The sequence below is a fragment of the Rhodococcus sp. UYP9 genome (assembly GCF_040547235.1).
Lineage (GTDB): Bacteria > Actinomycetota > Actinomycetes > Mycobacteriales > Mycobacteriaceae > Rhodococcoides.
In genome coordinates, this window is record NZ_JBEPPH010000004.1 from 287570 (window position 1) to 344477 (window position 56908).

The 56908-nt window shown below is 62.7% G+C and carries 56 protein-coding genes, 1 tRNA gene, 1 other RNA gene and 1 pseudogene (2 of these 59 cut by a window edge); 24 read left to right on the top strand and 35 right to left on the bottom strand.

The window, feature by feature from the left end; genetic code table 11:
• The 5 genes from ABIB36_RS14115 to aceE form a co-directional block, all read right to left on the bottom strand.
• Positions 1-705: the 5' portion of a KasA/KasB family beta-ketoacyl-ACP synthase gene (locus ABIB36_RS14115; protein WP_084346703.1), read on the bottom strand. 546 nt of this gene lie to the left of the window's left edge; 705 of the gene's 1251 nt are visible here — the first part of the coding sequence; it begins with the start codon at positions 703-705; the stop codon falls past the left edge of the window.
• An 8-nt stretch (positions 706-713) separates the two neighbouring features.
• Positions 714-1016, bottom strand: a complete 303-nt coding sequence (gene acpM / locus ABIB36_RS14120) for a meromycolate extension acyl carrier protein AcpM (RefSeq protein ID WP_084346702.1) — start codon at positions 1014-1016, stop codon at positions 714-716.
• 169 nt (positions 1017-1185) lie between these two features.
• Positions 1186-2085, bottom strand: coding sequence for an ACP S-malonyltransferase (locus ABIB36_RS14125; protein WP_084346701.1), 900 nt, complete (start codon positions 2083-2085; stop codon positions 1186-1188).
• A gap of 127 nt (positions 2086-2212) precedes the next feature.
• Entirely contained in the window at positions 2213-3628 is a 1416-nt protein-coding gene (locus tag ABIB36_RS14130) for a PucR family transcriptional regulator (RefSeq protein ID WP_502944936.1), read from the bottom strand.
• A gap of 74 nt (positions 3629-3702) precedes the next feature.
• The gene (gene aceE / locus ABIB36_RS14135) at positions 3703-6549 is read right to left on the bottom strand and encodes a pyruvate dehydrogenase (acetyl-transferring), homodimeric type (RefSeq protein ID WP_084346700.1); all 2847 of its coding nucleotides are present in this window, start codon (positions 6547-6549) and stop codon (positions 3703-3705) included.
• A gap of 257 nt (positions 6550-6806) precedes the next feature.
• On the opposite strand from aceE, the gene ABIB36_RS14140 reads away from it, so the two are divergent.
• The 3 genes from ABIB36_RS14140 to ABIB36_RS14150 all read left to right on the top strand — a co-directional run bounded on the left by ABIB36_RS14140 (position 6807) and on the right by ABIB36_RS14150 (position 7942).
• Entirely contained in the window at positions 6807-7229 is a 423-nt protein-coding gene (locus ABIB36_RS14140) for a DUF3052 domain-containing protein (RefSeq protein WP_084346699.1), read from the top strand.
• A gap of 25 nt (positions 7230-7254) precedes the next feature.
• Positions 7255-7719 (top strand): peroxiredoxin, encoded by a 465-nt coding sequence (locus tag ABIB36_RS14145; RefSeq protein WP_084346698.1) that lies wholly within the window; start codon positions 7255-7257, stop codon positions 7717-7719.
• Between the two features lie 148 nt (positions 7720-7867).
• Positions 7868-7942, top strand: a tRNA-Val gene (locus ABIB36_RS14150).
• A 36-nt stretch (positions 7943-7978) separates the two neighbouring features.
• Here ABIB36_RS14150 and ABIB36_RS14155 read toward each other — a convergent pair.
• The gene (locus ABIB36_RS14155; RefSeq protein ID WP_354561974.1) at positions 7979-8590 is read right to left on the bottom strand and encodes a TetR/AcrR family transcriptional regulator; all 612 of its coding nucleotides are present in this window, start codon (positions 8588-8590) and stop codon (positions 7979-7981) included.
• 63 nt (positions 8591-8653) lie between these two features.
• Here ABIB36_RS14155 and ABIB36_RS14160 point away from each other — a divergent pair, with 63 nt between their 5' ends.
• Complete coding sequence (locus tag ABIB36_RS14160) at positions 8654-9298, top strand: TetR/AcrR family transcriptional regulator (RefSeq protein WP_354561976.1); 645 nt, start codon at positions 8654-8656, stop codon at positions 9296-9298.
• 18 nt (positions 9299-9316) lie between these two features.
• Here ABIB36_RS14160 and ABIB36_RS14165 read toward each other — a convergent pair whose 3' ends face one another.
• From ABIB36_RS14165 to ABIB36_RS14180, 4 genes are all read right to left on the bottom strand, one after another.
• On the bottom strand, positions 9317-9736 hold the full coding sequence (locus ABIB36_RS14165) for a DUF5313 family protein (protein WP_354561979.1): 420 nt from the start codon (positions 9734-9736) through the stop codon (positions 9317-9319).
• On the bottom strand, positions 9733-10188 hold the full coding sequence (locus tag ABIB36_RS14170; RefSeq protein WP_084346685.1) for a MarR family winged helix-turn-helix transcriptional regulator: 456 nt from the start codon (positions 10186-10188) through the stop codon (positions 9733-9735). Before ABIB36_RS14170 ends, ABIB36_RS14165 begins: the two co-directional genes overlap by 4 nt.
• A 59-nt stretch (positions 10189-10247) precedes the next feature.
• Entirely contained in the window at positions 10248-11168 is a 921-nt protein-coding gene (locus ABIB36_RS14175; RefSeq protein ID WP_354561982.1) for an NAD(P)/FAD-dependent oxidoreductase, read from the bottom strand.
• Positions 11169-11274: 106 nt separating this feature from the next.
• Positions 11275-12432 (bottom strand): iron-containing alcohol dehydrogenase, encoded by a 1158-nt coding sequence (locus ABIB36_RS14180; protein WP_084346684.1) that lies wholly within the window; start codon positions 12430-12432, stop codon positions 11275-11277.
• A gap of 150 nt (positions 12433-12582) precedes the next feature.
• Between ABIB36_RS14180 and ABIB36_RS14185 the strand changes: the two genes are divergently transcribed.
• Both ABIB36_RS14185 and ABIB36_RS14190 read left to right on the top strand, forming a co-directional pair.
• The gene (locus tag ABIB36_RS14185) at positions 12583-13005 is read left to right on the top strand and encodes a hypothetical protein (RefSeq protein WP_354561985.1); all 423 of its coding nucleotides are present in this window, start codon (positions 12583-12585) and stop codon (positions 13003-13005) included.
• A 31-nt stretch (positions 13006-13036) separates the two neighbouring features.
• Positions 13037-13285 (top strand): hypothetical protein, encoded by a 249-nt coding sequence (locus ABIB36_RS14190; RefSeq protein ID WP_084346682.1) that lies wholly within the window; start codon positions 13037-13039, stop codon positions 13283-13285.
• On the opposite strand, the gene ABIB36_RS14195 is transcribed toward ABIB36_RS14190, so the two are convergent.
• Positions 13252-13845: a permease gene (locus tag ABIB36_RS14195; RefSeq protein ID WP_354561988.1), complete on the bottom strand. Its 594-nt coding sequence runs from the start codon at positions 13843-13845 to the stop codon at positions 13252-13254. The genes ABIB36_RS14190 and ABIB36_RS14195 overlap by 34 nt on opposite strands.
• A 158-nt stretch (positions 13846-14003) precedes the next feature.
• On the opposite strand from ABIB36_RS14195, the gene ABIB36_RS14200 reads away from it, so the two are divergent.
• Positions 14004-14987, top strand: coding sequence for a cobalamin biosynthesis protein (locus ABIB36_RS14200; protein WP_354561991.1), 984 nt, complete (start codon positions 14004-14006; stop codon positions 14985-14987).
• Here ABIB36_RS14200 and ABIB36_RS14205 read toward each other — a convergent pair.
• From ABIB36_RS14205 to ABIB36_RS14215, 3 genes are read right to left on the bottom strand one after another with little or no spacing between them, the layout of a single operon-like run.
• On the bottom strand, positions 14928-15869 hold the full coding sequence (locus tag ABIB36_RS14205) for an SURF1 family cytochrome oxidase biogenesis protein (protein WP_084346679.1): 942 nt from the start codon (positions 15867-15869) through the stop codon (positions 14928-14930). The two genes, ABIB36_RS14200 and ABIB36_RS14205, sit on opposite strands and share 60 nt — an antisense overlap.
• Positions 15870-15914: 45 nt before the next feature.
• Positions 15915-16406 (bottom strand): low molecular weight protein-tyrosine-phosphatase, encoded by a 492-nt coding sequence (locus tag ABIB36_RS14210; protein WP_354561994.1) that lies wholly within the window; start codon positions 16404-16406, stop codon positions 15915-15917.
• Entirely contained in the window at positions 16390-17085 is a 696-nt protein-coding gene (locus ABIB36_RS14215) for an HAD-IA family hydrolase (protein ID WP_354561996.1), read from the bottom strand. Before ABIB36_RS14215 ends, ABIB36_RS14210 begins: the two co-directional genes overlap by 17 nt.
• 44 nt (positions 17086-17129) lie before the next feature.
• On the opposite strand from ABIB36_RS14215, the gene cobC reads away from it, so the two are divergent.
• The 4 genes from cobC to ABIB36_RS14235 all read left to right on the top strand — a co-directional run bounded on the left by cobC (position 17130) and on the right by ABIB36_RS14235 (position 21330).
• Positions 17130-18188, top strand: a complete 1059-nt coding sequence (gene cobC / locus ABIB36_RS14220) for an Rv2231c family histidinol phosphate aminotransferase CobC (protein ID WP_354561999.1) — start codon at positions 17130-17132, stop codon at positions 18186-18188.
• Positions 18185-19339: a Nif3-like dinuclear metal center hexameric protein gene (locus ABIB36_RS14225; protein ID WP_354562001.1), complete on the top strand. Its 1155-nt coding sequence runs from the start codon at positions 18185-18187 to the stop codon at positions 19337-19339. The genes cobC and ABIB36_RS14225 overlap by 4 nt, the downstream gene beginning before the upstream one ends.
• Positions 19340-19426: 87 nt before the next feature.
• The gene (locus tag ABIB36_RS14230) at positions 19427-20164 is read left to right on the top strand and encodes a zinc ribbon domain-containing protein (RefSeq protein ID WP_179142269.1); all 738 of its coding nucleotides are present in this window, start codon (positions 19427-19429) and stop codon (positions 20162-20164) included.
• A complete protein-coding gene (locus ABIB36_RS14235) occupies positions 20161-21330 on the top strand; it encodes a bifunctional RNase H/acid phosphatase (RefSeq protein ID WP_354562004.1) in 1170 nt (389 codons plus the stop codon). The genes ABIB36_RS14230 and ABIB36_RS14235 overlap by 4 nt, the downstream gene beginning before the upstream one ends.
• On the opposite strand, the pseudogene ABIB36_RS14240 reads toward ABIB36_RS14235, so the two are convergent.
• Positions 21319-22375: pseudogene (locus ABIB36_RS14240) on the bottom strand (ArsB/NhaD family transporter). The gene ABIB36_RS14235 and the pseudogene ABIB36_RS14240 sit on opposite strands and share 12 nt — an antisense overlap.
• Positions 22372-22893, bottom strand: a complete 522-nt coding sequence (locus ABIB36_RS14245) for a DUF1697 domain-containing protein (protein ID WP_084346788.1) — start codon at positions 22891-22893, stop codon at positions 22372-22374. The pseudogene ABIB36_RS14240 and the gene ABIB36_RS14245 overlap by 4 nt, the downstream one beginning before the upstream one ends.
• A 50-nt stretch (positions 22894-22943) precedes the next feature.
• Between ABIB36_RS14245 and rnpB the strand changes: the two genes are divergently transcribed.
• The 3 genes from rnpB to ABIB36_RS14260 all read left to right on the top strand — a co-directional run bounded on the left by rnpB (position 22944) and on the right by ABIB36_RS14260 (position 25098).
• Positions 22944-23396, top strand: an RNA gene (gene rnpB / locus ABIB36_RS14250) — RNase P RNA component class A.
• Between the two features lie 91 nt (positions 23397-23487).
• Positions 23488-23673, top strand: coding sequence for a hypothetical protein (locus ABIB36_RS14255; protein WP_084346673.1), 186 nt, complete (start codon positions 23488-23490; stop codon positions 23671-23673).
• 9 nt (positions 23674-23682) lie between these two features.
• Complete coding sequence (locus ABIB36_RS14260) at positions 23683-25098, top strand: RNB domain-containing ribonuclease (protein ID WP_084346787.1); 1416 nt, start codon at positions 23683-23685, stop codon at positions 25096-25098.
• On the opposite strand, the gene pip is transcribed toward ABIB36_RS14260, so the two are convergent.
• From pip to panB, 3 genes are read right to left on the bottom strand one after another with little or no spacing between them, the layout of a single operon-like run.
• Positions 25071-26054 (bottom strand): prolyl aminopeptidase, encoded by a 984-nt coding sequence (gene pip / locus ABIB36_RS14265; protein ID WP_256895584.1) that lies wholly within the window; start codon positions 26052-26054, stop codon positions 25071-25073. The genes ABIB36_RS14260 and pip overlap by 28 nt on opposite strands.
• Before the next feature lie 3 nt (positions 26055-26057).
• Positions 26058-26516 (bottom strand): hypothetical protein, encoded by a 459-nt coding sequence (locus ABIB36_RS14270; RefSeq protein ID WP_354562008.1) that lies wholly within the window; start codon positions 26514-26516, stop codon positions 26058-26060.
• Positions 26517-26575: 59 nt separating this feature from the next.
• A complete protein-coding gene (gene panB, locus ABIB36_RS14275; protein WP_084346671.1) occupies positions 26576-27421 on the bottom strand; it encodes a 3-methyl-2-oxobutanoate hydroxymethyltransferase in 846 nt (281 codons plus the stop codon).
• Between the two features lie 218 nt (positions 27422-27639).
• On the opposite strand from panB, the gene ABIB36_RS14280 reads away from it, so the two are divergent.
• The 3 genes from ABIB36_RS14280 to ABIB36_RS14290 all read left to right on the top strand — a co-directional run bounded on the left by ABIB36_RS14280 (position 27640) and on the right by ABIB36_RS14290 (position 33830).
• Positions 27640-29223: an alpha/beta hydrolase gene (locus ABIB36_RS14280; protein WP_354562011.1), complete on the top strand. Its 1584-nt coding sequence runs from the start codon at positions 27640-27642 to the stop codon at positions 29221-29223.
• A 102-nt stretch (positions 29224-29325) separates the two neighbouring features.
• Entirely contained in the window at positions 29326-30666 is a 1341-nt protein-coding gene (gene glnA, locus ABIB36_RS14285; RefSeq protein ID WP_084346669.1) for a type I glutamate--ammonia ligase, read from the top strand.
• A gap of 119 nt (positions 30667-30785) precedes the next feature.
• Positions 30786-33830, top strand: coding sequence for a bifunctional [glutamine synthetase] adenylyltransferase/[glutamine synthetase]-adenylyl-L-tyrosine phosphorylase (locus ABIB36_RS14290; protein ID WP_354562013.1), 3045 nt, complete (start codon positions 30786-30788; stop codon positions 33828-33830).
• Positions 33831-33845: 15 nt separating this feature from the next.
• On the opposite strand, the gene ABIB36_RS14295 is transcribed toward ABIB36_RS14290, so the two are convergent.
• The 5 genes from ABIB36_RS14295 to glnA (ABIB36_RS14315) form a co-directional block, all read right to left on the bottom strand.
• Positions 33846-34820, bottom strand: coding sequence for a glycine betaine ABC transporter substrate-binding protein (locus ABIB36_RS14295; RefSeq protein ID WP_354562015.1), 975 nt, complete (start codon positions 34818-34820; stop codon positions 33846-33848).
• The gene (locus ABIB36_RS14300) at positions 34817-35593 is read right to left on the bottom strand and encodes an ABC transporter permease (protein WP_354562261.1); all 777 of its coding nucleotides are present in this window, start codon (positions 35591-35593) and stop codon (positions 34817-34819) included. The genes ABIB36_RS14295 and ABIB36_RS14300 overlap by 4 nt, the downstream gene beginning before the upstream one ends.
• 32 nt (positions 35594-35625) lie before the next feature.
• A complete protein-coding gene (locus ABIB36_RS14305; RefSeq protein WP_354562018.1) occupies positions 35626-36843 on the bottom strand; it encodes an ABC transporter ATP-binding protein in 1218 nt (405 codons plus the stop codon).
• Positions 36840-37487: an ABC transporter permease gene (locus ABIB36_RS14310; protein WP_084346664.1), complete on the bottom strand. Its 648-nt coding sequence runs from the start codon at positions 37485-37487 to the stop codon at positions 36840-36842. The genes ABIB36_RS14305 and ABIB36_RS14310 overlap by 4 nt, the downstream gene beginning before the upstream one ends.
• A 237-nt stretch (positions 37488-37724) precedes the next feature.
• On the bottom strand, positions 37725-39161 hold the full coding sequence (gene glnA / locus ABIB36_RS14315; RefSeq protein ID WP_084346663.1) for a type I glutamate--ammonia ligase: 1437 nt from the start codon (positions 39159-39161) through the stop codon (positions 37725-37727).
• Between the two features lie 224 nt (positions 39162-39385).
• On the opposite strand from glnA (ABIB36_RS14315), the gene ABIB36_RS14320 reads away from it, so the two are divergent.
• On the top strand, positions 39386-39856 hold the full coding sequence (locus ABIB36_RS14320) for an RDD family protein (protein WP_084346662.1): 471 nt from the start codon (positions 39386-39388) through the stop codon (positions 39854-39856).
• A gap of 3 nt (positions 39857-39859) precedes the next feature.
• Here the strand turns inward: ABIB36_RS14320 and ABIB36_RS14325 are convergent, their stop codons facing one another.
• From ABIB36_RS14325 to sucB, 5 genes are all read right to left on the bottom strand, one after another.
• Positions 39860-40615: a DUF4191 domain-containing protein gene (locus tag ABIB36_RS14325; protein ID WP_084346661.1), complete on the bottom strand. Its 756-nt coding sequence runs from the start codon at positions 40613-40615 to the stop codon at positions 39860-39862.
• A 57-nt stretch (positions 40616-40672) separates the two neighbouring features.
• Positions 40673-41764 carry a lipoyl synthase gene (gene lipA, locus ABIB36_RS14330; protein ID WP_502944937.1) on the bottom strand — a complete coding sequence of 364 codons (1092 nt, stop codon included), beginning with the start codon at positions 41762-41764 and terminating at the stop codon, positions 40673-40675.
• A 10-nt stretch (positions 41765-41774) separates the two neighbouring features.
• The gene (gene lipB, locus ABIB36_RS14335; protein ID WP_354562021.1) at positions 41775-42557 is read right to left on the bottom strand and encodes a lipoyl(octanoyl) transferase LipB; all 783 of its coding nucleotides are present in this window, start codon (positions 42555-42557) and stop codon (positions 41775-41777) included.
• Between the two features lie 20 nt (positions 42558-42577).
• On the bottom strand, positions 42578-43468 hold the full coding sequence (locus ABIB36_RS14340; protein ID WP_354562023.1) for a TIGR01777 family oxidoreductase: 891 nt from the start codon (positions 43466-43468) through the stop codon (positions 42578-42580).
• Positions 43469-43627: 159 nt separating this feature from the next.
• The gene (gene sucB / locus ABIB36_RS14345; protein ID WP_354562026.1) at positions 43628-45358 is read right to left on the bottom strand and encodes a 2-oxoglutarate dehydrogenase, E2 component, dihydrolipoamide succinyltransferase; all 1731 of its coding nucleotides are present in this window, start codon (positions 45356-45358) and stop codon (positions 43628-43630) included.
• A 380-nt stretch (positions 45359-45738) separates the two neighbouring features.
• On the opposite strand from sucB, the gene ABIB36_RS14350 reads away from it, so the two are divergent.
• Positions 45739-46068 (top strand): oxidoreductase, encoded by a 330-nt coding sequence (locus tag ABIB36_RS14350; RefSeq protein WP_084346656.1) that lies wholly within the window; start codon positions 45739-45741, stop codon positions 46066-46068.
• Between the two features lie 58 nt (positions 46069-46126).
• Here the strand turns inward: ABIB36_RS14350 and ABIB36_RS14355 are convergent, their stop codons facing one another.
• Positions 46127-47644 (bottom strand): leucyl aminopeptidase, encoded by a 1518-nt coding sequence (locus ABIB36_RS14355; RefSeq protein WP_084346655.1) that lies wholly within the window; start codon positions 47642-47644, stop codon positions 46127-46129.
• A gap of 91 nt (positions 47645-47735) precedes the next feature.
• Between ABIB36_RS14355 and gcvT the strand changes: the two genes are divergently transcribed.
• Complete coding sequence (gene gcvT / locus ABIB36_RS14360) at positions 47736-48851, top strand: glycine cleavage system aminomethyltransferase GcvT (protein WP_084346654.1); 1116 nt, start codon at positions 47736-47738, stop codon at positions 48849-48851.
• 32 nt (positions 48852-48883) lie between these two features.
• Positions 48884-49987 carry a branched-chain amino acid aminotransferase gene (locus ABIB36_RS14365; RefSeq protein WP_084346653.1) on the top strand — a complete coding sequence of 368 codons (1104 nt, stop codon included), beginning with the start codon at positions 48884-48886 and terminating at the stop codon, positions 49985-49987.
• A gap of 2 nt (positions 49988-49989) precedes the next feature.
• Here ABIB36_RS14365 and ABIB36_RS14370 read toward each other — a convergent pair whose 3' ends face one another.
• Genes ABIB36_RS14370 through ABIB36_RS14385 form a run of 4 tightly spaced genes read right to left on the bottom strand, consistent with a single transcriptional unit; the run spans position 49990 to position 53079 of the window.
• Positions 49990-50742: an adenosylcobinamide-GDP ribazoletransferase gene (locus ABIB36_RS14370; RefSeq protein WP_084346784.1), complete on the bottom strand. Its 753-nt coding sequence runs from the start codon at positions 50740-50742 to the stop codon at positions 49990-49992.
• A gap of 12 nt (positions 50743-50754) precedes the next feature.
• Complete coding sequence (gene cobT / locus ABIB36_RS14375; protein WP_084346652.1) at positions 50755-51846, bottom strand: nicotinate-nucleotide--dimethylbenzimidazole phosphoribosyltransferase; 1092 nt, start codon at positions 51844-51846, stop codon at positions 50755-50757.
• Positions 51843-52418 carry a bifunctional adenosylcobinamide kinase/adenosylcobinamide-phosphate guanylyltransferase gene (gene cobU, locus ABIB36_RS14380; RefSeq protein WP_084346651.1) on the bottom strand — a complete coding sequence of 192 codons (576 nt, stop codon included), beginning with the start codon at positions 52416-52418 and terminating at the stop codon, positions 51843-51845. The genes cobT and cobU overlap by 4 nt, the downstream gene beginning before the upstream one ends.
• A gap of 4 nt (positions 52419-52422) precedes the next feature.
• Positions 52423-53079 carry a DUF3043 domain-containing protein gene (locus tag ABIB36_RS14385; RefSeq protein ID WP_354562032.1) on the bottom strand — a complete coding sequence of 219 codons (657 nt, stop codon included), beginning with the start codon at positions 53077-53079 and terminating at the stop codon, positions 52423-52425.
• A 126-nt stretch (positions 53080-53205) separates the two neighbouring features.
• Between ABIB36_RS14385 and ABIB36_RS14390 the strand changes: the two genes are divergently transcribed.
• The 3 genes from ABIB36_RS14390 (at position 53206) to ABIB36_RS14400 (ending at position 55803) form a co-directional block, all read left to right on the top strand.
• Positions 53206-54285: a glycerate kinase family protein gene (locus tag ABIB36_RS14390; protein WP_354562034.1), complete on the top strand. Its 1080-nt coding sequence runs from the start codon at positions 53206-53208 to the stop codon at positions 54283-54285.
• Between the two features lie 66 nt (positions 54286-54351).
• Entirely contained in the window at positions 54352-54702 is a 351-nt protein-coding gene (locus tag ABIB36_RS14395) for a HesB/IscA family protein (protein ID WP_084346648.1), read from the top strand.
• A 126-nt stretch (positions 54703-54828) separates the two neighbouring features.
• A complete protein-coding gene (locus tag ABIB36_RS14400; RefSeq protein ID WP_354562266.1) occupies positions 54829-55803 on the top strand; it encodes a carbohydrate kinase family protein in 975 nt (324 codons plus the stop codon).
• 95 nt (positions 55804-55898) lie between these two features.
• Here the strand turns inward: ABIB36_RS14400 and asnB are convergent, their stop codons facing one another.
• Positions 55899-56908, bottom strand: the 3' portion of a protein-coding gene (gene asnB / locus ABIB36_RS14405) for an asparagine synthase (glutamine-hydrolyzing) (protein WP_354562268.1). 916 nt of this gene lie beyond the right edge of the window; 1010 of the gene's 1926 nt are visible here — the last part of the coding sequence; the start codon falls outside the window, past its right edge; its stop codon occupies positions 55899-55901.

The following is a 56908-nucleotide window of genomic DNA, read 5'->3' on the forward strand; positions in this document are numbered from 1 at the left end:
ATCCCGGTCTTTGTCGAACGGCCGCGACGCACCCTTCGGATTGTCGTTGTTGGTGCTCATCGCGCGCATCATCGAGAAACTCGCGATCGGCACCGCGTCGATGAATCCCTCGACGCCACCGGTGACAACCATGTCGGCGTCGCCCATCACGATCATTCGCCACGCGTGAGCGATGGCTTCCGACCCTGAAGAGCACGCAGATACCGGAGTGATGACTCCGGCCTGTGCCTTGAGTTCCAAACCGACCACCGCTGCGGGGCCGTTCGGCATGACCATCTGAACTGCGAGTGGAGAGACCTTGCGGTACCCACCGGTCTTGAGCTTGTCGACGGCATCGATGAGCGAGTCACCACCGCCGAGACCGGTGCCGATGGAGACGGCGAGGCGGAGCGGATCCACCTCGGGGCTGCCAGCGTTCTTCCATACCTCGCGGCCGAGCACAGTGGAAAGCTGCTCCACATAGCTCAGTCGCCGCATCTCCACTCGCGTGAGCAGGCTCGACGGACTGACCGCGAGGTGTCCGCCGATTCGAACGGGGAGGTCGTACTCGGCGATGAAGTCATCTTCGAGTACGCCAATGCCGCTCTCGCCGTTCAGCAGACCCTTCCACGTCGCGTCGACATCGCCCGCGATGGACGTGGTCGCAGCGAGGCTGGTGACGACGACATTCGGGAAGCGTCCATTGGCTGTGGATGGGTTGGTCATGGTTTCTCTCACTCGCTCGCGGAGTCGTCGAGCTTGGCCTTGATTGCTTCGGCAGCGTCGGGGTTCTCTGCTTCGAGCTTCTGGATGTACGCAACTGCGTCACCGACGGTGCGCAGGCTTGCGAGGTCTTCGTCGGGGATCTTCACGCCGTACTTGTCTTCGGTCTGAACGGCGATCTCGACCATCGACAGCGAGTCGATATCGAGGTCGTCCACGAAGGACTTGTCGATGGTCACCTCGGAGGGTTCGATACCCGTGACCTCCTCGATGATCTCTGCAAGTCCGGCGATGAGGTCTTCCTGGCTGGCCACTGCGTGGCTCCCTTCATTGTGTCGGTGCACCGTGAATCGATGCGCCGAAGTTCGATGCTGATCCTGCGTATTCTGCGGCGTGCTGTGTATCTACACGCCACGCGCGCATCTCTTACGAGAGCGCACCCTGAACCCGTAACGAATCAGCTACGGGAGGTCTTTTGTCGAGCTAGGCCAGTGCCGCAATATCCTCGGGCTTCTTCAATCCGAGGTTCGGAATACCGCGCATCTCGCGCTTGGCAATTCCGACGAGGGCGCCTGACGGTGGTAGTTCGACGACGGACGACACCGCGAGATCTTTCAAAGTCGCAGTGCACAGATCCCATCGAACAGGTTTGGTGACCTGGGCGGCGAGCTTGGTCAGCGCATCCGCGCCCGAGGTGACTGCTTTGCCGTCGGAGTTCGAGAGCAGAGTCCGCGTTGGTTGCGAAGGCGTGATCGCTGCTGCCGCCGTCGCGACCGCGTCCTGTGCCGGTGCCATGAAGCGGGTGTGGAAAGCGCCGGCGACAGGCAATGCGCGAACGCGGGCCTTCTCCGGGGGGTTGGCGGCGAGTTCGGCCAACGCTGTCAGCAACCCGGCCGCCACGATCTGTCCGGCGGCGTTGACATTGGCTGGTTCGAGACCGAGTTCTTCGAGACGAGCCAGAACCTCGGACTCGGCGCCGCCGAGCACCGCAGACATCCCAGTCGGTTCGAGTGCACAGGCTTTGGCCATCTCAGCGCCGCGCACGGCCGCCAGCGTGACGGCCTCGTCGGCCGAAATCACCCCGGCTATAGCTGCGCCCGCGAGTTCGCCGACCGAATGGCCGGCGATGATCGCGTCATCTTGCAGCAATCCCTGGCTGGCTATCTCCTCGAAGGCGAGGAGCGCGGCAGCGACGACGAGTGGCTGTGTCACCGACGTGTCGGTGATTTCCTCCGCTGTAGCTGTGGTGCCCAGCCGAGCAAGGTCGAGTCCGGATGCCTTGGACCATAAAGCAACGCGGTCCGCGGCACCGGGTAGTTCGAGCCACGGCACGAGCATGCCGGGTGTCTGGGAGCCCTGTCCGGGCGCAAGCAACGCAATCACTCGTTAAGAGAACACTGTGAAGGCCTGTTTGGGAGATGTCGCTCTCGATGAACTCTCGGCACTCAATTTGTGGGGAACCAACAAATTGCCTTGTGGAGTGTTCGCATCGCCGGCACGTACTACTACGTTACGTAACTACCTCACCGAATGTTACGTGTGTGGTCTGTGGGACAGGATACTGCGGTTCGTGATGAGTTCGAGCCAGTCGACCTACCGTTGCCGCAACACGAAGCACGTACGCATCACGCGATTGCGTCGGGTCCCGTCCCGTAACTTCGGCTATCCGCTTCAGCCGATACCGGACAGTATTTGGATGAACAAACAGCTGTCGCGCACAGGTCTCGACGGCGCCACCACAATCGAGGTATGCGTCGAGGGTGTCCGCCAAGCCAGAACCGGCCGCAGCCAAAGGTGCGACCAAGTGCTCGTTGAGCGTCGCGATGGCCGCCGAGTCGCCGAGCAACGCACGCTCTGGTAGCAGCTCTCCAGCGTGAACGGGCCGAGGGGCACCGCGCCATCCCGCAACCGCCTGCATGCCCGCGAACGCTTCCACCGCACTCGAATGGGCAGCGCCCAACGTGCGAGTCGTCGGACCAATGACAACAGGGCCCTCGGAAAAATTCTGCAACATGTCAGTCAGGAAAGCAGTGTTCGCGGCGCTGTCGATCAGCTGGCCACTGACAACCATGACGAGCCGCGTCCCCTGCACGACCGCGAGAGCTGCGCGATTGTGCTTCTGCGCAACCATGTGCACCGTGCTGACCACGGATACACCCTGATCCTCGGGTGGAGTGCCGACCAGAACTGTCGCAGGCGCAGTGGCATCCCAGTTCAACGTGGCAGCTCGCGAAAGCATGTCGGACCCCGTATCCCCTCGAACGACCGCATCGACGACGAGAGCCTCAAGGCGGGTATCCCACGCACCCCTCGACTCCGCCGCACTGGCATACACCGACGCCGCCGCGAAACCCAGCTCACGGCCGTACCGCAACACCGCCTCGGTCAGAGCAACCAATTGCTGATCATTGCGCGCAAGAGCCGGAAGCCACTGTTCGAAGAACTCCATGGCGACCCGGACCATGTCGACCGTCTGGCGAAGAGTCAACCGCCGCGCCAAATCCTGAGGAATGACCTGGAAAGCATCGAGGCTGAAACGAATATCGCTCTGCGGATTCTTAAGCCACTCCAGAAAGTTGTCCACCGCCGTCTGAATCAGCAACTGCACGCTCGCCCGCTGCGCCGCATCCAGGCCGCCGAAGAACGGCAACTGATCCTGCATCGTCGTCACAGCCTCAGTGGACAGGCGACCCGAGAACTGCTTCACGCGCCGAAGAAGAGCGTCGGGAAGGGGGTCGCGCTTCGCTCTGGAGGGCGTGATTGCCTTCACCGGTAGATGTACCTCGTTGTCGGTGATGTGGCCGTCCTGGTCGTCCTGGTGATGCGTCCCGGTCTTCGGTGCGCTCTCGTGTTCTTCGGTCACTCCGCAGGCTGCGCTGTCGTGCCCCGCGGTCACTCCGCGGGCTGCGCTCTTGTCGTGGACCATAGGCAAAACCTACGCCCGCCTGCTCGCGTCCGAGGACATGGACACGAGCAGGCGGGCGTACCGGACTCTGCGAGCTATGCGGAGCCGGTGTCGGTGTACGACGTGGGAGCCGCGAGGACATCGTCGATGCGGTACTTCTCGGCTGCCTCGACGGCCTTGGACCGATCGATCTCGCCCGACGTCGCCAGCGCAGACAACACTGCGACGACGATGGACTCGGCATCGACGTTGAACACCCGTCTTGCTGCGGGACGGGTATCGGAGAACCCGAACCCATCGGTCCCGAGCGTGACGTAGTCGCCTGGAACCCACTGACGGATCTGGTCCGGGACCGCACGCATCCAATCCGATGCGGCTACAACTGGACCAGCAGCACTCGACAGGGCCTGAGTGATGTACGGAACCCGCTTCTCGGCCCCTGGATCGCGCAGCGCATCCTTTTCCGACTCGACGCCGTCTCGGCGCAGTTCACCCCACGAGGTGACCGACCAGACACCCGAGCGGACGTGCCATTCGGATTCGAGTAGTTCGCGGGCCTTGCGGGCCGCGACGATTCCGACACCCGACGCGAGGATCTGCGCCTCCGGCCCGTCGCCCTCCTGCGGCTTCTCGAACAGGTAGATGCCCTTGAGCAACCCGTCGACATCGAGGTCCTCGGGCTGCGCCGGATGCTGGTACGGCTCGTTGTACAAGGTGATGTAGTAGAAGATGTTCTCCCCGCCGAAGCCTGGCAGCAACTCACCGTCCGGCCCCTTTGTCCCGCCGTACATCCGGCGCAAGCCGTCCTTGACGATGTGCGCGATCTCGTAACCGAACGCCGGATCGTAGGTAACCGCGGCCGGGTTGGTCGACGCCAACAACAGCGAATGGCCGTCGGCGTGCTGGAGACCCTCACCCGTCAGCGTGGTGCGGCCGGCGGTGGCACCGAGGACGAATCCACGTGCCATCTGATCGGCTGCCGCCCACAGGCCGTCACCGGTCCGCTGGAAACCGAACATCGAGTAGAAGATGTACAGCGGGATCATGACCTCGCCGTGCGTTGCGTACGACGTTCCGACGGCGGTGAACGACGCCGTCGAGCCTGCCTCGTTGATGCCCTCGTGCAGGATCTGTCCGATCGAGCTTTCCTTGTAGGCGAGCATGAGTTCGGAGTCCACCGACGTGTAGAGCTGGCCGTTCCGGTTGTAGATCTTCAGCGACGGGAACCACGAATCCATGCCGAAGGTGCGGGCCTCGTCGGGGATGATCGGCACGATTCGGTGACCGATCTCCTTGTCCCGAAGCAGTTCCTTCATCACTCGCACGAGTGCCATGGTGGTGGCGACTTCCTGCTTGCCGGAGCCCTTGAGCAGCGTTGCGTACGTCTTGTCGTCAGGCTGTGGCAGCGGAGCCGGACTCACCCGACGCTCCGGAACGAATCCGCCGAGTGTCTTGCGCCGATCGAGCATGTACGCGATCTCCGGTGAATCTTTGCCGGGGTGGTAGTACGGCGGCATGTACGGATCCTTCTCGAGCTCCTCGTCGGAGATCGGGATACGTTGCAGGTCGCGGAAAGTCTTGAGATCGTCGAGGGTGAGCTTCTTCATCTGGTGCGTCGCGTTGCGGCCCTCGAAGAGCTTGCCGAGCGTGTAGCCCTTGATCGTGTGCGCCAGGATGACCGTCGGCTGGCCCTTGTGTGCCATGGCAGCGGCATACGCCGCGTGGACCTTGCGGTAATCGTGGCCACCGCGCTTGAGATTCCAGATCTCGGCGTCGGTCAAATCCTTGACCAGTTCTTTGGTGCGGGGGTCACGCCCGAAGAAGTGGTCGCGAACATAGCCACCGTCGTTGGCCTTGTACGTCTGAAAATCGCCGTCGGGCGTGGTGTTCATCAGGTTGACCAACGCGCCGTCGCGATCTGCATGTAGCAACGCATCCCACTCGCGGCCCCAGACGACCTTGATGACATTCCAGCCCGCGCCGCGGAAGAAGGACTCCAGTTCCTGGATGATCTTCCCGTTTCCGCGGACCGGGCCGTCGAGGCGCTGCAAGTTGCAGTTCACCACGAACGTCAGATTGTCGAGACCCTCCGTCGCGGCTACGTGCGCCAGACCGCGCGACTCGGGCTCATCCATCTCGCCGTCGCCCAGGAATGCCCACACATGCTGGTCGGAGGTGTCCTTGATCTTGCGATCTTCCAGGTAGTGATTGAATCGTGCCTGGTAGATGGCGTTCATGGGCCCGAGGCCCATCGATACCGTCGGGAATTCCCAGAAGTCCTGCATCAAGCGCGGGTGCGGGTACGACGGCAGACCGCCGCCGGAATCGCTGTGGCTGTATTCCTGACGGAAGCCGTCCATGCGCTCGGCAGGAATGCGTCCTTCGAGGAATGCGCGGGCATAGATGCCGGGGGAGGCGTGGCCCTGAATGAATATGTGGTCGCCACCGCCCGGGTGATCCTTGCCACGGAAAAAGTGGTTGAACCCGACCTCGTACAACGCTGCCGACGACGCATACGTCGAGATGTGCCCGCCCACGCCGACGCCGGGGCGCTGCGCGCGGTGCACCATGATCGCGGCGTTCCAGCGGATCCAGGCACGGTAGCGGCGTTCGACCTCTTCGTCACCGGGGAACCAGGGCTCGTTCTCGGTAGGAATGGTGTTGACGTAGTCCGTCGACGTCAGTGACGGCAGCGCGACCCGCCGTTCACCAGCCCGCTCCAGCAAACGCAGCATCAAGTACCGGGCGCGGGACGGGCCCGACCGCTCCAGCAGACCGTCGAAGGATTCGATCCATTCGTTGGTCTCGTCGCTGTCGATGTCGGGCAGATAAGACGCGACACCCTCGCGGATGACGCGTACTCGACCGTCCGAGCCTGTAGGCGCGGGTGTCTTGCCGGCAGCATGTGTGTTCTGCCGGTCGTCCTGGTTCAACTCGGACAACGTGTGTACTCCTCAATGTGGCGGTCGCTCGGTGGGGCAACCGTTCCAGGCCTTTCGCCTTCTGTGACGGCGATCGACATTCCTCATTCCGGTGATTCTCATCAATCCTCCTACACATCTCCGAGGCAGGTAAAGGAGAGTCCCAATACCCACCAGTAGAAATTTATCTACGCAATTTCGGCGCGGTCAGCTTGCGGATACGGCGCAAACCCTGTTCGCTTGCACTACTTCACCCACTATGCAAGGAGGTCACCACCGTGGTCGCCGCGGCGGACGCTCAGAACTACGCTCAGAAACTTGGTATCACTCGCGACTTGGTCGTTCAGGAACTGGGCTGGGACGAGGACACATACGACGATCTGCGTGCGGATGTCGAGGACACCATTGGTGGTGAGACCCTCGACGAGGACTCCGACGAGGTGATCGACGTAGTGCTGCTGTGGTGGCGCGACGGCGACGGTGACCTTGTCGACGCCCTCATGGACGCGATCGGACCTCTCTCGGACGACGGTTTCGTCTGGGTACTCAGTCCTAAAACCGGACTCCCGGGGCACGTCGAACCGAGTGAAATCGCCGAATCGGCACCGACCGCAGGGTTGACGCAGACTTCGGCGGCCAATCTCGGAGACTGGATCGGTAGCCGACTGGTTCAGCCCAAGACGCGGGCAACCAAGCGGTAGTGCCCGAGAACAGGAATCCGATTCGATGCCACTCGAGGTAGGCGCACAAGCGCCGGACTTCACACTCAAAGACCAGAACAATCAGGAAGTGAGCTTGTCGTCGTATCGCGGCGTCAAGAACGTCCTTCTGGTCTTCTATCCGCTAGCTTTCACCGGCACCTGCCAGGGTGAGCTATGCAAGGTGCGCGACGAACTGCCCAAGTTCGAGAACGATGATTCCGCAATCCTTGCAATTTCAGTGGGGCCGCCTCCGACGCACAAGATCTGGGCAGCAGAGCAGGGTTACACCTTCCCGCTTCTGTCCGATTTCTGGCCACATGGTGCCGTGGCGCAGGCGTACGGCGTCTTCAACGACAAAGCCGGCTTCGCCAACCGGGGAACGTTCGTCGTCGACAAATCGGGCGCTGTCCGTTTCGCCGAGATGAATCAACCCGGCGAAGCTCGTGATCCGTCTGCGTGGGACAAAGCATTGTCCGTTCTGGACACGTAGACGAACTTCGCCTCTTGTGAGTGGAAATGCGCCCCACCGGACACATTTCCACTCACAAGCAGGGCGTTGACATGCGGAATTGGAGAAATCGCTCAGACACGATAAATTTCTCCAAGCGTCACAAACGGTCTTGGCCCACATGTGACTCGGGCGTATAGCTCAGCGGTAGAGCTCTGGTTTTACACACCAGCGGTCGGGGGTTCGAACCCCTCTGCGCCCACCACCTACTCGTCTTGTGCCGACGAACAGGCCCCGGGTATCAAACCGCCGTCGTACCTGCGATGTTATCTGCCAGTTCTGCGCCGGATCGAATGAATGCGCGCCGGCCGAGGGTCGAGTACGAAGCATCTCGGGACAAGAATGCCGATGCGAACGTTTCGATCTGTGCGATCAGCCCGAGGGCAATGATGCTGGCTTCCGCTGCGGGGAGCTTCTCGCGTGTTTTCTTGGCCGCCCGCGCGAAGATCGGAATCAACGAGCCGCTGTTGTCGCGTCGGATCGCCTCCACCTGCTGGCTCGCGCCCCTGGACTGTACGAAGTAGACGAGTGCGCGCGTTCGATTCTGATCCAGCCACATCATGAACGGTTCGACGAAGGCTCCCATACTGGCCGCCGGTAAGACTTCCTTGGTAGCGATACGTTCGATTTCGGCGATGTAGCCGGTGGAAAATTCGCGAAGCCCTTCGAGCAGGATCTCCTCACGTGAGGGGTAGTGGTAGTAGATCGCAGCCGAGGTCATATCGGCGGCAGCCGCGATGTCGACAACGGTCACGTCGTCGACCGGACCCGATGCGAAGAGTTCGAACGCCGCCTCGACGATGACTCCACGACGGGAAGGACGATGCGCAGGACGCCTCACTGTTGCTGACATTCACTCTCCTGGGACTCGGGTCATGCAAGACTAGTGCTTCGGCTTACGGGGGTAAGGGGAGCGTTGATCGAGCAGGGGGCGAAGCAACAGGTGGAGAAGAAGTCGCCGCACCGGCCATCTCGCAGAGAAGATATCGTCGACGCTGCCATTCGCGTCTTCGCTGCGAAGAGTTTTGCGGACGCCAGTATTCAGGACGTTGCCGACGAGGCGGAAGTAGTGCCCTCGGCGGTGTATTACCACTTCGCGGGCAAAGACGAACTGTTCGAACTGGCGATGCGTCGAGTGCTGGACATGGTCGACGAGGTTGTGGCAGGTGTTCGGGCAGAGGAGGATCCCAACTCTGACCCGTCACTCGAAGCGATGATCGTCGCAGTCTGGCACTGGGTGGAGGCTCATCCGAACGAGTCGCGATTGGTGCATTGTCAGATGCCGGGCGCGACGTCGGGGGCGGCAGCTGTCCGGCGAGAGTTCGAGGACCAGCACGTTCAGCAGGCCTTCGAGTACCTGTCGCCGAGTCCGGAACCCGCCAGCAAACGCGCTGCGGCGATCGAGCATGCATCGCACTCGTTGTCGACGAGATCGCTCATCGAACTACTGATGACGGTTCACACATTGCGCATGGACGGTGGTCCGCTGAGTAAGCATCCATCGAAGAGTCTTCTGCGTGCACTGGTTGCGGTCTCGACACGGATCGTGTTCGCCGACTGAGGGTTCGGTCGATTGCCCTCAACGATCTCGAAGATGCAACTTCTCGTAACGCGCCCGCTCGTCGTCGAGGGCAGCCCGCTTGCGGTCGCTCTTCAGATCTGCAGGTAGACCGTGTACCTGAAGTCTTCTGCCGCGGTTGAGATCCATGAACGCAACTGTGTAGAACATTGCGAGCAGAACGGAAAGCAACACCATCGACCCGCGGAGCCATAGTGCGCCAGGAAACAGCACGAGGAATCCAACGAAAATCGGTAGGAACGGAATCATCGAACGAAAGAGGTGGCGCGACACTGCGCCTTTACCGACTAGGTCGTTCCTCACCCAGTCCTGCATCGACGGAGGCAGACGCTTTCCCGCGACGTAGCCGAGCCACTGCACGAAATTCGGCTTGGTGGCGGCCGGTCGATTCTCGTTGCTTCGAAAAACCGGTGATGTCACGACAATGCTCCTGCTGTGATGGCAGCCCGGTTGATTCGTCCGAGCACTCGGTGAAGTTCTTCCAGTTCCGCGATGTCGACCCCCAGCTTCGCCACTACGGCGGGTGGAATCGCGACCGCTTCATCTCGCAGGGCGAGACCGGATTCGGTAAGGCGGATCTCTAGTTGGCGCTCATCGCTGCTGCTGCGGGTTCTGGAGATGAGGCCGTTAGCCTCGAGTCTTTTGAGCAGTGGCGAGAGCGTGGGTGAATCGAGCGACAGTGCGGCGCCGATCGATTTCACGGACATCGGTGACTCACCCCAGAGAGCAAGCATCACCAGGTACTGCGGATGGGTGAGACCCATCGGTTCGAGAAGTGGGCGATACACCGACAGCACCGCGCGGTTTGCCACGGCCAACGCGAAACACACTTGGCGGTCGAGTGCGAGGGGATCGTCTTCGGTGACAGGCATGAGTTCGAGTGTACGCGAATAGTTCGTACACTAAGTAATTGGTAATGATCGGGCGTGCGTCATACGCGTAACGCGGCCAATGCTCTGCCCAGATCTGTTCCAGACCTCCACGCACTCTCGACGCGGGGCGGGCCGGATGGACTCCATTGATCACCCGCGAAACCGATTGTGCGGCAGCCGGATTCGATGATGGAAAAGGTGCTCGCATGGTGGCCGGCAGGTTTGCCGAAGGACCACCGATGTGCGTGAGTCCATATCGGCGCAGGAGTGTTCAGCACATCCCGTAGGGCCTTCACTACCGGTTCGACGGCACTGTCGGGGTTCTGCAGATGCGCTCGCGCGCACTCGGGCGTCGTGTGGGCAACGAGCACCGGGGCACCGTCGCCGCGTCGAGCACCGTCATCGGCGACGAATTGGATGTCAGGATGTTCGTTGACGAACGCCGCGTCTCGAAAAGGCAATGTCAACGAATCGAAACCGAGGACGATCGCGATAACGGGGTCGTAGTCGACGGCGTCGGGAACAGGAGTGAGCCGCCCGGCCTGCGGATCGGGCATCGCGAGCACGACGTCGCCCGCGGGAAGTTCGGTGATGTCTTCGTGGTCCACCTCGATTTCGTCGAGAAGTGCACGGACCAGGGACCGGAGACCGTCCGGTGTCGCCCACCGTGTGGGTCCGGCGCTGGTGCCGGGGGCTTCACCGGGGACGAGCACTCCGAACGTGTCGGTCCACGGTCGGGCCGAACCGGCACTGTGCCACCGATCTACGACGTCGGCGAACTCCGGGTCACGAACCGTGAAGTAACCCGCTCCGGCATCGACCCGACGGCCGTGCAGTAGCGGGGACGCCATTCGTCCACCGACAGCGCGACCACGCTCGACGAGACGAAACGGCACCTCGGCGGCACGAAGAACTGCGGCACACGCAGCGCCTGCCATGCCGGCTCCGACTATGGTGACAACGTCCGATGAAGGGCTCACCCCCTCAGCGTAGGCGTCGAACACGACACCTCGACGCGTGTGCGTTCTTTCGTCATGAGGCAGGGCGTGAGCTTTCCTCGACGCCAACCTCTTTCAGGTCCGGACTTCAGTACGCGTTGCGGTACAGCTCGGCGATATTGTCGGCCGTCGGCACCACCGGATTGTTCGACGGGGAGCCCGACGCCAGTGCCTGCTCCGCCATGAGCGGGATGAGTTCCTCCCAGCGTGCCTTGTCGATTCCGTAGGTGCTGGGTGCGGGTACCTCGACTGCGGCGCAGAGGGTAACGATGAACTCGATGAGCTTCGACGAGGCAACCTCGTCGGAGTCGGAACGTTCTGCGGCACCGAGCTGGCGTGCACAATCGGCGTATCGATCACGCGCGCCAGGGATGGAGAACTTGGTGACAGCAGGCAGAAGCATCGCGTTGGAAAGCCCGTGCGCCACATGGAAATGTGCACCGATAGGCCTGCTCATGCCGTGCACCAGGCAGACGCTCGCATTCGAGAATGCCATACCTGCCTGTGTCGACGCGTGCATCATCGCATCTCGGGCCTCGCGGTCGGACCCGTCACGATAAGCCCTCAACAGGAACAGACCGATCGACTTCATCGCGGACAGTGCGAGTCCGTCGGAGATCGGGTTCGCCTTCTTGCTGACATAGGCCTCGATGGCATGCGTCAAGGCATCGATACCCGTATCCGCTGTGAGGCGGGCAGGCATCGACATCGTGAGTTCCGAGTCCACGATCGACGCGATCGGCAGAAACGACAATCCCGGACACAGCATCTTTTCGTCGGTTGCTAGATCGGTGATAATGGTGAATTGCGTTGCTTCCGAACCGCTTCCCGCGGTAGTGGGGATGGCGATGATGGGAAGTGCTGGACCTGCGTAGCTGCGCGGCGCCTTGTACTCGCGCATCGCACCGCCCTGCCCGGCCAGCACCGCCAGCGCTTTGGCTGTGTCCATCGGACTGCCGCCACCGAACCCGATGACGACGTCGGCATCGTGTGCCTTCACCGCGTCGACGCCGGCCTGCAACGAGTCGGTCGTGGGGTCGGGGACCGTGTCGGAGAAGAGTGCCACCTTCTTGCCTGCTGCCTCGATGATGCCAATCAGTCGCTCGGCAGAACCGTTGCCGACCATGAATGCATCGGTGACGAGTAGCGGGCGTTCGACATTCAGGTCCACTAGAACCGACCCGAGTTCCTCGACGGCGCCTGGGCCGAGCTTCAGAAATCTCGGAAACGAGATGTGGGCAACCATGGTTCGACTCCTCTTATCGGCACAAGAGCGCAACTGACTGCACACTACTGTCCGCTTTCGACGCGATCCCGCCGTTTCGGCCCCGGATTGTGCAGTGAGGTGCGGGATCGTGCAGTGAGGTGCAGGATCCGGAACCGTACAGTGGTGCGGGTGGATATCGGTCGGTGGCGCAGCAGGCTCCCGGTGACACGTCCGTCGGACGGCGAGCTCGTGGGATGGACGTTGTCGGAGAACTACGACGAATACTGCGTCGATGCTGTCAATCCGGTCGGTCATCTCGTCGCGACCGGACTGCATGTGCTCGATGCTGCCGAAGTCCTCGTCACGGCGGGGCTCTCGTCACTGTCGGTGCCCTGTTGGGCGTTTGCGCCGATACCTATTTCACGTGAGACCGACCTGCGCAGCCCCGAACCGTCCTGGCAGTGGCGCCGGATGGTGCTGGTCCAGCTGGATGACACTCGCGTGTGGATCCGTCCGGGATATCCGAGCTGGGAAGAGCGCCGCGTCGAACTCCCCATTGTCATTCCGGCAGATGATGTGCTGGTGACCGATCCGCCCGACGGGCACGAATGACGCACGGCGATTCCTCGCCTACGGTGAGGGAATGACTGTGGAAGATTTCGGTGGCCGTCGTACCGTCGCGGCAGAAGAGCTGCTCGTCCAGGTAGGCGACTATTCGCTCGTGGATGAAGCGGGGGATTCGCGAGGGCGCATCGAGTCGGTCGGTCAGGAAGGCTTGTCGGTCGTCGTGACTGTCTCCGACGGTGGTGAACCGGTGACCTTGACGTTCGAACCAGAGGCGCTGGTGACGATCGAGCCTTACGACGGCGGCAAGGCCCCTGTCGTTCCCTGAGTTGGGCCGGATGCCGCCGGGTTTGCCGTTGCTGCGTTCAGACGCTTCTGCGCTCTACGACGCTGACCCCGGACGACCACGAACGTCAAGAGCGCGAACAGCACGATCGCGATGACTGCGCCGACCAGGCTGGCACCCCGAAATCCGGGAGCTTCGGTGTCGAGAGTTCTTTCACCCGCGTGGGAAGCATTGTTGCCGCCGAGAACGATCGAGAGCGTCAGCAGGTTCGGAACAGCAGTCGCGACGGCCAGCACGAGGGCAATGATGGCGATGACTTTGCCGCCCCGGCGTTTGCGGACGGCCCATGCCACCGTGAACAACAGCAATGGCACCAATGTGCAGAGAGTGCCGAACGTCAAGCCCCAGAAAATACCTTTGCTGAACGCCTGATCGGAAAGATTTCCGACGCGGATGCTCCACCATCTCGGCAGGAACGCTGCGAGGATGAAGTACGCGATCACCAACGCCAGCACGCCTACGCCTATGACGATGCTCTTCTTGGCCCAGCTAGGCATGCCGGTCGTCGTGGTGGTGGTGGGGGTCGTGCCTTCGGCAGTCATACGGTCGATTCTAAGGGAGCACACGCTGGGCGAGCGGTTGGATGCTTCCGACGTCGACGGTTCTCCAAGTAAGACTCCGGCAATGGCACGCGGTGTGCCCGCCCACTGCACCGGCTCGGCTTCCGGCTCGCTACCGTCGAACCATGAACTGTCGAGTCGTGAAGGATGGCGCGAGGGACCCACGATCACGTGCCGCGGGGCTGGTACTCGGGCTCGCCCTCGACCGGGTACTGGGGGATCCACGACGGTTCCACCCTGTTGCAGGCTTCGGCCGGATCGCGGGACTGCTCGAATCGAGTACCTATCGGGATTCGAAGTCGGCAGGTGTCGTTCACACGGCGACGCTGGTGGGAGGCACCATCGGATTGGGCGTGCTGGCGGCGTCGTTCGCGCGTCGACGCGGCGGTATTGCCGACACCGCGATGACCGCAGCCGCCGCCTGGGTAGCGCTCGGCGGGACATCACTGTCCCGCACGGGATCACAGATGGCCCGCCACCTCGAGGCAGACGATCTCGACTCTGCGCGTGCGTTGCTTCCATCGCTCTGCGGTCGAGATCCGAGTGTGCTCGACACCGACGGGCTGGCACGGGCATCGCTGGAATCGATTGCCGAGAACACTTCCGACGCCACGGTCGGTGTCATGTTCTGGGGCGCTGTGGCAGGTGTGCCCGGCATTCTCGGGTACCGGGCGATCAATACGTTGGACGCGATGATCGGGTACCGCTCTTCGAGGTACCTGCGCTTCGGTTGGTTCGCCGCACGCCTCGATGACGCAGTGAACCTGATCCCGGCTCGACTGACCGGTATCTCGACGGTGATTACAGCACCCTTGGTGGGCGGACGATCGACGGAGTCCCTGCGTGCCTGGCGCCGTGACGCTTCACGTCACCCGAGCCCCAATGCCGGTGTGGCCGAGGCAACTGCTGCGGGTGCACTCGGAATCAGCCTCGGGGGCCGCACCGAGTATGCGCACGGCGTGGAGATACGGCCAACCCTCGGTCACGGACGTGCTCCGACGCCGAGCGATCTGGATAGGGCTGCAACGCTGTCCCTCACCGTGCAGATCGCCACGACTGTGGTGTCAGCTGTTCTTGCCGTAGCGATCGGCCAAGCGAACATCGTTGGCCGATCGATTCGATGACTCCGTCTTGGACTTCGACTTCGAACGTCGTTCTCTACGAGTGGGCAACGTGAATTCGGGTTCCGCGTCTTGCCTGCTCGTCGATGGTGTGTCCGCGGAGGGATCGGTCGAGTCGACTGAAGACGATGCGGTGTCGAGGATGTCCTGCTGCTTGGACTTGCGTCGCTCACGCCACTCGGCACGGGCGAAGTACGCGAGCCCGAGTGGTGCCATGATGCCGAAAGCAAGCCATTGCAGGCCGTAGGACAAGTACGGCCCGGACTCGGTCTGCGGGAGTTCGATCAGCCCTAGACCACCGGGTTGAGCGTCGTCGAGTTGCAAATACCCGTCGACGGCATCGACACCGACAGCCGTTCCGATCTGCTCCGGATTGATGTTGTAGACCTGCAGACGCCCGGCTTCCTCGATCGGCTCACGTGAGGTGCCCTCTGCCTGACGAAGTCGAGCGTCGAGGGTCAGCTCCCCGGTAGGCGGCGGATCGATGGGTGGAGGCTGCGTTCCCTGCACAGGTAGGACGTATCCGCGATTGACGAGGACGATCTGCCCGTCCTGGAGTTGAAACGGTGTGATGACTTCGTATGCAGGCTGTTCACGGATGCTGCGTAGACGAACCAGCGCTTCTTTGTCCTGAAGATACGAGCCCGTGGCGACCACTCGCCGCCACTCGTCGTTCGAGGAGAATCCGGTCGAGCCCAGAACTTCGGAAATATCGACCGGCTCGGCATTCACCGACTGGTCGATCAGCGCGTTTCGTTGTGTCGTCGCAGTGTTCTTGCCCAGCTGCCATGGGGCGAGAACCGAAAAGCAGAAGTAGGCGAACATGGCAACCACAGCTGCCAGCGCCAACCAGCCTGGACGGAGCAGAAATCTGAACCTTCGCACGCCTCTAGGTTAGCCTCAGCGACCAACCGTGCCACTCACGGCGGCTCAGAGGTGTCCGGTCACCCAACCCACGAGTCCGGGCATAGCCGCCTCGATCTGCTCACGAATCTCGACGAACGCATCGTCGGAGGAGTAATAAGGGTCTGCGACGGACTGCGAATTCGCATCCTCGTCGAACGATCGCAACAGGCAGATTCGCTCTGCGGGTGCCCCGAGTTGCAGCAGTGCCTCGGCGTGGCCGGTGTCCAAGGCGACGATGAGATCGGCCGTCAGATGGTCGTCTCCGACCTGAGCGGCCTCATGATCGCTCTCGTAGCCATGCGCTTGCAGCTCGGCGACTGTTCGCGGATCCGCCCCTTCGCCCTCGTGCCAGCCGTCGATCCCTGCACTGGACACCCGGACGGATTCTTCGAGTCCCGCCTCCCGGAGATGCTCGGCGAACACCTTCTCGGCCATCGGGGACCGGCAGATGTTACCGGTACAGACGAACGTCACATGGAGCGTGCGTCGATCGACCGCGCTATTCGGTGTTCTCATCGAGCACCTTTGCGAGCTCGTCCATCGTCGTCACGACGAACGACGCTTCATCGTCCTCGCCTTCGATGCCGTAGCCCCACTCGACGTAGACCGTCGGAATGCCGAACCGACCCGCGCCGTGAACATCGTGGTCCCGATCACCGACCATCAGAACGCCGGAGGTTCCGCCGTCGGCCACTTCCTTGGGAATGAGACCGAGATTGCGCAGCGAATGTGCGATCACATCGGGCTTCGACCTGCGTGCACCGTCGTTACTCGCTCCACCGATGAACTCGAAGTACTCCGACAGTCCGAAGTGGTCCAGAATGCGGTGCGCGAACCGTTCCGACTTCGACGTGGCGACACCCAACCGGACGCCGCGGGCCTTCAATTCTGCCAGGACCGGCCCGATACCCTCGAAGACCGAGTTCTCGGCCCAGCCCTGCGCGTCGTAACGCTCGAAGTAGGCAGCGAGCGCCCGCTGTGCCACGTCCTCGGCAAGCCCCATCGTTCGGAACGAATCGAGCAGCGGCGGACCGATGACCAGAGCCAGCTGCTTCTCCGTCGGTTCGGGCGCTCCGACGGTGGCCAAAGAATGGCGGAATCCGGCCAGAATCCCGGGTGCAGAATCGGTGAGGGTTCCATCGAGATCGAAGAGCACGACCTGGGCACGGGCAGTCGGTGGGTCGAGCTTTGTCATGACGAAAACCATATCGGTGAGGCCGCCGACTACGCTCACCGGCAATGAACGAACTCACCGAACCGGCGGCACTGTCACCTCTGCGTCATCACGGTGACGCAGAGGTCGACGACGGGATGGTCGACTTCGCAGTCAACGTCCAAGGCACCGCTCCGCCGGAGTGGCTACGGACGCGCCTCGCTGCGAGTCTCACGAAGCTGGGTGCCTATCCAACCGAGAACGCCGATCGCGCGGCCCGCGAGATGGTGGCACGACGCCACGGCCGGTCACCGGAAGAGGTCCTTCTGCTCGGCGGGGGTGCCGAAGGATTCGCCATGTTGCCGAGACTGAAGCCGCGTCTCGCTGCTGTCGTGCACCCATCGTTCACCGAGCCCGAGTGGGCGCTGCGAGAAGCCGACGTCGATACCGTGCAGGTTCTCCTGCAGGAGCCGTATCGGCTCGATCCCGCAGCCGTTCCCGACGAAGCGGACATGGTGGTGGTCGGCAATCCCACCAATCCGACCTCGGTTCTCCACGAACGCGAAGCACTGTTGGCCCTGCGAAGGCCCGGGCGGGTGCTGGTCGTGGACGAGGCATTCGCCGACGCGATAACGGGGGAGGAGCACTCGTTGGCGTCGGTGAGTCTTCCCGACGTCCTCGTGCTGAGAAGTCTGACCAAGACGTGGGCGTTGGCGGGATTGCGATGCGGTTACGCACTGGGCCATCCCGACCTGCTGGCCAGGTTGACCCGCGGCCGAGCGCACTGGCCGCTGGGCACTCTCCAGATAGAGGCGATCACCGCATGCAGCGAACCCGCAGCAGTGGGCGCGGCTGCGGCGAAGGCCGAGACTATCGCCGCCGACCGGGCATCGATGACCGACCGACTGCGAAGCCTCGGTATCGACGTCGCCCCCGACGCCCGCGCTCCTTTCCTCCTGCTGCGAATCCCCGGTGCCGCAGACCTGAGGATTCGACTACGCGCACAAGGCGTGGCAGTGCGGCGAGGCGACACCTTTCCAGGATTGACCACCGACCATCTGCGGGTGGCGGTCCGCGGGCGCGAACAAGTCGACATACTCGTCGAAGCTCTGGCCAGAGCACGTGCAGAGGGAGAATCATCATGAGCGATCAGACAGTGAAGTTGGCCGACGTGGTGGCGGTGCTCGATGCTGCATACCCTCCTCGGCTCGCCGAGAATTGGGACTCGGTCGGGCTGGTGTGCGGAGATCCATCCGATCGTGTGCGCAAGGTGATGTACACCGTCGATGCGACCGCGGACGTCGTGGACGAGGCACTCGAGTGGGGTGCCGATCTGTTGGTCGCACACCACCCGCTACTCCTGCGAGGAGTCGACACCGTCGCTGCGAATACGCCGAAAGGTGCCCTGATCCACCGCCTCGTCAAGGCGGGATGTGCGCTGTTCACCGCCCACACCAACGCCGACTCCGCAGATCCCGGCGTGTCCGACGCGTTGGCCGCGGTTCTCGGGGTCTCCGTCTCGCGTCCCATCGAGCCGATCGAAGCGCCCGCGGTCGACAAGTGGGTCGTTCTCGTTCCGAAGTCTCACAGTTCCGCCGTTCGCTCGGCATTGTTCGGCGCAGGCGCCGGTGCGATCGGCAACTACCGCGAATGCAGTTGGACCGTCGAAGGAATGGGCCAGTTTCGTCCGGAGGTCGGGGCCGATCCGGCGATCGGTGCGGTCGGCACCCTAGAGCAGGTGAGCGAGGACCGGATCGAAGTGGTTGCCCCGGCGTCGGCCCGGCAGACCGTCCTCGCCGCACTGACCGCCGTGCACCCCTACGAAGAGCCCGCATTCGACATCTTCGAGGAGGCCCGCCTGCCGACTTCGACCGGCCTCGGACGGATCGGCACGCTCGCGTCGCCGACCACGCTTCGCGAATTCAGCGAACGGGTGCGCCGTGCACTGCCGGACACAGCGTGGGGTGTGCGCACAGCCGGCGATCCCGACACCGTCGTGCAGACTGTTGCGCTGTGCGGTGGCGCGGGGGATTCGTTTCTCGACGCCGTTCGGGCATCGGGAGTCGACGTTTACCTCACATCGGATTTGCGGCACCATCCCGTCGACGAACATCTCCGCAGCGGTGGCCCTGCGGTGATCGACGTTGCGCATTGGGCGTCGGAGTACCCGTGGTGTGAGCAGGCCCGCAGCATCGTCGACGCAGCATTTGCCGAAACCGCAGGATGGGGGAGCTGCGTCAGTAGCACGAGAACCGACCCCTGGACCCTCGGTGCGGCGACGACCGAGTCGGACTAGTCCCTCGACCAACTCTTGTCCGCCGTCGGTGCGCGAGCCGGTAAGGTTCACCTGAATCAACTTCCATAGTCGCAGGAGTCATCACGCGTGAATGTCGACCCCCGAGTGCAGGCCTCACTTCTCGAACTGGCCTCAGTGGATACCGAACTGTCGCAGATCGCTCATCGGCGTAGAACGCTTCCGGAGCAGACCGAGTTCGAGAAGCTCGAGGCCGAGCGAGTCTCACGTCGAGACGCTGCCGTCGCAGTGCAGATGTCGATGGACGATCTCGACCGCGATATCAAGAAACTCGAAAACGAAGTCGACGCTGTCCGTCAGCGCGAAGACCGTGACCGAAAGATGCTCGACAGCGGAACGATCGCACCCAAGCAAATGTCGGAATTGCAGCACGAGCTCGCCAGCCTCGAACGCCGTCAGGGCCTGTTGGAAGAAGAGCTTCTCGAGGTCATGGAACGTCGTGAGGCGTCCCAGACCGACTACAACCATGCCGGCGCGCAGGTGACGCAGATCGAGGACGAACTCATCGATTCGGGTCGGCGCCGCGATGATGCAGTAGCGGACATCGACGCCGCCGAGCAACGCGCGACTGCCCGCCGAACCGAACTCGCGTCAGGCCTCCCCGAAGATCTGATGGCGATCTACGAGAAGCAACGCGCGCTGTCCGGCCGCGGTGCCGCTCTACTTCAGGCTCGCCGTTGCGGCGCGTGCCGAATCGAGCTGGACCGCGGGGAGATCTCGCGAATCGCCGCCGCGCCGGCCGACAAACTCGTCCGATGCTCGGAGTGCAACGCCATTCTCGTGCGGACGAAAGAGTCCGGAATTTGAGTTCCGCAGCACACAGTTCCGCAGCCCACACCCGAGTGATCGTGGAAGCTGACGGTGGCTCTCGGGGAAATCCGGGACCAGCTGGATACGGTGCGGTCGTGTTGTCCCCGGATCGCTCCGAGGTTCTGGCCGAACGTCGCCTTGCGCTCGGCATCGCGACCAACAATGTGGCCGAGTATCGCGGCCTCATCGCCGGTCTGACTGCAGCCGCTGACGTCGGCGCCCGTGAGGTCGACGTACGGATGGACTCGAAGCTCGTCGTCGAGCAAATGGCGGGTCGGTGGAAGGTCAAGCATCCGGACATGATTCCGCTCAATCGCGAGGCGGCTGCTCTGGTCCACGGCTTCGATCGAGTGTCGTATCAATGGATTCCACGTGCCGAGAACTCCCATGCGGATCGTCTTGCGAACGAGGCGATGGACGCTGCCGCGGGTAAGAATCGCGAGCCTGCCGTGCACGTGGCCGACAGGCCGACAGCGCCGGTGGCCGAGAAGTCGGCTGCTCCGACTGCCGACAAGTCGGCTGGACCGGGATGGACCGGTGCCGTCGGTGCACCGACGCGTTTGCTGCTGCTGCGTCACGGTCAGACACCGTTGTCCGTCGAACGCCGATACTCCGGGCGCGGAAACCCGGTTCTCACCGAACTGGGTGCGCGGCAGGCAACGGCCGCCGCGGCGTATCTTGCGCAGCGTGACGACATTGCCGCGATCGTCGCCTCGCCGCTGGCCAGAGCGCAACAGACGGCAGGCGCCCTCGCCGCCAAGATGGGGCTTCCCGTCTCGACTCTGGATGAGCTGACCGAGACGGATTTCGGCGCTTGGGAGGGCCTGACCTTCAAGGAGGCGGGCGAGAATCATCCGGATGTGCATCGGAAGTGGCTCGGGGATACATCGGTGGCACCGCCGGGCGGCGAGAGTTTCGACGTCGTTCGCGACAGGGTGCAGTCAGCACGGGAGAAACTGATTTCCGCGCATGCGGGATCCACCGTAGTTGTGGTCACACACGTGACACCGATCAAGTTGTTGCTGCAACTGGCGCTCGATGTCGGTCCGTCGATCCTCTACCGGCTGCACCTCGATCTGGCCTCCCTGAGCATCGCGGAGTTCTACCCGGACGGCGGGGCATCGGTACGACTGGTCAATGAGACGTCCTACTTACACACCTAGCACCAGCCAGAGCGCGGCCGTCGAACCGAGAATGGTCAGCGGAGTCGTGATGAGGCCGAGCGTGGTGAAGGTTCGCAGGTCTGCGGGCTCGTGGTTGGCGGCCCCCACTCGACGCCACAACATGATGGCCAGCGATCCGACGTAGGTCAGGTTGGGTCCGAGATTCACCCCGATGATCATGGCGAGCAGTAGACCGGGCGACGCCGATGGGCCGAACGCCGCCAACAACATCAGCGTCGCGGGCAGGTTGTTGACTACGTTGGCCGCGACGGCAGCGATAGCGGCCGCCGAGAGCAGGCCGAAGAACGTGGTGTCGGTCGGGAGGATGTCGCCGAGCCATCGGCCGATGGGGCCCGAAGTGACGCCTTCGACGACGATGCCCAGCAACAGCACGAATCCGCAGAACTTCAGATCCGCTGCCCGCAGGATTCGACGGGGAACGGTGAACCCATCGCGTAATGCCGGTACAGCGAGGACGAGCGATCCGGCTGCCGCTACCCAGAACGGTTCGACACCGAAAAATCCGGACACGCCGAAACCCACGAGAGTGATCCCCAGGACGACGATCGTGCCGATCGGCGGACACCGGCAGAAGTGTCGACGCCGAATTGGACAGGTGCGCAGTGGCATAACTGTGCGGACGAGCAGGCATCCGCAGCGCCCGTGCCGCACCGATGACCGCAGGTGTCAGAAGTACCACCGTCGCGTCGAGGCTCAATACTGCCGTGGTGACTGCAGCAGCGAGGAAGACCGACAGGAGGAGTCGGTGTGGGCTTCCCTTCGAGGATCGCGCCATGACCGATGCGACCCAGGCGAACAATCCCAGTGCGTCCGCCAGATGAGCCAGTACGAGAATGAAAGCCAGGAATACGACCGTCGGCAGTAGCTCGAGAATCTGCTCGCGTGCGTCGTCCACGGTCACCAGTCCCAGCAGGAGCGTCAGAACGGCGGCAGGGATCGCGACCGTGATCTCCGGTAGGGAACGTGGTGCGAAGATCGCGAAGATCAGCACTGCGGCAACCAGTGCCGCAGCGACCACGCTCACGCCAGCATCTTGACGAGCGTCCGCAGATTACGAGTAGTGGTGGTCGGCTTGTACTTTGCCTTGGCCATGAACTTCCCGACGCGACTGTCCGTGGTGTGGCCCCGCACCACTTCCCAGTACACGACGCGGTGGCCCGGGGCGAGTGATTCCAGCTCGGGGTCGAGAGTGTCTGCTATACCTGCGACTTCGCGCAGAGGGTCGGCATCGTTGCCGAAGATGACGTAAGGATGCCAACCGTCACGTTCGGCGTCGAACGGGTAGCTCTCGACGATCGACTTCAATGACGGCTCGTCCAGGACGATCACCCACGCCTCGTATCCGAAGGTCGCCGACAGAACCTTCTCGACGGACTTCTTCACTTCGGGCGCAGTGAGCGTGCTTTCGAGCACAACGTTGCCAGTCGCGAGGATTGTTCGAACGTCGTCGAATCCCGCGGAGGTCAAGGCTGCGCGCAGTTCGACCATCTTGATGTTGATGCCACCTACGTTGATTCCACGCAGAAGGACGACGTGCTTCATGAGTGAAACTGTAGTTCGGAGCGAGGACACAGTAGAGTTCATCTCGCGAACGAGTCGGTTGGACGGCTGCGGCTCGGAGGACTGGCAGAGCGATTCTGCCAAGCTCCAGGCCGAGGAAAGTCCGGACTCCACAGAGCAGGGCGGTTGCTAACGGCAACCCGAGGTGACTCGCGGGAAAGTGCCACAGAAAATAGACCGCCCGCGTCGAACACATCTCCTTCGGGAGATTTCGACACGGGTCAGGGTGAAACGGTGCGGTAAGAGCGCACCAGCACCCCAGGTGACTGGGGTGGCTAGGTAAACCCCGCCCGGAGCAAGGTCGAAGGCCGTACCTTCTAGCGAAGGTTCGGCTGCGCAGGTGCTCGAGGGCTGCTCGCCCGAGCCTGCGGGTGGACTGCTCGAGGTACCCGGCGACGGTGTGCCCAGATGGATGGTCGTCGGTCCTTTCCTCGCCTCGGCGAGGGTAAGGATCACAGGATCCGGCTTATATACCGACTCGTTCGCACTCGTCGGGAGTGGAGCCTGCGGAATGACCCGGATTTTCGAGGTGCCGGAGTCTTAGGCTGAGCCGGCTTCTTCGGGCAGACTGTGAACATGAGTAATGACGATGACGCCTGGTTCTACGACATCCGCACCAAGACCGTGGCTCAGGGCAAGGAATCCGGTGCACTGGACCGGATGGGGCCCTACCCGGACCGCCAGACCGCCGAGCGCGCTTTGACGATCGCGGCCGAGCGAAACAAGGCTGCGGACAAGGCTGACGACGACTGGAAGAACTGACCGGTGTTTCTGACCCGGCTGACGGCACCGGCGTTCGATTTTCGTGCGATCAGATCCGAGTTTCGCCTCCACGACGAGTTTTCCGTAGGCGCTCTCGCGGAGGCTCGGTCGGCTAGGGATCGTTTCGTCGGTGACCGCGTCGATCGCACGGACATCCCGCTGGTGACCATCGACCCGCCCGGGTCGATGGATCTCGATCAGGCTGTACATATCGAGACATTGCCGACGGGTTTCGTGCTTCACTATGCGATCGCCGATGTCGGAGCACTTGTCGTTCCCGGCGGAGCGCTGGATGTTCAGACGCGTGAACGTGGACAGACGTTCTATCTCCCGGACGGTTCGGTTCCGCTTCATCCACGGGTCCTTTCGGAGGGTTCGGCGAGCTTGTTGCCGAACGAGACTCGGCCGGCAGCGCTGTGGAGAATCGAGCTGGACGAATTCGGTGAGCCGACCTCGTGGACGGTGACCAGAGCATCGGTCCGGTCGATTGCGCGACTGGACTACGCCGGCGTGCAGTCCGGATTCGATGCCGGGAGTCCGCATCCGTCGATTGCATGTCTGGACGAGTTCGGGCGGCTGCGAGCGGAATCCTCGATTCGGCGGGGTGCGGTCGACATCACGCTGCCCGAACAGGAAGTGGTTCCCGACGGCGACTCGTGGCGAATCCATCTTCAGGCCAGAACCTCGGTAGACGGCTGGAACGCCGAAGTGTCCTTGTTGACCGGGATGTGTGCCGCGCGGATCATGCTCGGCGCCGACATCGGCTTGCTGCGCACACTTCCGCCTGCAACCGACACGGCGTTGGCAACGTTGCATTCTACCGCCTCGATGCTCGGAATCGATTGGCCGGACGGCGTATCGGCCGGCGCAGTGCTCGCTGCTCTCCCGGCCGATGCGCCCGAAACGTTGGCAATGATGACGCAGGCGACAGGGCTGCTTCGCGGCGCCGACTACGCGGCGTTCGACGGCGCGGCGCCGAAACACACCGAGCACTCCGGCATCGCAGCGCCGTACGCGCACGTCACGGCACCGCTTCGTCGACTGTCGGACAGGTTCTCCACCGAGGTGTGTTTGGCGGTTGTTGCGGGAACGGAGGTACCGGAGTGGGCCGCAAGCGCGCTCCCTGAACTTCCGGCGACCATGCGGAAGTCCGATTCCGTTGCGTCCAAGGTGGATCGGGCGTGTATCGATCTCGCCGAAGCGGCCATTCTCGCAGGCCGCGTCGGTGAACGGTTCGGTGCGTTGGTGCTTCGCGGGGCCGAAGATAAGCGCGAGGCCGAAGTCTTCGTTCACGACCCGATCGTCATCAGCAGATGCGCAGGTAATCCACCCGAAGGAGAGAAGGTGACGGTGCGGCTCACCGTCGCCGACACCGACTCCCGTCGAATCGGCTTCGCCTACGAATCGGGCAGTGACGCGAACTGATCGGTGGCCTCGATCAGATGGTGGACTATGCCAGGCTCGGCGGCCGAGTGGCCGGCGTCGTCGACCATCACGAGTTCGGCACCGGGCCAGGCCTTGTGGAGTTCCCACGCGCTTGTCGCGGGGCACACGACGTCGTACCGTCCCTGGACGATGATTCCGTCGATGCCTTCCAGCTTGTGCGCGTCGTCGAGCACTTGGTTGTCCCGAAGGAACCCCGCGTTGCGGAAGTAGTGATTTTCGATTCCCGCAAACGCGAGTGCGAATCGTGAATCCTGGTTCTGCGCAATCTGATCCGGCCGAGGAATGAGATAGCTGGTGGAGGCTTCCCACTCCGACCAGGCGACCGCGGCCGAGGTCGCGATATCACGATCGTCGGAAGTCAGCAGGCGGTGGTAGGCCTCGACCAGGTCCCCGTCGCGTTCGTTCTTCGGGATCGGAGCGAGGAACTTGTCCCACTGCTCCGGAAAGATATGTCCCGCACCGCCGTTGTAGTACCAGTCGATCTCACTGCGTCGAAGAAGAAAGATTCCTCGGAGGATCACACCGCTGACGCGTTCGGTATGCGTTTGTGCGTACACGAGCGAGAGAGTCGAACCCCAGGAACCACCGAACACGAGCCATCGTTCGATGACGAGATGCGTTCGCAACTTTTCCATGTCGGCGACGAGTCGATCGGTCGTGTTCACCGCCAGATCTCCGCCGTCGGCGATGTGCGGCTGGGAACGCCCGCACCCCCGCTGATCGAACAGGACGATGCGATACACAGTGGGGTCGAAATAACGGCGCTGCATCGGACCAGTTCCGCCGCCCGGCCCACCATGAACGAACACAACTGGCTTCCCCGCTGGGTTACCGCTGACCTCCCAGTAGATGTGCTGGGCGTCGCCTACGTCGAGGAGGCCGCCGTCGAACGGTTCGATTGGCGGATACAGCTCTCGCAGTGATGTCGACGTCACGCGTCAGAACCCGACGAGACCGGAGGCGAGATCAGGAATCTCGAGCGACCGCATAGCTTCTGCACGGGTATCCGGGCATGTAGCGATGGTCACCTCGTCGACGATCGAGCGGTTCTGCACAACCTGAAGATTGATGGTGCCGCTCTGCGCCGCCCAGGTCTGGACGACGATATTGAGACCGCCACGTCCGATTGTCGGGCCTTGAATTCTCCATTCCTGCAGCTGCGCATCGAGATCGCTGCACAGCTGCTGGCTCTGCTGCTCGGTGATTCCGGCTGCCCCAGAGGGGGAGGTGGCCGTGGTGGGTGTGTCCGTTGCGGTCGGGGTCGACGACGAACCGGTGGTCGTCGAATCCGTGCCGCAAGCGCCGGTAGCAGCGAAAACTGCTACCGCGCCCGCGACAGAAACGACGACTCGGGTCACTCGACGAAACCTGGACTGGGCCTTTGTAGCTGAGTTCATGGCAACGAGTGTGCCATCTCGATCGGCTCCAATAATCAGCTCACGCCACCGGAGGTGACTCAGTAGCTGTGTTCGGGTCCCGGGAAGACACCGGAGCGCACCTCGGACAGATACGACGAGGCCGCAGATCGGAGTTCGTCTCCGACATGGCCGAACTTCTTGACGAACTTCGCCGTCTTTCCATTGGTGTAACCGGCCATGTCCTGCCACACGAGAACTTGTGCGTCACACTCGTTACCCGCGCCGATTCCGACTGTGGGGATGGTCAACTTGCGGGACACCTGACCGGCGATGTCGGCCGGAACCATCTCCATGACGACGGAGAACGCACCTGCCTCTTGGACGGCGATGGCGTCGGCGACCAATGTGTCTGCGGCATCGCCGCGGCCTTGAACCCGGAATCCGCCGAGGCCGTTCACGCTTTGCGGGGTGAATCCGATGTGTGCCATGACCGGGATACCCGCGGCAGTGATGGCAGCGATCTGATCTGCGACGCGCTCTCCGCCTTCGAGCTTGACGGCGTTGGCGAGTCCTTCCTTCATGAATCTGGTGGCTGTGGCCAGTGCCTGTTGCGCGGAGGACTCGTAGCTGCCGAAGGGGAGATCTGCGACGACGAGTGCGTTGGGGGCTCCACGCACGACCCCGCGAACGAGGGGGAGGAGTTCGTCGATGGTGATGGGAACGGTGGTGTCGTAGCCGTAGACGACGTTGGCTGCGGAGTCACCGACCAGCAGAACCGGAATGCCCGCCTCCTCGAAGATGCGAGCGCTGGAGTAGTCGTAAGCGGTGAGCATTGCCCAGCGCTCACCCTCGGCCTTCATTTGCAGAAGATGGTGTGTGCGGGTCTTGCGAGTGAGACCGGATGCGGATGCGTCGGATCCACCGTAAATCGTGTTGTCGGACATCTTTGTCCCTTTCGGTTCCTCGAGGCCCGATTTCGGGTCCCCGGGATGGGGTTGATGACGCCCCCAGTCTGCCACCTGCGCCTACTCGACCGAAGGGCAGTCGGCAGTGCAATCCGTCACACCGTAAGGCTCGGGCCACGGGTCGTGCAGGTAAGCGCGCGGTTCGTCGCTGTCCTACGTGAGCAGCGCACACGCGAAGTTCTGGCACCATCGTGGGAATGAGAACTAGTCGCACTCCGCTGGTCCGGATGGTAGCCCTGGGTGCGGCGGGATTGATGGCCGCGGCGGGATGTGCGCAGGGCTCGACAACCGAGGGCACCCCGGAAGCAGAGGGGCTTTCATCGTCCGACGAATCCTTCGAGCCCGGGGCCGGAATCGTCCCCGACGGCCTCGCCGAGTTCTACACCCAGTCGCTCGAGTGGGGGCCCTGCGATTCCTACGACACCGACGGAACGGGTTTTCGTAGCGATATGGAATGCGCGAAGGTCACAGTGCCACTGGACTACGAGGAGCCGTCGGGAGAGAAGGCCGAGATCGCCATTTCGCGGACGCAGGCGAGTGGGGACAAGATCGGCTCGATCCTGTTCAACCCAGGTGGTCCGGGGGCGTCAGGGCTGTACATGTCCACGCAGGCGGACGGGTCGGAGTTATCCGAACGCTTCGATCGAATCGGTTTCGACCCTCGCGGAATCGGTGCATCGACTCCGGCCGTGCGGTGCCTGACTACGCAAGAGATCGAAGAGGAGCGACGCGAGCCGGATGTCGACGTTTCGCCGGCGGGTATTGCGAAATCGGAAGCGGAGCATCAGGACTACGCCTCCAAATGTGCAACGCGGAGCGGCAAGGATCTTCTCGAGCACGTGGGAACACGCGAGGTGGTCCAGGACATGGACGTGATCAGGTCGGTGCTGGGGGACGCGAAACTCACCTACGTCGGCTACTCGTACGGCACCCGGATCGGCACCGCGTATGCCGAGGCGTTCCCCGACAACGTGCGGGCGATGGTGCTCGACGGTGCACTCGATCCAGAGCAGAGTCCCGTCGACGAAGCTGTCGAGCAGGGGGCGGCGTTCCAGGGCGCATTCGACGGTTTCGCCGCTGACTGTGCACAATCGACGTCCTGCCCGCTCGGCACCGACGTCGCCGACGCGAATCGGCAGTTCCGTGCCCTCGTCGACCCGCTCGTCGAGCGTCCCGCCGAGACGACGGACCCGCGTGGCCTGAGCTACGACGACGCGCTGACGGGGACCCAGCAGGCGCTGTACTCCGAAAGCCTGTGGCGGCTTCTTCGAGCAGGCCTGAGCGAACTCCGGGACGGCCGCGGTGACACGCTCCTCCGATTGGCCGACAGCTACAGCGGACGGCTCGAGGACGGGTCGTACTCGAATCTCGACGACGCCTTCAATGCAATTCGGTGCGTCGATGATCCGCCGGTCGTCGACCGAGCCGAGGCCGACGAGGCCGACACGCGGTATCGACAGGCCGCCCCGTTCCTCGACGACGGCCGCGGGACCGGAAACGCTCCTCTCGACCTGTGCGCATTCTGGCCGGTGCCGAATACCGGAAGTCCGCACACGATCTCGGCGGCGGGGCTACCGAAGCTCGTGGTCGTGTCCACGACTTTCGACCCGGCCACGCCGTACCAGGCAGGGGTCGATCTTGCCCGCCAGCTCGGCGCGGACCTGGTCACCTACGAAGGGACTCAACATACGGTCGCCTTCTCCGGCGAGGAATGCGTCGACGATCCGTTGATCGATTATCTCGTCGATCTGGTTCCCACCGGCAACGATCTAGTGTGCTGAGACCAGCTTCACGTCGCCGCTGTGGCCGCTGAGAAGCGTCCGACGTGAGACCGAGATCACGATGTAACACAGATTTAACGCGGTTTGCTTACTCTCGCGGATATGGATCGCCAAAAGGAATTCGTGCTTCGGACCCTGGAGGAGCGCGACATCCGCTTCGTCCGCCTATGGTTCACCGATGTTCTTGGCTATCTGAAATCGGTCGCCATCGCCCCGGCGGAACTCGAAGGTGCCTTCGACGAAGGCATCGGCTTCGACGGAAGCGCTATCGAGGGATTCGCTCGCGTCTCCGAAGCGGATACCGTGGCCAAGCCCGATCCGTCGACTTTTCAGATCCTGCCCTGGTCGAGCAGCAAGGGACATCAGCACTCGGCACGGATGTTCTGCGACATCGCGATGCCCGACGGCTCGCCGTCCTGGGCTGATTCGCGCCACGTGCTGCGTCGCCAATTGAGCAAGGCCGCAGACCTCGGGTTCAGCTGCTACGTGCATCCGGAGATCGAGTTCTTCCTGCTCAAGGACTCGCCAGAGGATGGATCGCCGCCCACTCCCGCCGACAACGGTGGGTATTTCGATCAGGCCGTGCACGACTCCGCGCCGAACTTTCGCCGTCACGCCATCGATGCGCTCGAGTCGATGGGTATCTCGGTCGAGTTCAGCCATCACGAGGCTGCGCCCGGTCAGCAGGAAATCGACCTCCGCTACGCCGACGCACTGTCGATGGCCGACAACATCATGACCTTCCGATACCTGGTCAAGGAAGTTGCCATCGCCGAGGGCGTCCGCGCGACGTTCATGCCCAAGCCGTTCAGTGATCAGGCCGGCTCGGCGATGCACACGCACATGAGCCTGTTCGAGGGCGACACCAACGCATTCCACAATCCCGACGACCCGATGCAGCTCTCGGAGACCGGCAAGTCGTTCATCGCCGGAATCCTCGAACATGCCAACGAGATCAGCGCCGTCACAAACCAGTGGGTCAACTCTTACAAGCGGTTGATCCGCGGTGGAGAAGCACCGACGGCAGCGTCTTGGGGACCGTCCAACCGCTCGGCCCTCATTCGGGTTCCGATGTACACCCCGAACAAGGCGTCCTCGCGTCGCGTCGAGATCCGCAGCCCCGACTCCGCCTGCAACCCCTACCTTGCCTTCGCAGTCCTGCTCGCTGCCGGTCTACGTGGCATCGAAAAGGGCTACACGTTGCCACCAGAGGCGGAAGAGGACGTGTGGGCGTTGACATCGGCCGAACGTCGCGCCATGGGGTACAAGGAACTTCCAGGCAACCTCGATCAGGCTCTGAACGCCATGGAAGGCTCCGAGCTCGTCGCCGAAGCCCTCGGCGAGCATGTCTTCGACTTCTTCCTGCGCAACAAGCGTCGGGAGTGGGAGGAATACCGCTCGCATGTCACGCCGTACGAGCTGAAGGCCTACTTGGGACTGTGATCTGCGCACTGTCATCGGATGCCGGTGGAATGGGCTAGATTTTACTTCGTTCGAGTAAGAGCTAGTTCCCGCCCGCGGTGAGGTGAACCTGTGTTACGCCAGAGTCGAGGTGTTCGCTGATGGTGCGTCCACCGACATCACGTTCGATCGTCCCAGGGCCAGGACGTCTCGGTCTGGTCGAGGCCACTGCGCCCGCTGATCTACAGAAGCTCGGGTGGGTCGACGAGAACAGTCTCGAACTGCTGTGGTCGTTGTCGCGTGCAGCCAACGCGGATCTCGCGCTGCGGACACTGACGAGGCTGCAGGATTTGCTCGGCGACGACTTCTCCGAAGTCGACCAGGCCTTGCGTTCGGACAAGGGCCTTCGCGGTCGATTGTTGGGTCTCTGCGGTGCCTCGAGCGCGCTTGCCGATCACCTTGTTTCCGATCCGGATACCTGGCGTCGGCTCAGCACACCCGAAGGCCGCGCCGTGGGTCCGTCCGCGCGAGTGGAACTACCCAGCAAGCAGCAGCTCACCGACGAACTCCTGGCCGCTGTCGACGCAGTGCCCGAGACCGGTCCGAATGCCTCACCGGAGTTGTACCGGGCGGGTCTTACCGGACCCGATGCCGTTGTCGCACTGCGTAAAACCTACCGTGACCAAGTGATGGTTCTCGCCGCGGCGGATCTCGCTGCCACCGTGGAGAACGAGCCCGTCGTGCCGTACCAGCTCGTGGGAAATCAGCTCTCCGACATGGCGGACGCCGCCTTGACCGCAGCGCTGGCTGTCGCCGTCGCGACAGTCTGCCCGGACGATCCGATGCCGACCCGACTCGCCGTGATCGCAATGGGCAAATGCGGTGCGCGAGAGCTCAATTACGTCTCCGACGTCGACGTCGTATTCGTGGCCGAACCTGCGGATGCGGTTTCCAGTCGGATCGCGGGCGAAATGATGCGGATCGGCTCCTCGGCGTTCTTCGAGGTCGATGCAGCGCTTCGACCGGAGGGGAAGCGTGGCGAACTGGTCCGCACCCTCGATTCGCATGTCGCCTACTACAAGCGGTGGGCCAAGACGTGGGAGTTCCAGGCTCTGCTCAAAGCACGTCCGATGACCGGGAACCTCGAGCTCGGTCACAGCTACGTCGCCGCACTCAACCCGATGGTGTGGTTGGCCTCGCAGCGAGAGGATTTCGTTCCCGAGGTCCGCGCGATGCGCCGTCGCGTCGAGGAGATGGTCCCACCCGAGCTCCGTGAACGCGAGATCAAACTCGGTCGCGGAAGCCTGCGGGATGTCGAATTCGCAGTACAGCTGCTGCAACTCGTCCACGGCCGCACCGACGAAACTCTCCGAGTTCTCGGCACTGTGGATGCCCTGGTCGCGCTCAGCGACGGGGGATACGTTGGGCGCGACGACGCCGCGAACCTGACCGCGTCCTACGAATTCCTGCGACTACTCGAACACCGTCTGCAGCTTCAGCGGATGAAGCGAACCCACACGCTTCCACCACCGGACGACGAGGAAGCGCTGCGCTGGCTCGCCCGAGCAGCGCATATGCGCCCCGACGGCAATCGTGACGCACTCGGAGTGCTGACTGCCGAGATCAAACGCAACGCGCTCCGGATTCGCAGGTTGCACGCGAAACTGTTCTATCGACCCCTACTCGATTCCGTCGTACGGTTCGATTCCGACACCGTCAGGCTGACTCCGGAAGCCGCCGTGCGCCAACTCTCCGCGCTGGGATTCGCCGCGCCTCAGAACGCGATAGGGCACCTGCGCGCGCTCGTCGGTTCAGGCTCACGACGTGGCCAGATTCAAGCGGTGCTGCTGCCGACACTTCTCGAATGGCTGGCCGATACCCCGGACTCGGACGCCGGCCTACTCAACTACCGGCGGCTCTGCGAGGCCACTACGGACCAAACCTGGTTTCTGCGGATACTGCGCGACGAAGGTGCCGTCGCTCAGCGTTTGATGATCGTGCTCGGATCCTCGGCCTACGTGCCGGATCTGCTCATCAAAGCTCCCGAGGTCATCAGACTCTTCGCCGACGGACCGACCGGACCGAGGCTTCTCGACGTCGAACCCGAGGAAACGTATCGAGCGATCCTGTCGTCTTCGGGTCGGTATGACGATCCGGTTCGTGCCATCGACGCCGCGCGGGCTCTGCGTAGACACGAGCTCGCGCGGGTAGCGTCGGCCGACATCCTCGGCATGCTCGATGTGCCGCAGGTGTGCACGGCTTTGTCCTCGGTATGGGCCGCGGTGATCAACGCTGCACTGGCAGCTGCCATTCGGGCGAGCGAAGCCGAACGTGGGGAGCCTGCCCCTGCCAGCCTGGCTGTGATCGGTATGGGCCGACTCGGCGGCGGAGAACTCGGCTACGGCAGCGATGCAGATGTGTTGTTCGTATGCGAACCCGTCGAGGGCTCCGACGACAGTGTCGCCGTCAAGTGGGCCAACAGTATTGCCGATCGGATTCGTAAGTTACTCGGTGCGCCGAGTACCGACCCACCGTTGGAGGTGGACACCGGTTTGCGGCCGGAAGGCCGAAACGGGCCGGTGGTCAGGACTCTCGCGTCGTACAAGGCGTACTACGCGCAGTGGGCTCAGGCCTGGGAAGTTCAAGCACTCCTGCGGGCCCACCAGGTTGCCGGCGATCAGGATCTCGGCATCAAGTTTCTGCTCATGGTCGACAAGATTCGATATCCGGAAGGCGGCGTCTCGCAGGAGTCCGTACGAGAAATTCGCCGCATCAAGGCACGAATCGACTCCGAACGTCTGCCGAAGGGCGCCGACCCCGCCACCCACACCAAACTGGGTAGAGGGGGGCTCGCCGACATCGAGTGGACGGTGCAGCTCATCCAACTCAGGCATGCGCACAATGTGCCATCGCTGCACAACACCTCGACTCTGCAAACTCTCGACGCAATCGGCGCGGCCGAGTTGATGAGCGAGACCGACGTCGAACTATTGCGCGAAGCATGGATTCTCGCAACGAAGGCACGCAACGCACTCGTACTCGTGCGCGGAAAGCCGACGGACCAACTCCCTGCACCGGGGCATGTTCTCTCCGCCGTCGCAAAGGTGGCCGGGTGGAAGAACGCCGATGCGGGGGAGTTCCTCGACAACTACCTCCGTGTGACGCGTCGAGCAAAGGCTGTGGTGGAGCGGACCTTCGGAGCCTGACCACTCCACCGTTGTTCAGCCGGTGGTGACGAAACCTTCCGAGACGAGCCAGTCGCGTGCGACGTCGGCGGGCTCCTTGCCCTCGACGTCCACCTGGCGGTTCAATTCGGTCATGACCTTATCGTCGAGCTTCGCGGTGATCGGCGCCATGACTTCCTGCACCTCGGGATGGGCATCGGCGAAGTCCTTCTTCATGATCAGTGACGGGTTGTACTTGGGAAAGAAGGATCGATCATCTTCGAGTAGAACGAGATCGAGTGCAATGATGCGTCCGTCGGTAGTGAACACCTCACCGAACTTGCACTGAGTCCCGTCGGCGGTGGCCTGATAGATGATGCCGGTCTGCAAAATCTGCCGAGGCGCGAGATTCGGATCGAACTCGTACTTTGCGGCCATGCCGGGGTAGCCGTCCTGACGAACGTTGAACTCGGTTTCGACGCAGGTCGTGGCCGCGGACGGGTTGGTTCGAACAAGGTTGGCGTAGTCCGACAGCGTCTTGACACCCGTTTCTGCCGCGGTCTGCTTGTTCATCGCAAGCGCGTAGGTGTTGTTCATCGGGGCGGGAGGCTCCCACACCATGTCGTTTGCCGCGAGGTCGGCATCGCGCACCGCTTCGTACTGCTCGGTCGAGTCGGGTAGTGGTGTCTCGTTGCCCAGATAGTTGATCCATCCGGTACCGGTGTACTCGTAGGTCAGATCGATCTGGCCGTTCAACTGGGCGTCACGTGTGCTGTTCGAGCCCTGAATGTTGGTCAGATCTCGGACCTCGGCACCAGCGGCGGCCATCGCGAACTCGATTATGTAGCCGAGAGTGATCTGTTCGGTGAAGTCCTTGGAACCGACGGTCATCTTGACGCCCTCGAGTTCGGGGACCGGCTGGATGCTTCCCGGACCGACCGAGAGCGGAACCGCGCCCCCGGATTCGAGTCCGCAGCCGGCCAGAAGAGCCCCCGCCATGGCGAGTGCGAATACGGTGGTCGTCTTCTTCATCGTAATCCTTTGGGGCCCAGGAACTGCTCGGCCAAAGCGCCGAGCCAATCGACGAACAGTGCCAGGGATACAGCAAGTACGGCGCCGGTCACCAAGGTGACGTTGTCGCGCAACTTGTATCCGGTGTCGATGAGAATGCCGAGTCCACCTGCGCTCACGAGGAAACACAGCGTCGCTGTTCCGACCGCGAGGACCAGGGAGGTGCGTAGGCCGGCGAGAATGTACGGCACTGCCATCGGGAACTCGAGCCTGCGGAGCACTGTCAGCGAGGACATCCCTTGACCGCGGCCGGCATCGATGAGTGTCTTGTCGACCTCCTGGTATCCCAGAATCGTATTGCGCAATACCGGAAGCAGCGAATAGAAGGCGATGGGCAGTACGCCGATCCAGAAACCTGTCTGACGCGTCGCCAGGTAGAAGAGGACCAGCAAACCCACTGCAGGTGCAGCGGCGCCGACGTTGGCGATACCCACGAAAAATGGTGCGAGACGGGTGTATCCGGGTCGGGTGAGCAGAGTTCCGAGCGGGACGGCGATGATGACGACGATGATCACGACTGCTGCAGTGAGCAAAATATGCTGCCAGGTGAGCGTAGCGAGGTTGCTCGCAGTGATGCTGCCCTGTTGAGTCGCGGTCAGATCACGACTGAAGGCCCAGACGAGCACGCCGACAACCAGAATCAGAACGATGGCGGGTTGCACCAATAGGCGTAGGCGATCGGCGCGTTTGACAGCATTGCGCTCCGAGGCACCTTCGTCCGGTGCCGCGTCCATCTCGGCCGCGAGGAGACTGTCCACGGATGCAGTCATGCGGGCAACTCCCCGCTGACTGCGTCGGCATCGGCGTCGTCGTCGTCGTCGTCGTGATCGTGCTCATGGGCTTCGCGCATCTGCTGCAGGTGGCCGACGAGAACATCGATCGAGATCAACCCGACGTACTCACCGCGGAGGCCGGTGACGACCGTCGACGCGGTGCTTTCGGCGAGAAGCGCTTCCAACCCATCTTGGAGCGTGGACTGAATGGATACGAGCTCGCCGATCGGTTGACCGATTCCTCGCAGCGAGGACGCGTGTGCCAAATGAGCGGGACCGACCCAACGCAGCGGCCTGTTTCGGTCGTCCAGAATCAATCCCCACGGCCACTTGCGGGTCGCGATCTTCGCACGGATCGCGTCCACCGGATCGCTTTCCTTCGCGGTGGGACATTGGATCAGGCGAACATCACGGATTCGGGTGAGCGTCAGCTGTTTCAGCGACGCGTCCGCGCCCACGAACCCAGCCACCATGTCGCTGGCAGGGTTCGCCAGGATCGCCTCCGGAGTGTCGTATTGCTCGATCGTCGAGCGGTCACCCAGGACCGCAATGCGGTCACCGAGCTTGACTGCCTCGTTGAAGTCGTGGGTGACGAAGACGATCGTCTTGCCGAGCTCGGACTGCAGTCGCATCAACTCGTCCTGGAGCAGCCCTCGGGTTATCGGGTCCACCGCACCGAAGGGCTCGTCCATCAACAGCACGGGCGGATCAGCTGCGAGCGCTCGCGCGACACCGACGCGCTGTTGCTGGCCACCGGACAGCTGACGCGGATAGCGATCGCGATAGGTATCCGGATCCAGTCCCACGAGGTCGAGCATCTCGTCCGTCCGAGCCGCGATCCTCTTCTTGTCCCACCCGATCAACCCAGGCACCGTCCCGACGTTCTTTGCGATCGTCAGGTGCGGAAACAGCCCGGCCTGCTGAATCGAGTAACCGATTCCCCGTCGCAACTCGTCCGGGTCGATCGACAAAGCGTCTTTACCGTCGATGGTGATTTTTCCCGAGGAGGGCTCGATGAGTCGGTTGATCATGCGCATCGTGGTGGTCTTGCCGCAACCGGAAGGCCCGACGAAGACGACGATCTCACCTGCAGGGACGGTCAACGACACGTTGTCCACCGCTGCAGCCTTCTGGCCGGGATAGCGCTTACTGACGGACTCGAGGACGATATCGACGCCCGAGACATTCTGATTGTTCGCTGTTGGGGTCACGCGATGCCCTTCGAGGTTGTAAGACGGCCGACGAGAACGAGGATGCCGTCGACAATCAAGGCGAGAATGACGATCAGAACGGTGCCGACCAGTGCTTGAGGAACAGCGGTGGGGCTACCGACGCGGGACAGGCCCGAAAAGATGAGGTTGCCGAGTCCGGGGCCCTTCGCGTACGCCGCAATGGCGAGGATGCCGAAGATCATCTGCGTACTGACTCGCATGCCTGCCAAGATCGACGGCCACGCCAACGGCATCTCGATCCGAGCGAGAATCCGGGCACGGTTCAAACCGACTCCGCGAGCAGCATCGGTGACGGCGGGATCGACCGCTGCGAGGCCGATGATCGTATTTCTGACGATCGGCAAGAGCGCGTACAGGACCAGTGCCGTGATGGTCGGAGCCACCCCCAACCCGAGGATCGGAATCAACAATCCGAGGAGGGCGAAGGAGGGGATGGTCAGAATCGTGCTGGCCAGCGCCGTCGCGATCGCGGATCCCGCGGGGGAGCGGTAGACCGCAATTCCCACGATGACCGCGATGATCGTAGCGATGATGATCGACTGGATGACGGCAGAGACGTGGAGATACGAATCTGTCAGCAACTGTTGTCGTCGTCCGGAGACGAAATTCCAGAGTGCGTCCATTGAAGGTAAACCCACCAACTTCCCGTATACACGGTTTCTTTGGAGAATCCGTGCCAGTCTTTCTGTTCGAGAATGGCTGATGTCACCCGGATTCAAACCCGTTTCACGCAAGTCGTTACCGTGCGTACACACAACCATGCCCACGAACAGAGCCACCCGCCCTGCTCTATGGCAAGGGCGGGTGGCTCTGGTGAAGCGAACGCTACCTGTGGATCACACGTCAACGCAGAGTGTGGATCACACGTCGTAGTACAGGTTGAACTCGTACGGGTGCGGCCGCAGGTTGATCGGAGCAATTTCCTGCTCGCGCTTGAGCGAAATCCAGGTCTCGATCAGGTCCGTGGTGAAGACGCCACCCTCGGTCAGGTACTCGTGATCGGCCTCGAGGCGGTCGATGACAGTCTCCAGCGACGTCGGTGCCTGAGGAATGTTCTTGGCTTCCTCGGGCGGCAACTCGTAGAGATCCTTGTCGACCGGAGCCAGCGGCTCGATCTTGTTCTTGATCCCGTCCAGGCCGGCCATCATCTGGGCGGCGAAGTTGAGGTACGGGTTGCCCGAGGAGTCCGGTGCGCGGAATTCCGCGCGCTTGGCCTTCGGGTTGTTTCCCGTGATCGGGATTCGAACTGCGGCCGAACGGTTCCGCTGGCTGTACACGAGGTTGATGGGGGCTTCGTAGCCCGGCACCAGACGGTGGTACGAGTTGACGGTCGGGTTGGTGAACGCCAGCAGCGACGGTGCGTGATGGAGAATGCCGCCGATGTAGTGGCGAGCCAGATCCGACAGTCCGGCATATCCGGCCTCGTCGTGGAAGAGGGGCTTGCCGTCCTTCCACAGCGACTGGTGCACGTGCATGCCCGAGCCGTTGTCGCCGAAGAGGGGCTTCGGCATGAAGGTCGCCGATTTGCCGTTCTTCCAAGCGGTGTTCTTCACGATGTACTTGAACAGCTGCAAATCGTCCGCAGCAGCGAGCAGCGTATTGAACTTGTAGTTGATCTCCTGCTGGCCGCCGGTACCGACCTCGGAGTGTCCGCGCTCGAGTTCGAAGCCCGCGTTCGTGAGGTTCGTGGAGATTTCGTCGCGAAGATCGACGAAGTGGTCGTACGGAGCCACTGGGAAGTACCCGCCCTTGGCGCGGACCTTGTAACCAAGGTTGGGGCTGCCGTCGGCGTTCGTCTTCTTGCCGGTGTTCCACGAACCCGCAATGGAGTCGAGTTCGTAGTAGGCGCCATTGATGCTCGAGTCGTAATTGACCGAGTCGAAGATGTAGAACTCGGCTTCGGCGCCGAAGAACGCAGTATCCGCGATGCCGGTGGAGAGCAAGTACTCCTCTGCCTTACGTGCGACGTTGCGCGGGTCGCGGCTGTAGGACTCGCGGGTGAACGGATCGTGAACGAAGAAGTTCATATTCAACGTCTTCGCGGCCCGGAAGGGGTCGACCTGCGCCGTCGACACGTCGGGCAGAAGCATCATGTCCGATTCGTGAATCGACTGGAAGCCGCGAACGGACGAACCGTCGAACGCGAGGCCGTCTTCGAAGACATCCTGCGTGAATGCAGAAGCCGGGATCGAGAAGTGCTGCTGAATACCTGGCAGATCCGTGAAACGGATGTCGACGTATTCAATACTTTCGTCGGCGATGAATTTGATGACCTCTTCGGCCGTGCTGAACGCCACGCTGTTGCTCCTTTGTTGAGTCCGTCGACCAAACGTTATGGACCTGGTGTTGCCCGCCGGTCAAGCTTGTGTTTCGCCCGTGTTACACGTCGTTTCGATCAGTGCGTGTACTCGAGTGAGCCGCGACACTCTCTCGGCGTGCAGAAGAAAAAGAATCGTGCTCACCGCACACACTACGGTGACGGCCGATCCGGGTATTCACGTCGGCGCCTATCCTGGTGTCCATGGCACGAATGACAGGTTCTTGGTTGTCCGGACCCTCGGCTGCTCGATCCGAGGACGGAACCGAGCAGAAGTTTCCAGGAGAGCGACTCGGACTCCCAGCGGAAGGGCCCGGCGCGATAGCAGGGCTCGGCCGTCGTTCCGGCGCATTGTTGCTGGACTGGTTGATGTCGATGGGAGTGTCGGCACTGATCGTCGGCGCGACCGGGGCCGCGATCCAGGTGTCCAGCTTGACCTTGCTGGTCTGGTTCGTTCTCGGCGTCGGCTCGGTGAGTATTTTTTCGTTCACGCCAGGTCAGCTGGTCGCCGGAATTCAGGTGGCGCGGGTGGATGCGCAGGCCCGCGTCGGATTCGTGCGTGCACTGGTTCGAACGTTCTTCATCATCTTTGTCGTCCCGGCCGTGATCTCGGACCACGACGGTCGCGGTATGCACGACCGGGCGACGGGCACCGCGATGGTGCGGGTTCGCTAGCGATCAGCGACGTTTGATCGTCCGCTGAACGCCCTTCATCTTGGCGCCGCCGGGGAGCGGTCCCTTCGGCATCGCGGGACCACTCTTGGTGCCGAGTGCCGAGAGTCTGGACTCGATGGTGTCCATGCGCTTGCTGTCGATGTTCTTGGGCAGCTTCGTCAGATACTTCTGGAGACCGGACAGCGGAACCTGGTTCTCCCCGTTGCCGACGACGATGTCGTAGATCGGGGTGTCGCCGACGATCCGCGCGGTCTTCTTCTTCTCTTGGGCGAGAAGTGATTTCACACGCTGGGGCGCGCCTTCCGCGACGAGAATGATCCCGGGTTTGCCGATGACGCGGTGCACTGCGTCGAGCTGAGTCGTGCCGGCAATCGCGTTGGTCACGCGCCAGGATCCCTGCAAGTTGTCCAAAGCCCACGCAGCTGCGCCCGCCTGCCCGTCTGCCTTGGTGTACACCGACTTCTGGACTCGACGCCCGAAGATGATGAATGCCACGAGCACTCCGACGAGTAGTCCGATGGGCAGTAGGAACCACTGCAGACCGAAGATCAAGCCGATCAGAAACAGCACCAGACCGATACCGACGATGGCGCCGATCATCAGCGGCAGAAGAAGCTTGTCTTCCTTGCGCTGCATGTTGAACGCCTGCCACAACTGGCCGCGACGCTCTTTCGATGCCTGCTTACGGGCAGCTTTCGCTGCCGCTTTTGCTTCTTTGCTGGGCTTACCTGCTTTGCCCGCTTTACCGCCGTTCGCCATGCTTCACAGGATACGTGTCGGCGCTGAAGTCACGTGCATCGCTAGCCGGTTCGATGCCTAGCGAGCAGCGAGACGAGCAATCAACGAACTTGCCTCCTGAGAAGCTTCGCCACCGTCCACCAAGTGACTCATGCTCTCGGGGAGTACGCGACCGTGATGCTGCGTCGCTTGTGCGTACAGGCGCCCTGCCCGGTACGAAGAGCGGACCAGCGGCCCTGCCAGCACCCCGGCGAAACCCACCTCGGTGGCGTAATCGGAATGCTCGACGAACTCTTCGGGCTTGACCCACCGCTCCACTGGGTGGTGGCGTGGCGACGGGCGCAGGTACTGGGTAATGGTGAGAATGTCGCAGCCTGCCTCGTGCAGGTCGCGAATAGCCTCCTGTACTTCTTCCGGAGTCTCGCCCATACCGAGGATCAAGTTGGACTTGGTGACCAGGCCGTCGTCTCGAGCTGCGGTGATGACGTCCATGGATCGCTGGTAGCGGAAAGCCGGGCGGATTCGCTTGAAGATACGCGGAACCGTTTCTACATTGTGCGCAAGAACTTCCGGTCGCGAAGAGAAGACCTCGGCCAACTGATCGGGCTTGGCATTGAAGTCCGGAATCAACAATTCGACGCCGGTGTTGGGGTTCAACTTCTTGATGTAACGGACCGTTTCGGCGTACAGCCAAGCGCCGCCGTCTTCGAGGTCGTCGCGCGCCACTCCGGTGATCGTCGAGTAGCGCAGGCCCATGGCCTGAACGCTTTCCGCGACACGCCGGGGCTCGTCGCGGTCGAGGTCGTCGGGCTTGCCGGTATCGATCTGACAGAAATCGCAACGGCGAGTGCACTGTTCACCGCCGATGAGGAACGTCGCCTCACGGTCTTCCCAGCACTCGTAGATGTTGGGGCAGCCGGCCTCTTCGCAGACGGTGTGCAGACCCTCGCGCTTGACCAAACCCTTGAGTTCGGTGTACTCCGGGCCCATCTTGGCCTTGGTCTTGATCCAGTTGGGCTTACGTTCGATCGGTGTCTCCGCGTTTCGGATTTCGAGGCGAAGCAATTTGCGTCCGGGTGGGGCGAGTGGGGTGCTGGCGGTGAGCGAAGTGTCGGGGGATGACCCGAGGGACGGCGCAGCGTTCGAGGGTGTTTCTGGAGCCACAGTCACACGTTCGATGCTACGCGCCGAACTTCGTGGTGGTGAAGTGCGGGTTACTGGTGACCGACTCCAGCAAGGGGCGCGCGACGTCGTGTTCGGTCACTGGCAATCCGCCGTCCAGAGCAGCCAGAACGGCCTCGGTGACGGCGGGTTCGACGTCGTCGACAGTGACGTTTCGGCCAAGTTCCGCGGACAATGAGGTCACACCCGCGTCGGCGATCCCACAGGGCACGATCGCGTCGAAGCCGGCCATGGACGCATTGCAGTTGAGTGAGAAGCCATGCAGAGTCACACCTCGCTGAACGCGTACACCTATGGCTGCGATCTTCCGCTCCGGCAACCACGGCCCGTCATTCGAATCGTCCGCGACACTGTGTCCTGCGGCCAACCACACACCGGAGCGGCCGTCGATGCGGCCACAAGTGATACCCATCTCGGTGCATACGGAAATGAGCGCTTCTTCGATCCGGCGCACATACTTCACGACGTCGATGGGCTGTGCGAGGCGAATGATCGGGTATCCGACGAGCTGTCCCGGACCGTGCCAGGTGATCTTGCCGCCGCGATCGACCTCGATGACAGGTGCGCCGTCGCGCGGACGGTCCTCGGGGGCCGTACGCCTGCCGGCAGTGAACACCGGCGGATGCTCGAGGACAAGTAGTGTGTCGAACCCCTGCCCCTCGGCACGCATGTCGGCGAGTTCGCGCTGACGTGCCCACGCCTCGAGGTAGTCGATGCGACCGAGTCTCCGGACGTCGACCGGATCCGAACTCTCCCGTGCGGAGATTCCCGCGTTTGTCATGCCAGGCACGCTACGCCGAGTCAGCGACCGACAGCTACTCGCAGTGCCTCGCCGATCGTGTTGTGCGCAAAAACGAATCCCGTGTCTTCCAACACCTTCGGGATAGCGCGAGGTCCGGTCAGAATTGCTTCCTGGGCAAATTCGCCGATGATCGCTTTCAAGGCGAAGCCCGGTACAGCCCAGGGCGCAGGCCTATGGACGGCACGGGCCATGGCGCTGTTGAACTGCGCGTTGGTGACTGGGGCTGGCCCGACCATGTTGACCGGGCCCGATACCGACGCGTTCTCGATGCCATGAATCGTGGCCGCGATCTCGTCCTCGAGTGAGATCCACGGAAAGTACTGCCGTCCGCTGCCGAGGCGTCCGCCGAGCGCCATCAAATAGAGAGGCCTCAGCTTGTCCAGCATTCCGCCGCGTTGCGACAAGACCACGCCGCTGCGCAGCATGATGGTGCGGACTCCGCCGGAAGTAGCGGCCGAAGTCGCGTTCTCCCAGTCTCGACACACTTCCGCCAGAAACCCCTCGCCGACACGGGCCGTTTCGTCGACCACCCGGTCGCCGGTATCGCCGTAGAAGTTGATCCCACTGGCATTGACCAGTGTCGGAACCTGAAACTTTGCGCAGTTCTCCGCCAGCACCTCGGTGGGAGTTATCCGACTGTCGCGCACCTTCTGCTTGTAGGCGCCCGACCAACGCTTGTCTCCGATGCCAACCCCACAAAGGTTGACAACTGCGTCTGCACCACGCAACGCGCGATCGTTCAACGATCCCTGCGGCGGGTCCCACTCGAACTCGTCCGGACCGGCAGGTGCTCTACGAACCAATCTGGCAACCTCGTGCCCCTTGCCTCGCAACGACGCGACCAGCGCGGTACCGATCAATCCGGATGAACCCGCAATGACTACACGCATGAATTCGAAAGCCTCCTCGACAGAACCGGGGCATCATCCGCCAAGCGGATGATGCCCCGACACTGTTAGTTCGGTCCCCGTTGATTCGAGGATCGGCCGAGCGCTGAACCTTGGCTCACCTGCAGTCCACAGTACAGACTGCTCGCCTTTCGACCCGCTCTAGAGACCTAGGTCCGCTTCGAACGATGCGATCTCGAGCCGCTGCTTGATGGTGCTCAGGAAACGGCCTGCGTCCGCGCCGTCGACCAGCCGATGGTCATAGGTCAGTGGCAGGTAGCACATCGACCGGACACCGATGGACTCGTTGCCAGCGTCGTCCTTGACCACGACGGGACGCTTGACGATCGCGCCCGTGCCGAGCATGGCTGCCTGTGGCGGTACCAGGATCGGGGTATCGAACAACGCGCCCTGACTGCCGATATTGGTGATCGTGAACGTGCCACCGGACAACTCGTCGGGCTTCAGGCCACCGGATCGAGCACGAGTGGCGATGTCGTTGATCGCCCGGGCAAGACCAGCCAAGGAGAGGTCGCCCGCGTTGTGGATGACAGGGGACAGCAAGCCCTGCTCGGTGTCCACAGCGATACCGAGGTGAACCTCGGAGTGATAGGTGATCTCCTTGGCTTCTTCGTTGATGCTGGCGTTGACATTCGGGTGAGCCTTGAGGGCTTCGACAACCGCCTTCGCGAAGAACGGAAGGTACGTCAGATTGACGCCTTCGTTCTCCTGGAACTTGGCCTTGGCCTTGGCACGCAGACCTGCTACCCGGGTGACATCGACCTCGAAGGTCTGAGTCAGCTGAGCAGAGGACTGAAGAGACTCGCGTGTCTTCTTCGCTGTGATCTGGCGAATGCGGTTCATCTTCTGTGTGGTTCCGCGTAGATGCGCCAGTTCTGGTCGCACTCCGGCTGTAGCCGGTGCGGCAGGCTTCGACTCGGCGGCCGGAGCAGCAGAGGGAGCGGCCGGAGCCTTCTTCGCCTCGGCGGCTGCAAGGACGTCCTGCTTACGGACTCGTCCGCCGACGCCGGTGCCCTTGACCGTGGACAAGTCCACGTCGTTGTCCGTTGCGAGCTTACGAACCAGCGGCGTGACGTAAGGGGATGCGTCTGCGGAGGGAGCCTTCGCAGATTCCTGCTTGGGGGCTTCTTGCTTGGGGGCTTCTTGCTTGGGGGCTTCTTGCTTGGGGGCTTCCTGCTTGGGGGCTTCCTGCTTGGGGGCTTCCTGCTTGGGAGCAGGCGTTGCCGGCTCCGGAGCCTTGGCAGCAGGGGCGCCCGTGCCGATCACGGCCAACTGGCCGCCGATTTCGACAGTGTCGTCTTCTTCGGCGCTGATCTCGAGGAGCGTTCCCGCCACCGGGGAAGGAATCTCGGTGTCGACCTTGTCGGTGGACACCTCCAGCAGCGGCTCGTCCACGGCGACTTCGTCGCCTACGGCCTTCAGCCAGCGCGTGACAGTGCCTTCGGTGACCGACTCGCCCAGCTCCGGCATCTTGATCGGGGTACCAGAAGAGCTGGAGTCGGAGCTCGCGGCCGGCGCACTCTGTGCCGGTGCTTCTTCCTCGGCCTGCGGCTCCGGTTCTGCAGCAGCCACAGGTTCGGCGGCGGGCTCTTCGGCAGCGGGCTCGGGCTCGGAGGAAGACCCGGAAGCCTCGCCGGCTTCGCCGATCTGAGCGAGCTCGGCGCCGATTTCGACGGTGTCGTCTTCCTGTGCCACGATCTTCGTCAGAACACCAGCAGCGGGGGACGGGATTTCGGTGTCGACCTTGTCGGTGGACACTTCGAGCAACGGCTCGTCGACCTCGACGGTGTCGCCCTCCTGTTTGAGCCACCTGGTGACAGTTCCCTCGGTGACGCTCTCACCAAGAGCTGGCATCTGGACGGAGAAGGCCATGTCTGTTGACTCCTCGACAGTTGTGTGCGGGTAATTTAGTTCTTACGACTTGTGGTCGTAGACCATTGTGCTGGCGTTGCAAGGTTCGCGGACGATACTTGCGTTAATTGCGATCTTCGGCGCTGTCTGTGTCCGCGCCGAATCGAAGAAAACGTCTTTCCACGATCCACGGACTTTTACTGCAGACACGTAGACGCCCTTTCGACGAGACCGGAAATCGTTCTCTACAACGAGAGAGTTGAACCCTCTATCTTCATCCTTCCATCCTTGGAGTTCCCACGTTCCCCGAGGGGCCGCCCTCGCACTGGCAAACTCATGAGTAACAAGGCTTGTGCGAACGCGAAGGTCGATCTTCACGCACCCAAGACAGGAGTGGTTCAGTGAGTTTGTTCGATCGCCTCACTCGACGCAGTGGCAAAGGTAGAGGCCCCCGAGAGGGGTCGGTAGCGCAGTATCTCGCGGACTGGACGGCGGCGAGAATCGGCGTCGAAGCATTCGTGGAGCCGAAGACGACAGTGACTCCTGTCACTGTCGTTCTGGTGGCAAACGATGGTGAGTGGACACGGCGCGTCGTGGATGAGAAACACATCAGAAAGCTTGGACCCGACCTGAAGATCCCCGTCTACGACGTCCGAAAGACGGGCTATCCCCAGCGGATGCGAGATCACGATGCTCGACAGAAAATTATCGAGCGCAGGGCTACCGAATAGCGGTACTGATCCGAGCGCCCCCCGGACGCACTCGAATCAACCACATGGTGTGACGCGTCTAACCGTTCTCGACGATGTCTTCGAGAACGGCGAACATCGTGCGGACCGGTACTCCGGTTCCGCCCTTGCCGATGTAGCCGAACGGGCCGCCGGTGTTGAATGCCGGACCGGCGACGTCGATATGCGCCCACTGAACGCCGTCCGCCACGAACTCCTTCAGGAACAATGCCGCAGCCAGCATTCCGCCCGCGCGTCCGTTGGTGACGTTGGCGAGATCGGCGACTCTCGAGTCCAACTCGCGTCGAATTTCACCTGGGAGCGGCATGGCCCAAGCGTCTTCGCCCACAGCCTGCGAAATCTCGGCGACGCGGTCGCGGAACTCGTCGGTGCCCATGACTCCCGGCGTCCGGTTGCCGAGTGCAACGACCTGCGCGCCCGTCAGCGTTGCGGTATCGATCAGGTAGTCGGGATCGTCTTCGCACGCACGCACGATGGCGTCGGCGAGTACCAGTCGTCCTTCGGCGTCGGTGTTGATGACCTCGACCGTGATGCCGCCGTACTGCGTCAGTACGTCGCCCGGCCGTTGTGCAGTGCCGGACGGCATGTTCTCCGCCATGGGAACCGTGGCGACGACGTCGAGTTCGAGACCCACCTTGGCAGCGAGAATCACCGTCGCGATCACGGCCGCAGCACCGGCCATGTCAGAGGTCATGTTTTCCATGCCGGCAGCAGGCTTGATCGAGATGCCGCCGGTGTCGAAAGTGATTCCCTTTCCGACCAACGCCACCTTCTTGGACTTACGTTTACCACCGGAATGCGTCAGACGCACCAACCTGGGCAGACGTGAAGAACCCTTGCCGACGCCGTGGATTCCGCCGTAGCCGCCCTTCTCCAAGGCCTTGTCGTCGAGAATTTCGACACTCAGTCCGACGTCGGTGCCCAGTGCCTTCGCGCGTGCGGCGAACTCCTCCGGGTACAGGTGGCTGGGTGGGGTGTTCACGAAGTCGCGGGCGATCGCGACTGACTCCGCAATGGCAACGGAACGGGTCAGCTCGTCCTTGGCCTCACGTGCGCGGGGGTCGGCGACGAGCAGTTCGACGCGCCCGAGGGGCCCGGCTTCCGGAGTAGGTGCCGACAGTGCAGATCTGAACTCGGTGAAGGTATAGGCACCGAGGAAGAAACCTTCTGCCGCAGCGCCCAAGTCGAGGGCGGAGAGCGTCGTCGCCGCGATCGCAGTACCCGACAGCGCGCGAGCTGCAGTACCGGCGGACCGGCGGATGCGTTCGATGTCGATGTCGGCCGACTTACCCAGCCCGACTGCGAGGACACTCGTCACGTCCAGCGCTGCGGGGGCGGGAATGCGGGTGATCTCGTCAGCCTTGCCTGTTGCACCGACAGCCTCGAAGGCATCGAGCAACTCGGCGGCGAGCGCATCTCCGGAGATGTCGTCGGTGATGACGAGTTCCAGTCCGTCTTCACTTGTACTGAGTGCGACGACGAGAACGTCGACATCTTTTCCGAGGCGGCCGGCCAGCGCCAGCTCGGGTCCGAGAGTGCGGGGTGAAGTCGATGGCACGTGGCAGCTCCTGAAGTATTGATTGTTCCCGGTCGTACACGATCGTAGTGACTCGGGCCCGACGGGCGGCCGTCCGCTAGCGTTGGCCGCTATGAGTGCAGAAGAACTTGCTCGCGGACCCGTACACGCCGTCCACGTCGAACTGGGAGCGACGTTCGCGCCTTTCGGCGGATGGGAAATGCCAGTCTCCTACGTTGGTGTCGTAGCGGAGCACAAGGCAGTCCGTGCCTCCGTCGGCGTCTTCGACGTCAGTCATCTCGGAAAGGCGTCGGTCGATGGACCCGGTGCGGCGGACTTCGTCAACTCCACGCTGACCAACGACCTCACCCGAGTGGGCCCAGGGAAGGCGCAATACACGTTGTGTTGCAACACGTCCGGGGGAGTGGTGGACGATTTGATCGCCTACTTCGTCTCGCCCGAAGAGGTGTTCCTGATTCCGAACGCCGCCAACACCGCGTCGGTCGTCGCCGCGTTGACCGCCGAGGCTCCCGAAGGCGTCGTCGTTCGCGACCAGCATCGCGATTTCGGCGTGTTCGCGGTGCAAGGGCCAGATTCTCGCGCTGTGGTCGAGCAGTTGGGTCTCCCAGTGGATTTGGAGTACATGGCTTTCGTCGACGCGCAGTGGTCCGACGCCGAAGGCAACGAGGTGCCGGTGCGCGTGTGCCGCACGGGTTACACCGGTGAGCACGGATACGAACTGGTCTGCTCGTGGAACGACGCCGAGGCACTCTTCCGTGCCCTCGTCGACGTCGTGAAGCTTTCCGACGGTCAGGTAGCAGGCCTCGGCGCGCGAGATACCTTGCGTACCGAGATGGGTTATCCACTCCACGGACATGAGCTCTCGCTGGACATCTCGCCGCTTCAAGCCCGATGTGGTTGGGCGATCGGATGGAAGAAGGACCGATTCTGGGGCAGGGACGCTCTGCTGGCAGAAAAGGCGGCGGGTCCGGCGCGAGTCCTCCGTGGCGTCAAGGCTCTCGACCGCGGGGTACTGCGGCAGGGACAGAACGTCGTGGCGGACGGCGGCGTGGTCGGCGTCACGACGTCAGGGACGTTCTCGCCCACGCTCGGGGTCGGAATTGCGCTTGCACTAGTAGACGCCACAGCGGGGGTGGAGCCGGGTGACATCGTCGAGGTCGATGTCCGTGGCCGCGCACTGCGATGTGAGATCGTCGCCCCGCCTTTCGTTGCAGCGAATACCAAGTGAGCGGGCTTCGACGCGTTCGATAAGCTCAGTGCATGACAGGCGTTCCCGAATTCACCCGTGTGCAGCATCCTTCTCCGGCTCCTTCGGAGGTCAGAGAAGCAGTATTGGCGGCGCCCGGGTTCGGGAAGTTCTTCACCGATCACATGGCAGTGATCGACTACACCTCGGAGAAGGGCTGGTACGGCGCGACCATCGCGCCGTACGGCCCGATCGAGTTGGATCCGGCTGCGATGGTCCTGCACTACGGACAGGCGATTTTTGAAGGGTTGAAAGTTTACCGTCAGCCCAACGGCGATCTCTCCTCGTTCCGCGTCGATTCCAACGCCGAGCGGTTCAAATCCTCGGCGAGGCGGTTGGCGATGCCGGAGCTTCCCACGGAGCTGTTCACCTCCTCGATCGAGGAGTTGCTTGCCGTGGATCGCGAGTGGATCCCGGCGGCCGGTGGCGAGGACGCCCTCTACCTTCGTCCATTCATGTTCTCTACCGAGGCAGGGCTCGGTGTCCGGCCCGCGGACGCGTACCGGTACATGCTCATTGCTTCACCTGCTGGGGCGTACTTCCCTCGTGGTGTTAAACCGGTCAGCGTGTGGCTGTCGACCGAGTACGTACGCGCCGCTCCCGGTGGTACCGGAGCCGCCAAATTTGCCGGCAACTACGCGGCATCGCTGCTTGCGCAGGCGCAGGCCAGCGATCAGGGCTGTGACCAGGTTGTCTGGCTGGACGCGATCGAGCGCCGCTTCGTCGAGGAAATGGGTGGCATGAACCTGTTCTTCGTCTTCGGCTCCGGTTCCGACGCCCGTTTGGTCACGCCCTCGCTCTCCGGGTCCTTGCTCCCGGGAATTACCCGCGATTCACTCCTGGCGTTGGCGACCGACTCCGGAATCCCGGTGGAAGAGCGACGCATCTCGACCGATGAGTGGCAGAAGAAAGCGGAGTCCGGTGACATCACCGAGGTATTCGCCTGCGGAACCGCGGCAGTCATCACTCCCGTCGGCAGCGTCAAGTCAGCGGACGGTGCGTTCACGATCGCCGACGGAGAACCGGGCAACATCACTCTCGCCCTGCGCGATACCTTGACCGGCATTCAGCGCGGCACGTTCGCCGACACTCATGGGTGGATGACCAAGCTCGGCTGAGTTCAGGATCCGATCAGCAAACCCACGACAGTGAGGGTTGTGGTTATTTCCAGAGCTGCGCCCAGCACGTCGCCGCTGAGACCACCGAACCGTCGGACACAGTGGCGCACGAGAACAACGCCGATCGCCAACACTGCTGCGACGACTACGGGGCCTTGCCACCAGCGGCCGTCCACGCTTCCGGCCGCTGCGACAAGCGCTGCGGCACACCAGAGACCGACCACTATGCGGCTTTGGGTACCGGCAACGAGTGCTCCGAACCCGTGGTCGACGGCTGGAAGCGTCCCGCCTCTGCACGCGATGACGACGGCGACACGACCGACCGCAACGGCCAAGGCTATCGAGTAGAAAGCCTGCTGCTCCGCCAGCAGACCGAAGCCGGCAGCCTGGATTGCGAGGGTGAGGACGAGTGCGGCGACTCCGAACGGCCCGGCGCTTCCACTCTGCATGACTTCACGAGCTCGTTCGGGCGGTCCGTAGCAACCGAGACCGTCTGCCGTATCGGCCAGGCCGTCGATATGCATGCCGCGTGTCAGCAGGGCAAGCGCGCCGACGCCGAGCAGTCCGCCGAGCAGTCCACCGAGCGAGAGTGCGTCCGCACACCACACCGCGCCTGCCGCGAACATGCCGAGCAACAATCCGACGACAGGGGCTGACGACATGGCTTTGCGGGCATCATCCCGGTCTATGTGGTTCGGCCCCCGCACTGGAAGGACAGTCAACCAGGACAGGGCCAGGCGAGGGCCCACCCATATCGAATGCACTTCTCAGGCCTCGGACGGCGCTTCGGGCTTGGCGGCTCGGGTGCTCACACCTGCATCTGCAAAAGTCGACATGTCCTTCAGCGCGGCGATGGCCGCGTGCACCAAAGGTAGTGCGGCGAGAGCGCCCGAGCCCTCGCCGAGTCGCATGTCGAGCTCGAGTAGGGGTTCGATTCTCAAGTGACGCAATGCAATCGAGTGAGCAGGTTCGGACGAGCGATGGCCGGCGATCCACCATTCACGTGCCCCTCGCGCCGACTCCTCCGCAACCAACGCGGCCGCCGTGACGACGAGCCCATCGAGAATGACAGGCGTACGACGGTGTGCAGCTTGGGCGAGGAACCCTGCCATGGCGGCAAGATCGGCGCCACCGGCAACGCGAAGCAGCGCAACGGAATCCTTCACGACCGGACGGGCACGCCGCATCGCATCCCGAATCGCCGCCGTCTTGCGGATCCACCCGGCATCGTCGACGCCGGTGCCGCGACCTACTGCGGCCACCGGTTCGGTGTCGGTGATTACTGCGATCAATGTCGTTGCCGGAGTAGTGTTTCCGATTCCCATGTCACCGGCGATCAGCAGGTCTGCACCGCCGTCGATTTCCTCGTCCGCGATTGCGCGACCGGCCTCGATCGCAGCCCGAACCTCGGACTCCGACAACGCATCCTCACGATCGATCGAACCGCTCGACCTTCGGACCTTGTACCGGCTGATCGTGGTGTCCGTATCCGAGTCGACAGCGATATCGACGACACGGACCGTTGCGCCCGCCCCTGCGGCCAGTGCATTGACCGCAGCGCCACCGGCCGCGATATTGGCCACCATCTGAATGGTCACCTCGGCGGGATAGGCCGAAACCCCGTGGGCCGCAACACCGTGATCACCGGCAAACACAACGACCCGAGGTCGGACCAGCGCGTGGGGCGGACACTGATCTTGGCACGCCGAAATCCACTCACCGATCTCTTCGAGTCGACCGAGACTGCCGGCAGGTTTGGTCAACGACTTCTGTCGTTCCGACGCCGCAGAGCGGGCCTGCGGCGACGGCGGAGTGACCGGACGCAACGGCGTCGAGTTCTCGGTTGTTTCGGACGTCACGGTTGCTGCTCAGCCTTTCGGAAAGGTGGAACCCCGGCACACTTGAGTGCGAGGGGAAGGCCCGCCACGACGAGTACGACGTCGTCACAGACCTCGGCCAGCCGGGAATTGAGTACGCCGATCTCGTCTTGGAACAGTCTGCCCGCCCGAGTGTGGGGGATTACGGACAACCCCACTTCGGGAGTGACCAGCAAAAGGGTGCCCGTGCACTGCGCAACGGCGTCGACGAGCGCGTCGATCTCCGCCGCGATCGTGCCGCGCGGGCTGTCCCAGGCTGACCGGTCGTCGATGGTGTGGGTCAGCCAGGTGCCGAGATCGTCGACGAGCGTGACACCCGGTGTCTCGTCGACGATCAGCTGGGGCAGGTTCGTGGTCGCTTCCACGGTCGTCCACGTGGCCGGCCGTCGAACTCGATGTTCTTCTATCCGCGCGTCCCAATCGGCATCACCGGGGCGTCTTCGGCCGGTTGCCACGTATCTGACCGGTCCTGTCGCAGCCGCGAGGTGTTCGGCGTGGCTGGACTTGCCCGATCGCGCGCCACCGAGCAGCAGTGTGCGCTTGGGCAGCGTCATGGTGTCAGACAGCTGCGCCGCGGTTGACGCGAGGCGCCGGGGCGCGCATCTTGCGGATTTGCGAAGCACGAACGAACGCGTACCACCCGAGCTTGAATCCACCGTCGGTGGTGTCGGGGAAGCGAGCACGAACGCGATTGTTGATCTGGCGGCCGATGAAGATTCCCTCGCCGACCATGAACAGCATCATCACGAACATCGCCAGCGTGACATACGCCTGAACGGCCGGATCGAGGAAGAGCGCGAAGATCAACAGAAGCGCAAGCGGCATGAACAAACCGACCAGATTCCGGCGCGCATCTACGAGATCACGGGCGTATGCCCGAACGGGGCCCTTGTCCCGCGGAAGTAGAAATTTGTCCTCACCGGCGAGCATCCGCGCGCGGCGGTCGGCCGAGGAGGCCCGGCGCTCCTCGGATGCCTTCTTGCGGTCGACTTTGGTTCCCTTGTTCGCCTTGCGACGCTCGCGGGCCTCTTTGCTCGTCATCGGCGGTGGCGCGACCGGACCGCGGCGTCGGGCTTCGGCCTCACGCCGTTTCGGCGTGGGGCGACCTTTGCCGACGATCTCGTTCGGCGGCGACACATCCGTCGCTGCCGACTCGACCGAGGCCGAATCGTGCTTGTCCGAATTGTCAGAGTTTCCGCGGCGTAGCAACTTCACTCACCCAGGCTATGGGATGGAAGCGAATAGGTGAACATCGGCCACACCAACTTGCGTCCGCGAAGGCTCCTCGAGCACGGCGGCCTCGACATGCCGCATCTCCACTGTCGACCTAGACTTTCGACGATGCGAGTGATGATTGCGCCCGATTCGTTCGGCAACACACTGAGCGCGAACGAGGCGGCCGACGCAATCGCTAGAGGTTGGCGACTCGGACGTCCGGGGGACGAGCTCGTGTTGGCGCCACAATCGGACGGCGGTCCGGGATTCGTCGACGTGTTGGCCGTCGGTCGTGGCGAAGTGCGCGAACTCGACGTGGACGGACCACTCGGGAAGCGGGTCAGGGCGCGGTGGCTGCTCGACGGCCGGACAGCGTTCATCGAAGCCGCACAGGCGTGTGGATTGAGTCTCCTCGATGGTCCACCGACCACTCGCAGTGCATTGCGGGCAAGTAGCGACGGCGTCGGCCAGCTGATCGTTGCTGCTCTGGGTGTCGACGGCATCGAGAGGGTGTTCGTCGGTCTCGGCGGCAGTAGTTGTACCGACGGCGGACGGGGGATGGTCCGTGCACTCGGTGGACTGGCCGATGCCGTCGCACGACTGCAGTCGGTCGAACTGGTCGCTGCCACCGACGTCGAGAACCCGTTACTGGGCGAGCACGGCGCAGCGCATGTCTTCGGGCCACAGAAAGGCGCGGATGCCGCGATGGTCGATGTTCTCGAAGAGCTCAACCGCGAATGGGCCGTGAAGTTGGAACGCGAGGCTGGAGCCGACGTCGCAGAGCTGCCGGGTGCGGGTGCTGCTGGAGGCATCGGTGCGGCACTGTTTGCGTTGGGCGGGCGGCGTGAGTCCGGCGCGGCCGTGGTGGCCGAACTCACCGACCAGGCAGATCTACTGGCGTCGGTCGATCTCGTCATCACCGGTGAAGGCAAATTCGACAGTCAGTCCCTTCGGGGCAAGCTCGTCACCGAACTTGCATCCGCAGGCGCGCGATCCGGAGCGCCGACGATAGTCCTTGCAGGTCAGATAGCTCTAGAGACCGCACAGTGGGAAGCAGCAGGTCTTTCTGGAGCGTATTCCGTAGCCGAGTTCGCCGGTTCCGTGGCCAAGGCGATGACCGATGCCGGGCCACAACTCGAGCTTTTGGCCGAGTACGCAGCACAACAGGTCGATCAAGGTACTGGAGCATTACGCGGCGGGCTGTGAGGAATACCTGTGCGCGGAGTACGGTTGAGTCGTTCACGGGTTGAGTACGACTGATAGGGAGAGCCCATGACCGTCTCGAACGAAACCATCACGCACAAGGTCACGATGACTGAAGCTGCATCATCGAAGGCCAAGGCGCTGCTGGACCAAGAAGGACGCGACGACCTCGCGCTGCGCGTTGCTGTGCAGCCCGGTGGTTGTGCGGGCCTGCGCTATCAGCTCTTCTTCGACGATCGCAGCCTCGACGGCGACCTCGCAGTGGACTTCAACGGAGTCACGCTGGCTGTCGACCGGATGAGCGCTCCGTACGTCGAGGGTGCATCCATCGACTTCGTGGACACCATCGAGAAGCAGGGCTTCACGATCGACAATCCGAACGCAACGGGCTCATGTGCCTGCGGCGATTCGTTCAACTGATCTGAATCATCAACTCTGACCGGTACTGCATTTGCCAGTACCGGTCAGAGTTGTGTTCGCACCAAGTTCGGGGCGCCGCGCACTAGCATGGATCTCGCTCCGACCACCATCGAAAGGCTCAAGCACGTGACTCTCGCGGTATCGGGATCGATAGCCACCGATCATCTGATGCGGTTCCCGGGCAAGTTCGCCGAGCAGTTGGTTGCAGACCAGCTCTCCAATATCTCGCTGAGCTTCCTCGTCGACGATCTGGTCATCAGAAAAGGTGGAGTCGGCGGCAACATTGCCTATGCCCTGGGTGTGTTGGGTGGATCCCCGCTCCTGGTGGGTGCTGTCGGGCCGGACTTCGGTGAGTATCGGTCTTGGCTGGAGTCCAACGGAGTCGATTGCACCGCGGTACGCGTGTCGGCGACAGCTCACACTGCGCGCTTCGTCTGCACCACTGACGTGGACATGGCTCAGATTGCGTCGTTCTACCCGGGTGCGATGAGTGAAGCGCGTGAAATCTCGATCGAGGAACTGTCCGCAGGACGAACGTTGGAATTGGTATTGGTAGGCGCCAACGATCCTGACGCGATGATCGCCCACACTCAGCAGTGCCGAGCGCTGAACATTCCTTTCGCGGCAGATCCGTCGCAGCAACTCGCGCGTCTGACCGGTCAACAAGCGGTCGGTCTCATCGAGGGTGCGGCGTATCTCTTCACCAACGAATACGAGTGGGGACTGCTGCGTCAGAAGTCGGGCCTGTCGGAGACGGAGATCGCGGCCAAGGTCGGCATCCGGGTCACGACGCTAGGCAAGTCCGGCGTCGAGATCGTCACTCCCGACGGCGTGCGCACGCACGTGGACGTGGTTCCCGAGACCAGCAAAGTGGATCCGACCGGAGTGGGCGACGGCTTCCGGGCCGGCTTCCTCATGGCCCATCTCGCCGGCGCTTCCGTCGAGCGGGCAGCACAGCTGGGTTCCTATGTCGCGGTCCTCGTCCTCGAGACCACCGGCACTCAAGAGTGGACTTTCGTTCGAGATGACGCACTCAAGCGTCTGAGTTCGGCCTACGGAGCTACCGCGGCCGAGCAGATCGGAGCGCTGCTCCCGGCTTAGCCTGGCGTTCATCGCAAAGAAAGGGACCGTCACAACCGTCTACACGGTTGTGACGGTCCCTTTCTGTCATCCAGCGGAACCTGTGTCCGGAAAGATCAGATTTCGACCGGGTAGGTCGGCTCGCTGATCTTCGGAACGATGCGCTTTTCCACGAAAATCCCATGCCAGATCATGAAGATGAGAACGGTCCACAGACGACGACTGTGATCGGACTTGCCGTCGCGATGCTCGTTCAGCATTGCGGTGACCGCAGCCTTGTTCAGGATGTGATCCGTTTCGGACTCGGCGATCTGTTGGTGCGCCCAGTCGAACAATTCGGGACCCCGAAGCCAATGGCGAAGCGGAACAGGGAATCCCAGCTTCGCGCGGTTGAGGACATGCCCCGGGACGATGCCCTCCAACGACTTGCGCAGTGCGTACTTCGTCGTGTCCTTGGTGATCTTCTGGTCGAGAGGCAACCTCTCGGCGACGGCAAAAACCTCGGAGTCCAGGAATGGGACGCGCAACTCCAGCGAGTTGGCCATCGTGATCTTGTCGGCCTTTACCAGGATGTCGCCACGTAGCCAAGTGAACAGATCCAGATGCTGCATACGCGCAACCGGATCCCAGCCTCGAGTCTGCGCGTAGATCGGTGCCGTCACATCGGTGTGGGTCCACTCCGGACGGAAATCCCGCAGAACTGCGCGGAGCTGAGCGTCGCCGAAGCTTCGGGCATTCCCGTAATAACGATCCTCGAGCGTCATGGATCCGCGATGAAGCAAACTCTTGCCGCGCGTACCGTCGGGGATCTTGTCGCTGAGGGCTCCTGCGGCGCGACGCAATCCGCGTGGAAGATAATCGAAAGGCTTGAGGGACAGTGGCTCTCGATAGATGGTGTAGCCACCGAACAATTCGTCCGCGCCCTCACCGGAGAGTACGACCTTCACATGCTTGCGGGCTTCCTTGGCCACGAAGTAGAGCGGCACCAGTGCGGGATCGGCCACCGGATCGTCGAGGTACCAGACGATCTCGGGAATCGACGATGCAAACTCTTCTGGCCCGACGACCTTCACGACGTGTTTGGCACCGATCGCCGCAGCAGACTCGGCGGCGACGTCTACCTCGG

Excerpts from the sequence above, each read along its gene's own strand:
- ABIB36_RS14130 (WP_502944936.1), bottom strand. The coding sequence starts at position 3,628 with ATGGTCCACGACAAGAGCGCAGCCCGCGGAGTGACCGCGGGGCACGAC.
- ABIB36_RS14145 (WP_084346698.1), top strand. The coding sequence starts at position 7,255 with ATGCCACTCGAGGTAGGCGCACAAGCGCCGGACTTCACACTCAAAGAC.
- ABIB36_RS14155 (WP_354561974.1), bottom strand. The coding sequence starts at position 8,590 with ATGTCAGCAACAGTGAGGCGTCCTGCGCATCGTCCTTCCCGTCGTGGA.
- ABIB36_RS14170 (WP_084346685.1), bottom strand. The coding sequence starts at position 10,188 with ATGCCTGTCACCGAAGACGATCCCCTCGCACTCGACCGCCAAGTGTGT.
- ABIB36_RS14180 (WP_084346684.1), bottom strand. The coding sequence starts at position 12,432 with ATGGTTGCCCACATCTCGTTTCCGAGATTTCTGAAGCTCGGCCCAGGC.
- ABIB36_RS14190 (WP_084346682.1), top strand. The coding sequence starts at position 13,037 with ATGACTGTGGAAGATTTCGGTGGCCGTCGTACCGTCGCGGCAGAAGAG.
- ABIB36_RS14195 (WP_354561988.1), bottom strand. The coding sequence starts at position 13,845 with ATGACTGCCGAAGGCACGACCCCCACCACCACCACGACGACCGGCATG.
- ABIB36_RS14210 (WP_354561994.1), bottom strand. The coding sequence starts at position 16,406 with ATGAGAACACCGAATAGCGCGGTCGATCGACGCACGCTCCATGTGACG.
- ABIB36_RS14215 (WP_354561996.1), bottom strand. The coding sequence starts at position 17,085 with ATGACAAAGCTCGACCCACCGACTGCCCGTGCCCAGGTCGTGCTCTTC.
- cobC (WP_354561999.1), top strand. The coding sequence starts at position 17,130 with ATGAACGAACTCACCGAACCGGCGGCACTGTCACCTCTGCGTCATCAC.
- ABIB36_RS14225 (WP_354562001.1), top strand. The coding sequence starts at position 18,185 with ATGAGCGATCAGACAGTGAAGTTGGCCGACGTGGTGGCGGTGCTCGAT.
- ABIB36_RS14245 (WP_084346788.1), bottom strand. The coding sequence starts at position 22,893 with ATGAAGCACGTCGTCCTTCTGCGTGGAATCAACGTAGGTGGCATCAAC.
- ABIB36_RS14255 (WP_084346673.1), top strand. The coding sequence starts at position 23,488 with ATGAGTAATGACGATGACGCCTGGTTCTACGACATCCGCACCAAGACC.
- ABIB36_RS14270 (WP_354562008.1), bottom strand. The coding sequence starts at position 26,516 with ATGAACTCAGCTACAAAGGCCCAGTCCAGGTTTCGTCGAGTGACCCGA.
- panB (WP_084346671.1), bottom strand. The coding sequence starts at position 27,421 with ATGTCCGACAACACGATTTACGGTGGATCCGACGCATCCGCATCCGGT.
- ABIB36_RS14280 (WP_354562011.1), top strand. The coding sequence starts at position 27,640 with ATGAGAACTAGTCGCACTCCGCTGGTCCGGATGGTAGCCCTGGGTGCG.
- glnA (WP_084346669.1), top strand. The coding sequence starts at position 29,326 with ATGGATCGCCAAAAGGAATTCGTGCTTCGGACCCTGGAGGAGCGCGAC.
- ABIB36_RS14290 (WP_354562013.1), top strand. The coding sequence starts at position 30,786 with ATGGTGCGTCCACCGACATCACGTTCGATCGTCCCAGGGCCAGGACGT.
- ABIB36_RS14295 (WP_354562015.1), bottom strand. The coding sequence starts at position 34,820 with ATGAAGAAGACGACCACCGTATTCGCACTCGCCATGGCGGGGGCTCTT.
- ABIB36_RS14300 (WP_354562261.1), bottom strand. The coding sequence starts at position 35,593 with ATGGACGCGGCACCGGACGAAGGTGCCTCGGAGCGCAATGCTGTCAAA.
- ABIB36_RS14310 (WP_084346664.1), bottom strand. The coding sequence starts at position 37,487 with ATGGACGCACTCTGGAATTTCGTCTCCGGACGACGACAACAGTTGCTG.
- ABIB36_RS14320 (WP_084346662.1), top strand. The coding sequence starts at position 39,386 with ATGGCACGAATGACAGGTTCTTGGTTGTCCGGACCCTCGGCTGCTCGA.
- ABIB36_RS14325 (WP_084346661.1), bottom strand. The coding sequence starts at position 40,615 with ATGGCGAACGGCGGTAAAGCGGGCAAAGCAGGTAAGCCCAGCAAAGAA.
- lipB (WP_354562021.1), bottom strand. The coding sequence starts at position 42,557 with ATGACAAACGCGGGAATCTCCGCACGGGAGAGTTCGGATCCGGTCGAC.
- ABIB36_RS14340 (WP_354562023.1), bottom strand. The coding sequence starts at position 43,468 with ATGCGTGTAGTCATTGCGGGTTCATCCGGATTGATCGGTACCGCGCTG.
- sucB (WP_354562026.1), bottom strand. The coding sequence starts at position 45,358 with ATGGCCTTCTCCGTCCAGATGCCAGCTCTTGGTGAGAGCGTCACCGAG.
- gcvT (WP_084346654.1), top strand. The coding sequence starts at position 47,736 with ATGAGTGCAGAAGAACTTGCTCGCGGACCCGTACACGCCGTCCACGTC.
- ABIB36_RS14365 (WP_084346653.1), top strand. The coding sequence starts at position 48,884 with ATGACAGGCGTTCCCGAATTCACCCGTGTGCAGCATCCTTCTCCGGCT.
- cobU (WP_084346651.1), bottom strand. The coding sequence starts at position 52,418 with ATGACGCTGCCCAAGCGCACACTGCTGCTCGGTGGCGCGCGATCGGGC.
- ABIB36_RS14390 (WP_354562034.1), top strand. The coding sequence starts at position 53,206 with ATGCGAGTGATGATTGCGCCCGATTCGTTCGGCAACACACTGAGCGCG.
- ABIB36_RS14395 (WP_084346648.1), top strand. The coding sequence starts at position 54,352 with ATGACCGTCTCGAACGAAACCATCACGCACAAGGTCACGATGACTGAA.